Annotated in this window: 53 protein-coding genes and 2 tRNA genes (1 of these 55 running past the window's edge); 40 read left to right on the plus strand and 15 right to left on the minus strand. The window is 68.8% G+C overall.

Annotated elements, in window-relative coordinates; all coding sequences use genetic code 11:
- The 17 genes from rpsM to SNE35_RS11905 form a co-directional block, all read left to right on the plus strand.
- Positions 1-109: the 3' end of a 30S ribosomal protein S13 gene (gene rpsM, locus SNE35_RS11825; RefSeq protein WP_320423090.1), read on the plus strand. The gene continues 257 nt to the left of window position 1, outside the view; the window shows 109 of its 366 coding nt (coding positions 258-366); its start codon lies beyond the left edge, outside the window; it ends in the stop codon at positions 107-109.
- 26 nt (positions 110-135) lie between these two features.
- Positions 136-540: a 30S ribosomal protein S11 gene (rpsK, locus tag SNE35_RS11830; RefSeq protein ID WP_056194196.1), complete on the plus strand. Its 405-nt coding sequence runs from the start codon at positions 136-138 to the stop codon at positions 538-540.
- A 201-nt stretch (positions 541-741) separates the two neighbouring features.
- A complete protein-coding gene (rpsD, locus tag SNE35_RS11835; RefSeq protein ID WP_320423091.1) occupies positions 742-1,365 on the plus strand; it encodes a 30S ribosomal protein S4 in 624 nt (207 codons plus the stop codon).
- 136 nt (positions 1,366-1,501) lie between these two features.
- Positions 1,502-2,491, plus strand: coding sequence for a DNA-directed RNA polymerase subunit alpha (locus SNE35_RS11840; protein WP_320423092.1), 990 nt, complete (start codon positions 1,502-1,504; stop codon positions 2,489-2,491).
- Between the two features lie 99 nt (positions 2,492-2,590).
- A complete protein-coding gene (gene rplQ / locus SNE35_RS11845; protein ID WP_320423093.1) occupies positions 2,591-2,983 on the plus strand; it encodes a 50S ribosomal protein L17 in 393 nt (130 codons plus the stop codon).
- A 147-nt stretch (positions 2,984-3,130) separates the two neighbouring features.
- On the plus strand, positions 3,131-4,966 hold the full coding sequence (gene dsbD / locus SNE35_RS11850) for a protein-disulfide reductase DsbD (protein ID WP_320423094.1): 1,836 nt from the start codon (positions 3,131-3,133) through the stop codon (positions 4,964-4,966).
- Between the two features lie 38 nt (positions 4,967-5,004).
- Positions 5,005-5,081 (plus strand) — tRNA-Met (locus SNE35_RS11855).
- A gap of 50 nt (positions 5,082-5,131) precedes the next feature.
- Positions 5,132-5,208 (plus strand) — tRNA-Met (locus SNE35_RS11860).
- Positions 5,209-5,318: 110 nt separating this feature from the next.
- On the plus strand, positions 5,319-6,203 hold the full coding sequence (locus tag SNE35_RS11865) for a metallophosphoesterase family protein (RefSeq protein WP_320423095.1): 885 nt from the start codon (positions 5,319-5,321) through the stop codon (positions 6,201-6,203).
- On the plus strand, positions 6,200-6,562 hold the full coding sequence (locus SNE35_RS11870) for a cupredoxin domain-containing protein (RefSeq protein ID WP_320423096.1): 363 nt from the start codon (positions 6,200-6,202) through the stop codon (positions 6,560-6,562). Before SNE35_RS11865 ends, SNE35_RS11870 begins: the two co-directional genes overlap by 4 nt.
- A gap of 17 nt (positions 6,563-6,579) precedes the next feature.
- Positions 6,580-7,092, plus strand: coding sequence for a sigma-70 family RNA polymerase sigma factor (locus SNE35_RS11875; protein ID WP_320423097.1), 513 nt, complete (start codon positions 6,580-6,582; stop codon positions 7,090-7,092).
- A 19-nt stretch (positions 7,093-7,111) separates the two neighbouring features.
- A complete protein-coding gene (locus SNE35_RS11880) occupies positions 7,112-7,756 on the plus strand; it encodes an anti-sigma factor family protein (protein WP_320423098.1) in 645 nt (214 codons plus the stop codon).
- Positions 7,757-7,794: 38 nt separating this feature from the next.
- Positions 7,795-8,625 carry a CHAD domain-containing protein gene (locus tag SNE35_RS11885; protein ID WP_320423099.1) on the plus strand — a complete coding sequence of 277 codons (831 nt, stop codon included), beginning with the start codon at positions 7,795-7,797 and terminating at the stop codon, positions 8,623-8,625.
- Positions 8,626-8,697: 72 nt separating this feature from the next.
- Positions 8,698-9,624, plus strand: coding sequence for an AraC family transcriptional regulator (locus tag SNE35_RS11890; RefSeq protein ID WP_320423100.1), 927 nt, complete (start codon positions 8,698-8,700; stop codon positions 9,622-9,624).
- 93 nt (positions 9,625-9,717) lie between these two features.
- A complete protein-coding gene (locus SNE35_RS11895; protein ID WP_320423101.1) occupies positions 9,718-10,998 on the plus strand; it encodes an aspartate aminotransferase family protein in 1,281 nt (426 codons plus the stop codon).
- Complete coding sequence (locus SNE35_RS11900) at positions 10,995-11,963, plus strand: phosphotransferase enzyme family protein (RefSeq protein WP_320423102.1); 969 nt, start codon at positions 10,995-10,997, stop codon at positions 11,961-11,963. Before SNE35_RS11895 ends, SNE35_RS11900 begins: the two co-directional genes overlap by 4 nt.
- Positions 11,960-13,255, plus strand: coding sequence for an APC family permease (locus SNE35_RS11905; protein WP_320423103.1), 1,296 nt, complete (start codon positions 11,960-11,962; stop codon positions 13,253-13,255). The genes SNE35_RS11900 and SNE35_RS11905 overlap by 4 nt, the downstream gene beginning before the upstream one ends.
- On the opposite strand, the gene SNE35_RS11910 is transcribed toward SNE35_RS11905, so the two are convergent.
- The 8 genes from SNE35_RS11910 to SNE35_RS11945 all read right to left on the minus strand — a co-directional run bounded on the left by SNE35_RS11910 (position 13,228) and on the right by SNE35_RS11945 (position 19,553).
- Positions 13,228-14,223 carry a helix-turn-helix domain-containing protein gene (locus tag SNE35_RS11910; RefSeq protein WP_320423104.1) on the minus strand — a complete coding sequence of 332 codons (996 nt, stop codon included), beginning with the start codon at positions 14,221-14,223 and terminating at the stop codon, positions 13,228-13,230. The two genes, SNE35_RS11905 and SNE35_RS11910, sit on opposite strands and share 28 nt — an antisense overlap.
- A gap of 126 nt (positions 14,224-14,349) precedes the next feature.
- On the minus strand, positions 14,350-15,786 hold the full coding sequence (locus SNE35_RS11915) for an aldehyde dehydrogenase family protein (RefSeq protein WP_320423105.1): 1,437 nt from the start codon (positions 15,784-15,786) through the stop codon (positions 14,350-14,352).
- On the minus strand, positions 15,783-16,211 hold the full coding sequence (locus SNE35_RS11920) for a c-type cytochrome (protein ID WP_320423106.1): 429 nt from the start codon (positions 16,209-16,211) through the stop codon (positions 15,783-15,785). The genes SNE35_RS11915 and SNE35_RS11920 overlap by 4 nt, the downstream gene beginning before the upstream one ends.
- Positions 16,208-16,654 carry a c-type cytochrome gene (locus tag SNE35_RS11925; RefSeq protein WP_320423107.1) on the minus strand — a complete coding sequence of 149 codons (447 nt, stop codon included), beginning with the start codon at positions 16,652-16,654 and terminating at the stop codon, positions 16,208-16,210. The genes SNE35_RS11920 and SNE35_RS11925 overlap by 4 nt, the downstream gene beginning before the upstream one ends.
- Positions 16,654-17,199: a methylamine dehydrogenase light chain gene (locus SNE35_RS11930; protein ID WP_320423108.1), complete on the minus strand. Its 546-nt coding sequence runs from the start codon at positions 17,197-17,199 to the stop codon at positions 16,654-16,656. Before SNE35_RS11930 ends, SNE35_RS11925 begins: the two co-directional genes overlap by 1 nt.
- A gap of 1 nt (position 17,200) precedes the next feature.
- The gene (gene mauD / locus SNE35_RS11935) at positions 17,201-17,815 is read right to left on the minus strand and encodes a methylamine dehydrogenase accessory protein MauD (protein ID WP_320423109.1); all 615 of its coding nucleotides are present in this window, start codon (positions 17,813-17,815) and stop codon (positions 17,201-17,203) included.
- A gap of 5 nt (positions 17,816-17,820) precedes the next feature.
- Entirely contained in the window at positions 17,821-18,354 is a 534-nt protein-coding gene (locus SNE35_RS11940; RefSeq protein WP_320423110.1) for a MauE/DoxX family redox-associated membrane protein, read from the minus strand.
- Between the two features lie 11 nt (positions 18,355-18,365).
- Complete coding sequence (locus tag SNE35_RS11945) at positions 18,366-19,553, minus strand: amine dehydrogenase large subunit (RefSeq protein ID WP_320423111.1); 1,188 nt, start codon at positions 19,551-19,553, stop codon at positions 18,366-18,368.
- Positions 19,554-19,747: 194 nt separating this feature from the next.
- Between SNE35_RS11945 and SNE35_RS11950 the strand changes: the two genes are divergently transcribed.
- The 5 genes from SNE35_RS11950 (at position 19,748) to SNE35_RS11970 (ending at position 27,496) form a co-directional block, all read left to right on the plus strand.
- Positions 19,748-21,133: a DUF1329 domain-containing protein gene (locus SNE35_RS11950; protein ID WP_431312735.1), complete on the plus strand. Its 1,386-nt coding sequence runs from the start codon at positions 19,748-19,750 to the stop codon at positions 21,131-21,133.
- 18 nt (positions 21,134-21,151) lie between these two features.
- Entirely contained in the window at positions 21,152-22,792 is a 1,641-nt protein-coding gene (locus SNE35_RS11955) for a DUF1302 domain-containing protein (RefSeq protein WP_320423112.1), read from the plus strand.
- 289 nt (positions 22,793-23,081) lie between these two features.
- Positions 23,082-25,463, plus strand: coding sequence for an efflux RND transporter permease subunit (locus SNE35_RS11960; protein WP_320423113.1), 2,382 nt, complete (start codon positions 23,082-23,084; stop codon positions 25,461-25,463).
- 22 nt (positions 25,464-25,485) lie between these two features.
- Positions 25,486-26,445, plus strand: a complete 960-nt coding sequence (locus SNE35_RS11965) for a WD40/YVTN/BNR-like repeat-containing protein (RefSeq protein ID WP_320423114.1) — start codon at positions 25,486-25,488, stop codon at positions 26,443-26,445.
- Positions 26,446-26,449: 4 nt separating this feature from the next.
- Positions 26,450-27,496: a class II histone deacetylase gene (locus tag SNE35_RS11970; protein ID WP_320423115.1), complete on the plus strand. Its 1,047-nt coding sequence runs from the start codon at positions 26,450-26,452 to the stop codon at positions 27,494-27,496.
- A 15-nt stretch (positions 27,497-27,511) separates the two neighbouring features.
- On the opposite strand, the gene SNE35_RS11975 is transcribed toward SNE35_RS11970, so the two are convergent.
- The 4 genes from SNE35_RS11975 to SNE35_RS11990 all read right to left on the minus strand — a co-directional run bounded on the left by SNE35_RS11975 (position 27,512) and on the right by SNE35_RS11990 (position 30,367).
- Positions 27,512-28,648 (minus strand): NAD(P)/FAD-dependent oxidoreductase, encoded by a 1,137-nt coding sequence (locus SNE35_RS11975; RefSeq protein WP_320423116.1) that lies wholly within the window; start codon positions 28,646-28,648, stop codon positions 27,512-27,514.
- A gap of 6 nt (positions 28,649-28,654) precedes the next feature.
- Entirely contained in the window at positions 28,655-29,311 is a 657-nt protein-coding gene (locus SNE35_RS11980) for a peroxiredoxin (protein WP_320423117.1), read from the minus strand.
- 94 nt (positions 29,312-29,405) lie between these two features.
- The gene (locus SNE35_RS11985) at positions 29,406-30,071 is read right to left on the minus strand and encodes a Crp/Fnr family transcriptional regulator (RefSeq protein WP_320423118.1); all 666 of its coding nucleotides are present in this window, start codon (positions 30,069-30,071) and stop codon (positions 29,406-29,408) included.
- Positions 30,068-30,367 carry a hypothetical protein gene (locus SNE35_RS11990; RefSeq protein WP_320423119.1) on the minus strand — a complete coding sequence of 100 codons (300 nt, stop codon included), beginning with the start codon at positions 30,365-30,367 and terminating at the stop codon, positions 30,068-30,070. Before SNE35_RS11990 ends, SNE35_RS11985 begins: the two co-directional genes overlap by 4 nt.
- 189 nt (positions 30,368-30,556) lie before the next feature.
- Here SNE35_RS11990 and SNE35_RS11995 point away from each other — a divergent pair, with 189 nt between their 5' ends.
- The 3 genes from SNE35_RS11995 (at position 30,557) to SNE35_RS12005 (ending at position 35,148) form a co-directional block, all read left to right on the plus strand.
- Positions 30,557-31,147, plus strand: coding sequence for a hypothetical protein (locus SNE35_RS11995; protein ID WP_320423120.1), 591 nt, complete (start codon positions 30,557-30,559; stop codon positions 31,145-31,147).
- Between the two features lie 14 nt (positions 31,148-31,161).
- A complete protein-coding gene (locus SNE35_RS12000) occupies positions 31,162-33,813 on the plus strand; it encodes a hypothetical protein (protein ID WP_320423121.1) in 2,652 nt (883 codons plus the stop codon).
- A 255-nt stretch (positions 33,814-34,068) separates the two neighbouring features.
- Positions 34,069-35,148, plus strand: coding sequence for a porin (locus SNE35_RS12005; protein ID WP_320423122.1), 1,080 nt, complete (start codon positions 34,069-34,071; stop codon positions 35,146-35,148).
- A 78-nt stretch (positions 35,149-35,226) separates the two neighbouring features.
- Here the strand turns inward: SNE35_RS12005 and SNE35_RS12010 are convergent, their stop codons facing one another.
- Both SNE35_RS12010 and SNE35_RS12015 read right to left on the minus strand, forming a co-directional pair.
- Positions 35,227-36,084, minus strand: coding sequence for a helix-turn-helix transcriptional regulator (locus tag SNE35_RS12010; RefSeq protein WP_320423123.1), 858 nt, complete (start codon positions 36,082-36,084; stop codon positions 35,227-35,229).
- A 1-nt stretch (position 36,085) separates the two neighbouring features.
- Complete coding sequence (locus SNE35_RS12015; protein WP_320423124.1) at positions 36,086-36,556, minus strand: MarR family winged helix-turn-helix transcriptional regulator; 471 nt, start codon at positions 36,554-36,556, stop codon at positions 36,086-36,088.
- 329 nt (positions 36,557-36,885) lie between these two features.
- Here SNE35_RS12015 and SNE35_RS12020 point away from each other — a divergent pair, with 329 nt between their 5' ends.
- The 9 genes from SNE35_RS12020 to SNE35_RS12060 are packed head-to-tail and all read left to right on the plus strand — an operon-like array spanning position 36,886 to position 43,972.
- Positions 36,886-37,947: an amidase gene (locus SNE35_RS12020; RefSeq protein WP_320423163.1), complete on the plus strand. Its 1,062-nt coding sequence runs from the start codon at positions 36,886-36,888 to the stop codon at positions 37,945-37,947.
- Positions 37,947-39,074, plus strand: a complete 1,128-nt coding sequence (locus SNE35_RS12025) for an acyl-CoA dehydrogenase family protein (RefSeq protein ID WP_320423125.1) — start codon at positions 37,947-37,949, stop codon at positions 39,072-39,074. The genes SNE35_RS12020 and SNE35_RS12025 overlap by 1 nt, the downstream gene beginning before the upstream one ends.
- 23 nt (positions 39,075-39,097) lie before the next feature.
- Positions 39,098-39,463 (plus strand): IacB protein, encoded by a 366-nt coding sequence (locus tag SNE35_RS12030; RefSeq protein WP_320423126.1) that lies wholly within the window; start codon positions 39,098-39,100, stop codon positions 39,461-39,463.
- Entirely contained in the window at positions 39,453-40,001 is a 549-nt protein-coding gene (locus SNE35_RS12035) for a nuclear transport factor 2 family protein (RefSeq protein ID WP_320423127.1), read from the plus strand. The genes SNE35_RS12030 and SNE35_RS12035 overlap by 11 nt, the downstream gene beginning before the upstream one ends.
- Entirely contained in the window at positions 39,998-41,278 is a 1,281-nt protein-coding gene (locus tag SNE35_RS12040; protein ID WP_320423128.1) for an aromatic ring-hydroxylating oxygenase subunit alpha, read from the plus strand. The genes SNE35_RS12035 and SNE35_RS12040 overlap by 4 nt, the downstream gene beginning before the upstream one ends.
- A gap of 5 nt (positions 41,279-41,283) precedes the next feature.
- Positions 41,284-41,763, plus strand: a complete 480-nt coding sequence (locus SNE35_RS12045; protein ID WP_320423129.1) for an aromatic-ring-hydroxylating dioxygenase subunit beta — start codon at positions 41,284-41,286, stop codon at positions 41,761-41,763.
- Positions 41,764-41,768: 5 nt separating this feature from the next.
- Positions 41,769-42,506 (plus strand): SDR family NAD(P)-dependent oxidoreductase, encoded by a 738-nt coding sequence (locus SNE35_RS12050; protein ID WP_320423130.1) that lies wholly within the window; start codon positions 41,769-41,771, stop codon positions 42,504-42,506.
- 14 nt (positions 42,507-42,520) lie between these two features.
- Positions 42,521-43,468, plus strand: coding sequence for a PDR/VanB family oxidoreductase (locus tag SNE35_RS12055; RefSeq protein WP_320423131.1), 948 nt, complete (start codon positions 42,521-42,523; stop codon positions 43,466-43,468).
- A gap of 12 nt (positions 43,469-43,480) precedes the next feature.
- On the plus strand, positions 43,481-43,972 hold the full coding sequence (locus tag SNE35_RS12060) for a flavin reductase (protein WP_320423132.1): 492 nt from the start codon (positions 43,481-43,483) through the stop codon (positions 43,970-43,972).
- Positions 43,973-43,979: 7 nt separating this feature from the next.
- On the opposite strand, the gene cynR is transcribed toward SNE35_RS12060, so the two are convergent.
- Entirely contained in the window at positions 43,980-44,864 is an 885-nt protein-coding gene (gene cynR, locus SNE35_RS12065; protein ID WP_320423133.1) for a transcriptional regulator CynR, read from the minus strand.
- Positions 44,865-44,939: 75 nt separating this feature from the next.
- On the opposite strand from cynR, the gene SNE35_RS12070 reads away from it, so the two are divergent.
- The 6 genes from SNE35_RS12070 to SNE35_RS12095 all read left to right on the plus strand — a co-directional run bounded on the left by SNE35_RS12070 (position 44,940) and on the right by SNE35_RS12095 (position 50,424).
- Positions 44,940-46,139 (plus strand): muconate/chloromuconate family cycloisomerase, encoded by a 1,200-nt coding sequence (locus SNE35_RS12070; RefSeq protein ID WP_320423134.1) that lies wholly within the window; start codon positions 44,940-44,942, stop codon positions 46,137-46,139.
- Positions 46,140-46,143: 4 nt separating this feature from the next.
- A complete protein-coding gene (catC, locus tag SNE35_RS12075) occupies positions 46,144-46,440 on the plus strand; it encodes a muconolactone Delta-isomerase (protein WP_320423135.1) in 297 nt (98 codons plus the stop codon).
- A gap of 39 nt (positions 46,441-46,479) precedes the next feature.
- Entirely contained in the window at positions 46,480-47,394 is a 915-nt protein-coding gene (locus SNE35_RS12080) for a dioxygenase family protein (RefSeq protein ID WP_320423136.1), read from the plus strand.
- Between the two features lie 37 nt (positions 47,395-47,431).
- Positions 47,432-48,445, plus strand: a complete 1,014-nt coding sequence (locus tag SNE35_RS12085; protein ID WP_320423137.1) for a S1/P1 nuclease — start codon at positions 47,432-47,434, stop codon at positions 48,443-48,445.
- Positions 48,446-48,673: 228 nt separating this feature from the next.
- Complete coding sequence (locus tag SNE35_RS12090; protein WP_320423138.1) at positions 48,674-49,867, plus strand: alpha/beta hydrolase family protein; 1,194 nt, start codon at positions 48,674-48,676, stop codon at positions 49,865-49,867.
- Positions 49,864-50,424 carry a hypothetical protein gene (locus tag SNE35_RS12095; RefSeq protein WP_320423139.1) on the plus strand — a complete coding sequence of 187 codons (561 nt, stop codon included), beginning with the start codon at positions 49,864-49,866 and terminating at the stop codon, positions 50,422-50,424. Before SNE35_RS12090 ends, SNE35_RS12095 begins: the two co-directional genes overlap by 4 nt.
- Positions 50,425-50,689: the final 265 nt, after the last annotated feature.

Below are 50,689 nucleotides of genomic sequence, written 5' to 3' on the forward strand. Positions count from 1 at the left end.
CCGCGGCTTCCGTCATCGCCGTGGCCTGCCGATGCGCGGCCAGCGCACCCGCACGAACGCCCGTACCCGCAAGGGTCCGCGTAAGTCGGCTGCGACCGGCAAGAAGTGATCTGCGGCAAGCACTGAAAGACAAACATGGCAAAAGCACCTAACAACTCTGCTGCCCAGCGCGTCCGCAAGAAGGTTCGCAAGAACGTCGCCGACGGTATCGCTCACGTGCACGCATCGTTCAACAACACGATCATCACGATCACTGACCGTCAAGGCGGCGCCCTCTCCTGGGCTTCGTCGGGCGGCCAGGGCTTCAAGGGCTCGCGCAAGTCCACGCCTTTCGCTGCACAGGTTGCCGCTGAAGTCGCCGGTCGCGCCGCTCAAGAGCAGGGCATCAAGAACCTGGACGTCAAGATCAAGGGCCCGGGCCCGGGTCGCGAGTCTTCGGTCCGTGCACTGGCTGCCCTGGGCATCCGGATCAACTCGATCTCCGACGTGACGCCGGTGCCGCACAACGGCTGCCGCCCGCAAAAGCGTCGCCGCATCTAAATTTCGATTTAGTGCAATAATCGCGGATTCAATTTCCGTAAGCCGGCTGGCGCGCAAGTGCCAGCCGGCCGTTTTGCTGAACCGATGCAAGTAGTTGCCCGGTTTCAATAAGCCCACCGTCTGAGCCCCGATAACAACATCGGCCAGACTCGCGCGGGATCCTCCCTGGGACCTGCGTCAGATTGATGAAGGACACGCAAAGTGGCACGTTACCTCGGCCCGAAGGCCAAACTTTCCCGCCGTGAAGGCACCGACCTGTTCCTGAAGAGCGCCCGCCGTTCGATCAGCGACAAAGCCAAGTTCGACTCCAAGCCTGGCCAGCACGGCCGCACCTCCGGCCAGCGCACGTCCGACTTCGGTCTGCAGCTGCGCGAGAAGCAGAAGGTCAAGCGCATGTACGGCGTGCTGGAGCGTCAGTTCCGCCGCTACTTCGCCGAAGCCGAGCGCCGCAAGGGCTCGACCGGCGCCAACCTGCTGACCCTGCTGGAAAGCCGCCTGGACAACGTCGTCTACCGCATGGGCTTCGGTTCGACCCGTGCCGAAGCGCGCCAGCTGGTCTCGCACAAGGGCATCACGGTCAACGGCGAAGTCGTGAACATCGCCTCGTACCTGGTCAAGGCCGGTGACACCGTCGCCGTGCGCGAAAAGGCCAAGAAGCAGCTGCGCATCATCGACGCGTTCAAGCTGGCCGAGTCCATTGGCCTGCCGGGCTGGGTGCAGGTCGACGGCACGAAGCTGGAAGGTGTCTTCAAGAAGGCCCCGGACCGCGATGAGTTCGGCGCCGAGATCAACGAATCGCTGATCGTCGAGTTGTACTCGCGTTAATCGTTTCGCTGCTGCCGGCGGTGCCCTTGCGGGCTTCGTCGGCTTTCCCTCGTCTGGGCTGCGCCAGTACGGCCGGTCCGGACTGGTCCTCAGCCTTATCGGTGTAACGAACCGAGGGTATTGAAAGAAAGACCTCATGCAAACAAACCTGCTCAAACCCAAATCCATCAATGTGGAGCCTCTGGGCGGTCATCGCGCCAAGGTGACGCTGGAGCCGTTCGAACGCGGTTATGGCCACACGCTGGGCAATGCCCTGCGCCGTGTGCTGCTGAGCTCGATGGTGGGTTATGCGCCGACCGAAGTGACGATTGCCGGCGTGCTGCACGAGTACTCCGCCATCGACGGCGTGCAGGAAGACGTGGTTCACATCATGCTGAACCTCAAGGGCGTGGTTTTCCGCCTGCACAACCGCGATGAAGTGACCCTGGTCCTGCGCAAGGAAGGCGAAGGCCCCGTCACCGCCGCCGACATCCAGACCCCGCACGACGTCGAGATCATCAACCCGGATCACGTCATCGCCCACCTGTCGCAAGGCGGCAAGCTGGACATGCAGATCAAGGTCGAGAAGGGCCGCGGCTACGTCCCCGGCACGATGCGCCGCTTCGGCGACGAGCCGACGAAGTCCATCGGCCGCATCGTCCTCGATGCCTCGTTCTCCCCGGTCAAGCGCGTCAGCTACGCCGTCGAGAACGCCCGCGTCGAGCAGCGTACCGATCTGGACAAGCTGGTGATGGAGATCGAGACCAACGGCGCCATCTCGCCCGAGGAAGCGATCCGCGCTTCGGCCAAGATCCTGGTCGAGCAACTCGCCGTCTTCGCACAGCTGCAGGGCACCGACCTGGTCGACGCCTTCGACCAGCCGGCCCAGCGTTCCAGCAGCTTCGATCCGATCCTGCTGCGTCCGGTCGACGAGCTCGAGCTGACCGTGCGTTCGGCCAACTGCCTGAAGGCCGAAAACATCTACTACATCGGCGACCTGATCCAGCGTACCGAGACCGAGCTGCTGAAGACCCCGAACCTGGGTCGCAAGTCGCTCAACGAGATCAAGGAAGTCCTCGCTTCGCGTGGCCTGACCCTGGGTGCTCGTCTCGAGAACTGGCCGCCCCAAGGTCTCGACAAGCGTTAATCGATTTTTGAAAGTGGGTGAGCCTCTCCGAGGCCACCCGGTGCACCCGGGCAGTACCTGATACGGCTGCTGGGATTAATCTGGAAAGGAACAAGCACCATGCGTCACCGTAACGGCCTCCGTAAGCTGAACCGTACTTCTGAACACCGCAAGGCGATGCTGCGCAATATGTGCAACTCGCTGCTGCAGCACGAAGCCATCAAGACCACCCTGCCCAAGGCCAAGGAACTGCGCCGCGTCGTCGAGCCGCTGATCACCCTGGCCAAGGAGCCGACCGTCGCCAACCGTCGCCTGGCTTTCGACCGCCTGCGTGACCGCGACATGGTCGTCAAGCTGTTCGACGTGCTGGGCCCGCGCTTCAAGGCGCGCCCGGGCGGCTACACCCGCATCCTGAAGATGGGCTTCCGTGTTGGCGACAACGCGCCGATGGCCTATGTCGAGCTGGTCGAGCGCACCGAAGCCGACGCCTCGGCTGAAGCCGCCGCCGAATAAGCGCATCTCGCTTCCGCGACCCGAAAGGCCAGCCTCCGTGCTGGCCTTTTTCATGCCCGTGCGCCTGGCAAAACCTTGGCAATACGGCGCGGCGCGAATCGGCATAAGCTGCCGGCCTCCCCGCAGACATTCCTCTTCCTGCAGACCATGTCCCGACTTCTGATGCGTGCCCTTGCGGGCCTCGTGTTCCTCGCCCTGGCGCTGGGCCTGTCGCCCGCCCGGGCCGACGACTTTCTCGACCCCGAGCAGGCCTTCGCGCTGCAGGTTCATACGCTCGACGACAAGACCGTCGAAGCCGCGTGGGCCATCGCGCCCGGCTACTACATGTACCGCGAGCAGTTCAAGGCGGCCATCGAGGGCGCCACGCTCGGCGAGCCGGTCCTGCCCGCCGGTGACCGGAAGTTCGACGAGACCTTCCAGAAGGAGGTCGAGATCTATCACGATCGGCTGGCGGTCCGCCTGCCGGTCTCGGCCGCTAACGGCCCATTCAAGCTGACCGTGACCGGCCAGGGCTGTGCGGTGAAGGGCCTGTGCTATCCGCCGATGACGACGGTGTGGCAGGTCGACCTTGCCAAGGGCACGGCCACCAAGCTCGACACGCCCGATCCGCTGGCGGCAGGTGCAGCGGCCGAACCAGCCGCGCAGCAGCCCGCCGCCGTTCCTGCTCCAGCATCGGCATCCGCTGGCGATCGCATTGCTTCCACGCTCGCTGCCGGCCACTTCTGGCCGATCGTCGGCCTGTTCCTGCTGCTGGGCCTGGGCCTGTCGCTGACGCCCTGCGTGCTGCCGATGCTGCCCATCCTGTCCAGCATCATCGTCGGCTCCGGCGCGCCGTCGCGTGCGCGCGGCCTGCTGCTGGCTGTCGGCTATTCGCTGGGCATGGCCGTCGTCTACACGCTGCTGGGCGTGGCGGCGGCGCTGGCCGGCGAAGGCCTCGCCGGTGCCCTGCAGAAGCCTTGGGTGCTGAGTCTGTTCGCGCTCGCGCTGGTGGCCTTCTCGCTATCGATGTTCGGCGCCTACGAGCTGCAGTTGCCCTCGGGCCTCAGCGGCGGGCTGACGCAGTTCTCGCAGCGCCTGCCGGGCGGCCAGGTGGGTGGCGTGTTCCTGATGGGCGGCGTCTCGGCGCTGATCGTCAGCCCCTGCGTCACCGGCCCCCTGGCCGGCACCTTGGTCTACATCAGCCAGACGCGCGACGTCGTGCTGGGCGGCAGCGCGCTGTTCGCGCTCGCGATGGGCATGAGCGTGCCGCTGCTGCTGCTGGGCGCTTCCGCCGGCACCCTGCTGCCGCGCGCCGGCGCCTGGATGGACGGTGTCAAGCACTTCTTCGGCATGCTGCTGCTCGCCGTGGCCATCTACATGGTCCAGCCGGTGCTGCCGGTCGCGGCAGCGCAATTGCTGTGGGGCGGCCTGCTGGTCGCGGCCGCAGCGATGTTCGGCCTGTTCGAAGCCACGCCCGCGGCGCGTCCGCTGGCCTGGCTGCGCAAGTCGGTGGCGGTGATAGCGCTGGTCTGGGGTGGCGCGCAGCTGATTGGTGCAGCGCAAGGCGGCACCGATCCGCTGAAACCGCTCGGCTCGCTGGCACTGGGCAGTCCGGCCACGGCGACGACCGCGAAGGCCGGCGCGGCCGCCGAGGTTCAGTTCCAGACGGTTCGCAGCATCGCCGAGCTCGATGCCGCCATCGCCGCCGCCGGCAAGCCCGTGATGCTGGACTTCTATGCCGACTGGTGCGTCTCCTGCAAGGAGATGGACCGCGACACCTTCACCGATACGGCCGTGCGCGAGCGCCTCTCGCATGCGCTGCTGCTGCGTGCCGACGTCACCGCCAACAGCCCGGACGATCGTGCGCTGCTGAAGCGTTTCAAGCTGTTCGGCCCGCCCGGCACGATCTTTTTCGACGCCAAAGGCCAGGAGCTGCCCGATCGCGTGATCGGCTTCCAGAACGTCGAGCAGTTCGGCTCGTCGCTCAAGAGTGTCGGTCTTTGACCAGTCATACAAAAACGGTATATACTTGCAGGCTCAGTCGCGGGGTGGAGCAGTTCGGTAGCTCGTTGGGCTCATAACCCAAAGGTCGTCGGTTCAAATCCGGCCCCCGCAACCAAAATTCCGATCTTGCATCGTTCATCGATTCGCAAGACTTACCCAGTCAGTCGCGGGGTGGAGCAGTTCGGTAGCTCGTTGGGCTCATAACCCAAAGGTCGTCGGTTCAAATCCGGCCCCCGCAACCAGGAAATACAAAGCCCGCCACGTGCGGGCTTTGTCGTTTTTGTCGCGCCCGGGAATAAGCCCGCCACCGCGGCGGTATTGCATGGCAAGTGATCCCAACAGGAGCCTTGCCATGAAGCTTCAACGACGCGACTTCCTCCAGCTCGCCGCCCTCGGCGGCGGCGCCATCTCGGTGGCCGGCCTGGCCGGTTGTGCCAGCCGCCCGTCGCCGGCGGACGAGTTTTACTTCGTCCAACTGTCCGACATCCATTGGGGCTTCAACGGCCCGCCCAATCCGGATGCGCGCGGCACGCTGCCGAAGGCCGTCGCCGCGGTCAATGCGCTGCCGACGCCACCGGACTTCATCGTCTTCACCGGCGACCTCACTCACACCACCGACGATCCCATCGAACGCCGCCGCCGCATGGCCGAGTTCAAGACGATGATCGAGCCGCTGAAGGTGAAGACGATCCGCTTCCTGCCCGGCGAGCACGACGCCTCGCTGGATCGCGGCGCTGCCTTCCGCGAGAACTTCGGCGACACCTACTACCGCTTCGAGCACAAGGGCGTCCACTTCATCGCGCTGGACAACGTCTCGGACAAGGGCACGACGCTCGGCGCCGAGCAGCTCGCCTGGCTGAAGGCCGAACTCGCCACGCTCGATCCGAAGGCGCCGCTCGTCATCCTCGCGCACCGGCCGCTGTTCCCGCTGGTGCCCAAGTGGGACTGGCATACACGCGACGGCGCCCAGGCGCTGGAACTGCTGATGCCGCACGAGCACGTCACCGTGTTCTACGGCCACATCCACCAGGAGCACCATTTTCAGACGGGCCACATCGCCCACCACTCGGCCCGTTCGCTGATGTTCCCACTGCCGGCCCCCGGCACGGCCGAGAAGCCCACGCCGTTGCCCTGGGATGCCGCGGCGCCGTACCGCGGCCTCGGCTGGCGCGGCATCGAGATCGAGCATGACGACAAGGCCTCGCTGACCGAGTACCCCGTCGGAGCCCAGGCATGACGATGATGATGAAGCGCCGTACCGTCCTGCCGCTCGTTGCCGGCCTGCTCGCCGCCGGCCTCACCCGCGCCCAGCCCGCGCCGCGCGTGATCGAGATCACCGCCCAGCGCTTCCGCTTCACGCCGCGCGTGATCCCGCTGAAGGCCGGCGAGCACGTGCTGCTGAAGATCACCGCGCTGGACTTCCCGCACGGCTTCTTCGTGCCAGATTTCGACAAGCGCGTGGACCTGGTCCCCGGCCGCGCGGTGGAGTTCGCGCTCACCGCACCCGGCCCTGGCAAACTGCATTTCCTCTGCGACAACTTCTGCGGCGAAGGGCACGAAGGCATGGACGGGTACTTCGAAGTCGCCAAGGCCTGAGAGAGAAGGCGGCTGCGATGACAGAAAACCAGCGCTTCGAGACCGTCGTGTTGCCGCACCTCGACGCGGCGCACAACCTCGCGCGCTGGCTGCTGCGCGACACCGCCGCCGCCGAGGATGCGACGCAGGAGGCCGCGCTGCGCGCCTTCCGCTACTTTGGCGGCCTGCGCAGCGGAGAGGACCCCAAGCCCTGGTTCCTCGCCATCGTGCGCAACTGCTGCTTCACCGCGCTCGCGCGCCGCCGGCCCGAGCTGCGCGGCCTCGACGAGGAGGACTGGGACGATCCGCCCGACACCGCGCCGCAGCCGCCCCAGGCCCTGTCGGCCCAGCGCGAGCGCGATGCGGTCGATGCCGCGCTGCGCTCGCTCTCGCCGGCGCTGCGCGAGGTGATCGTGCTGCGCGAACTGGAGGACCTGGACTACCGCGCGATCGCCCAGATCGCCGGCGTGCCGATCGGTACCGTGATGTCGCGCCTGTCGCGGGCGCGCGCACGGATGAAGCAACTCCTCTCTCTGGCGGGTCTGCCTTGAGCAGGCACCGAACAAAGCCATGAACGACGACGAGCTTTCCCACTTCCTGCGCACGCATGCCACCCGCCATCCGGCCAGTGAGCGTCTGCACGCCGCCGTGCGCACGCAGACCGCGCTGCAGAGCGCCGCAAAACCCACCCCCGCGCCGCGCCGCTGGCACTGGAGCGCGCTGTTCGGCACCGGCGGCCTGGTGCTCGGCGCCTGCCTCGGCGTCGTGCTGACCCTGGCCGTGCAGACCTGGCGCGCGAGCCCGCAGGGCCTGGCCGATGAACTCGTGGCCGGCCACGTCCGCGCGCTGCAGGTCGGCCCGCTGTTCGAAGTCGCCTCCAGCGACCGCCACACGGTAAAGCCCTGGTTCCAGGGCCGGCTCGACTACGCCCCGCCGGTGCTGGGCGACCTGCCCGGCGGCTTCACCCTGCTCGGTGGCCGGGTGCAGGCCATGCAGGGCCGGCCGACGGCCGTGCTGGCCTACCAAGTCCGCCTGCACAAGATTGACCTGTTCGTGTGGCCCGCCGATCGAGGCGCCGCACCTGAGCGGCTGCAGCGTCGTGGCTTCAACGTCGTGCACTGGAGCGATGGCGCGATGCAGTTCTGGGCCGTGTCCGACGTCGATGGAGCGGAGCTGGAACGCTTCGGCAGCGCCTGGCGGGCGGCGACGCCCTGATCGACGCCCTGACCGCGTCATGGGGCTAGCATCGCCCCATGGCAATCGAGCTGAAGTCCCGGCCCGCGCTGGACGGTCTGTCGCCGCCGGCCGCGTTGCGCCGCATCGTCGACCACAGCGTGCAGCAGATCCTCGCCAACGCGGCGGGCATCGCCGGCGGGTCCGATGAGCCCGAGTTGATCCACGAGATGCGCGTCGGCATCCGTCGGCTGCGTAGCGCGCTGAAGCTGTTCAGTCGCTGGGACGACGAGGCCGCCTCCGCAGCGTCCACCTGGGACGAATGCCTCGCCGGCTACGCCGCGGCGCTGGGCGAGATCCGCGATCGCCGCATCGTCGATACCGAACTGTTCCCGCGCCTGGCGCAGCTCGGCGCGCCGGTGCCTGCAATGCCACCGGGTCCATCGCAGCAGGCGTTGGCGGCACGCCTGCGCGGGCGCGACTTCACGCTGCTGATGCTGGACCTGCAGGCCTTCGCTCACGGACCTGTACCGCAGGACGCGCCGCCGCTGCGCCCGCGCGCCGTGCGGCGCCGCCTTGCCCGCTTCGAAGCCAGGCTGCGCGCCGAAGCCGCGGACTTCCCCGCAGCCGACGACAGCGAACGCCACCGGCTGCGCAAGCGCTTCAAGCGCCTGCGCTACGGGATCGAGCTGGCGGGCAGCCTGCTGCCGCGCAAGAAGACCCGACAGCGGCTCGCACGGCTCAAGCGCGTGCAGGACGCGCTCGGCCGCCTCAACGACATGGCCCAGGCGCAGCGGATGTTCGACGGCCTTGGCGCCGCCTTCGCCGCGGGCTGGGCTGCAGGACAGAAGGAAGCGCTCGCGGCAGCGGCAGAGCGAGCCGTGCGCCGCTGGCTTGCGGACGACGATTGACGCGCTGATGCGGGAAAACCTCCACGGCAGCGCTGCCCATATGCGTGAATGTGGAAGTAATATTCCAAGCACATGTTGCCCCTCGCCATTCCCGCTCCTGTCGACGCTGCGGCCTGGGGCCGCCGCATCCGCGAGAGCTTCTTCCCGCTGGAACTGGAGCCCGCGTCCGCTGCTGGTTTCGCGGCCGAGGCGCGGCTCAGCGTCATGCCGCGCTGCCGCATCGCGCGGGTGCGGGCCAGCGCCCATCGCGTCACGATGCGGCCGCAGAGCTGCCGCCCGCTCCAGCGCCGCCAGCTGAAGATCCTCTGGCTGCTGGCCGGCAGCGCGCGCCTGCGGCAGAACGGAGTGGCCCTCGACGTACCGGCCGGGCACTGGACCGTCTACGAAGCCACGCAGCCCTATGAGCTGAGCATGAGCGAAGGCGCCGAGTGCGTGGCCGCGCTCTGCGAGATGGACGATGGCGGGGCCTTCGACGAGTTGCACGCCGGGCTCGCTGGCCAAGTCCTGCCGACCGAAGGCGGCGCGGCCGTAGTGCTGGCGGCGGTGGACGCGGTCAACGCGGCGGGCGAGCGCTTCAGCCCCGCCAGCAAGGCCGGCACGGCCGACTTCATCTCCTCGCTGCTGCTGCAAGACCTGCAGTTCCGCCAGCGCTGCGCTACTGCGACGCGCCGCCGCACACCCGAGGCGCTGCTGGCCGAGGCGCGACGCTTCGTGCTGTTGAACCTCGAATCGCCCGAGCTCTCGCCGGACCAGATCGCCGCCGCGCTGAACGTCTGCCGACGAAGCCTCTACCTCGCCTTCGAGCCGACCGGCGAGACACCGCAGGCCCTGGTGCAGCGCCTGCGCCTGGAACGCTGCCGCGACCTGCTGGGCCGCGCGCCGGCATCCAGCATCACCGAGATCGCGCTGGACCACGGCTTCTCCGACCCGGCCTACTTCGCGCGACTGTTCCGCCGGCGCTTCGGCATCACGCCGTCGCAGTGCCGCGCTGGTCGGTAGTGCACGGCCGTCCACCCGCCCGTGCACCGCAGTGCAAGCGACGCGAGGGTCGTCGGCCTAAGGTGGCGCATCTCCCGATCCACACCCGACGACATGAGCACAGCCCACCTTCTCGAACGCCGCCAGGCCATCCTCGGCCGCAATGCACCGCTCTTCTACGAACAGCCGCTGCACGTCGTGCGCGGCGAGGGCGTCTGGCTGTACGGCGCCGACGGCCGCCGCTACCTCGATGCCTACAACAACGTCGCCCATGTCGGCCACTCGCACCCGCGAGTCGTCGAGGCGATCGCGGCACAGGCGCGCACGCTGAACACCAGCACACGCTACCTGCACGAGACCATCGTCGACTACGCCGAGCGCCTGGCCGCCACCTTCGGCCCAGGCAGCGACATGATGGTGATGTTCTGTTGCAGCGGCAGCGAGGCCAACGAGCTGGCGCTGCGCATCGTGCGCGAATGCAGCGGTCGCCGCGGCGTGATCTCCACCGCGCATTCGTACCACGGCAACACGGCCGCCGTGTCCCAGGTCAGCAGCATCCTGAGCCGCACGCATGGCCCGGAGGTGCGCCGCATTCCGGTGATCGATCCCTACCGAGACGGCTCCGGCCCAGTCTCATTGTTGGACCGCTACTGCACCGACATGGCCGCGACCATCGACGGCTTTGCGCAGGACGGCCAGGGCCTCGCCGGCCTGCTGCTGTGCACCGGCCTGTCGTCCGAAGGCCTGCCCGAGCAACCAGCCGGTTACATGAAACGCGCCGCCGAGATGGTGCGCGCCGCCGGCGGCTACTTCATCGCCGACGAAGTGCAGGGCGGCTTCGGCCGCTTCGGCAGTCACTTCTGGGGGCACCAGGTGCAGGGCGCGCAGCCGGACATCGTCACGCTCGGCAAGCCGATGGGCAACGGCCACCCGCTCGCCGCCGTGATCGCGCGGCGCGAGCTGGTGGAGCGCTTCACCGAGCTGAACCCGATGTACTTCAACACCTTCGCCGGCAACCCGGTGTCCTGCGCGGCGGGCATGGCGGTGCTCGACGTGATCGAGGACGAGGGCCTGGTCGCGCACGCGCAGGCCACCGGCGAGCTGATCCTGGCCGGCCTGCGCGATCTCGCCTCGCGCCACACGCTGATCGGCGACGTTCGCGGCCAAGGCATGTTCTTCGCCGTCGAGCTGGTGGAAGACCGCGAGACCAAGGCGCCGGCCGGCGCGGCGGCCAAGGCCGTGATCAACCGCATGGCCGAGGCCGGCGTGCTGATCAGCCGCATCGGCCCCTTCGACAACGTGCTGAAGATCCGCCCGCCGCTGCCCTTCGACCGCACGCATGCGGCGCAGCTGCTCGAGACGCTGGACCAAGTGCTGGCCACCGTCGCGGCATGAGCCGGGACCTCGCACAACTGGCGCTGGCGCTGTGGGACCTCGACGTTAGCGGCCTCCACCTGATCAAGCAGCGCGAGAACGCGGTCTTCCGCGTCGAACTCGCCGGCGGCGGGCGCAAGGCGCTGCGAGTGCACCGGGCTGGTTACCACTCGGACGCCGCACTGCGCTCCGAGGCGCAGTGGCTGGGCGCCCTGGCCGAGGCGGGCCTGCGCGTGCCGCGGCTCGTGCCCTCGCGCCGCGGCCACAGCTTCGAGCGCGTCGAAGGGCGCCAGGTCGACGTGCTGGACTGGGTCGACGGCGTGCAGCTCGGCTCGGTGGAGGCCGGCATCGGCGACGATCTGGCCGGCATCGCGCGGCAGTACGAACTTGTCGGCGCGACGATGGCGCGCATGCACGAGCAGGCGGCCGGCTGGCGGCACGGCGCGGGCTTCGAGCGCCACAGCTGGTGCGCGGACGGCCTGGCCGGCGAGCAGCCGCTGTGGGGCCGCTTCTGGGAGCTGGCTGCACTTGAGCCGGCACAACGCACGCTGATGCTGCGCCTGCGCGACGCGCTGCGCGAAGACCTCGCCCGGCTGCCGCGCGACGAGGGCTGCTTCGGCCTGATCCACGCCGATCTCGTGCCCGAGAACCTGCTGGTCCACCAGGGCGAGGTCCATGTGATCGACTTCGACGACGCGGGCCATGGCTGGCATCTGTTCGACCTCGCCACCTCGCTGTACTTCCTGCAGGGCCGGCCCGGCTACGGCACGGCGCGGCAAGCGCTGGTTGCCGGCTACCGGCGTCACCGCGCGCTGCCCGACGACTCGCTGCAGGCGCTGCTGCCGATGTTCCTCGCCGCGCGCGGCAGCACCTACCTCGGCTGGGTCCACGAGCGCCACCACACCGAGACCGCGCGGCAACTGACGCCCCAGCTGATCGAGCTGGCCTGCGCGGCGGCCGGCGACTACCTGCGAGAGAGGCCATGACGACGATGAACGACGGCGAACTGCGACGCGTGCTGCGCTTCTCCGACCTGCTGATCTACGGCATGACCTATATGGTGCCGGTGGCGCCCTGGGTGATCTTCGGCTTCCTGCGCGAGCTGTCGCACGGCCGGCCGGCGCTGGCCTACGGCCTGGCCATGGCCTGCATGGCCTTCACCGCCGCCGGCTACGCCCTGATGGCGCAGCGCGTGCCGCGCGCCGGTTCGGTCTACGCCTATGCGCGCGAAAGCCTGGGCGCCTTCGCCGGCTTCCTGGCCGGCTGGCTGATGCTGCTCGACTACATCCTGTTCCCCGCGCTCACCTGCGTGTTCGCGGCGATCGGCCTGCACAGCCAGATCCCGCAGCTGCCGCGCGAAGTCTGGGTGATCCTGCTGGTGGCGCTGACCCTGGCCATCAACTGGTTCGGCATCGACGTCAGCGCACGCATCAGCGCCGGCTTCTTCTGGCTCTCGATCGCCGCGGTCCTCGTGTTCGTCGTTGCTGCGCTGCGGGTGCTCGGTGATGCGCAACCACCAACGCCGACGGCACCGATCGACTGGGCCGCAATGCTGCCCGCCACCGCCTTCGGCGTGATGTCCTTCCTCGGTTTCGACGGCATCTCCACCTTGGCCGAGGAGGTGCGTCCCGAGCATCGCCGGCTGATCGGCCGCGCGATCCTCGCGAGCCTTGCGCTGACCGGCCTGCTGTTCGTCGTGCAGGCGGCGCTGCTGGACCGGTTGTCGGATGGCGTGCGCCCGGGCGACCTGGCCTCGCTGGCCTACGAGGTCGCCAACGCGCGGCTCGGCCCCTGGCTCGGCGGGCTGATGACCTGGACCGTCGTGCTGGCCGCGATCGTCGCGATGGTGCCGATCGGCGCCGGCGTCGCGCGGCTGCTGTTCGCGATGGGCCGCGACCGGCAACTGCCCGCCGTGCTGGGCCGCATCCATCCGCGCCACGGCACGCCCTTCGTCGCGATGCTGCTCACCTCCGCGGTGGCGCTGGTCGTCGCGCTGGTCGGCGTCAACCATGCGGATGAGCTGTCCTCGATGATCAACTTCGGCGCACTGGGCGGCTTCTGCCTGCTGCACCTGTCGGTGCTGCGCTACTTCCGCGGCGCCGGGCATCGGGCGCTGGCTTCGATCGGCTTGCTGATCTCGCTGGCGCTGCTCAGCGGGCTGAGCGCGATGGCGCTCGCCATCGGGCTCATCTGGCTGGCGCTGGGCCTCGTATGGTGGTTCGTGGCACTGCGCGGGCGTGCGCTGCTCGATCAGCCGCGCGAACCTTTCAGCGTCTGAGAGGGCAGTTCGGCGAACTGGCGCTTGTAGTCGGCCGAGAAGTGGCCGAAGTGCCAGAAGCCCCAGCGCGCGGCCACGTCGTAGACGCTGGTGTCGGTGCCGGCGGCCTGGCGCAGTTCGCGGCGCACGGCGTTGAGCCGGATGATCTTGATGTAGCGCGCGGGGCTGATGCCCAGCACGTCCTGGAAGCAGTAGCCCAGCTTGCGCGGGCTGGTGGCGAGCTGGCCGCAGACCTCCAGCAGTGTCGGCGGGTTGTCCTGCGCGTCGAGCATGAAGGCGCAGGCGCGGTCGACGACGGCCTTGCGTGTGTCGGCGCGCGCCACGCGGTCGGAGACCTGCGCGCCGGCCAGCGCGTCAAGCGCCATCAGCAGCAGGTCGTCGCGGATGCGGCGTTGCGTCGCGTCGTCCTGCAGCGCTTCGGGTTGCTGCAGCGCCGTCTCGGCGATCGACAGCAGCATGCGGCGCAGTGGCGCCAGCGCCGTCTCCGGTGTGTTGGCCACGACGGTCACCGCCCCGCGCAGCGTCTTCGCCAGCTCGGGAACGCAGTCCAGCAGGTCCGGCGCGGCCGTGCTGTCGAGCACGAAGCCGGCCAGGGTGCAGTTGGCCGGCGAACAGAAATCCAGCTCGGTCGAATGGACGGCCATCAGCGAGCCGAGGCCGCTGCGCTTGCCGTTGGCGAGCAGCTCGCCGTCGCCGCTGCAGAGCATGCCCAGGCCGAAGGAGTCGGGGGGCAGCGCGCCGCGCTGGCGCAGCCGCCGTGTCGTCGTCTCGACGAAGAGCTGCATGCCGGGCCAGCGGATGTCGGTGAACTCGCCGCGGAAGGCGCCGCAATCGAGCTGGTCGTAGCGCAGGTCCCAATCGGCCAGATGCTCGGTGTGCTCGTCGATCTCGCGGGCCGCCATCCGCCGCGCCGCCATCGGGGCATCGGGGACGAGGGCAGGGAGAGCAGCGGCGGCGGCAGCGGACATGACGGCTTTCTCGATCAGAACCAGCGTTCGAGAGTTTCATCATTCCGCCGCAGCGCCGCCATCGCGCCGTTGCGCTAAGCAGTTTCCCTGGTCAGTTTCCCGTCAGCACGGGCCTGACCATGGACCTCACTTCTTCATGCTGATCACGCGGGGGTGCGTGACGGCCTTCAGGCCTTCGATGCCGAATTCGACGCCCCAGCCCGAGCGCTTGCTGCCGCCGAAGGGCACCATCGGATGGACCATGCCGTGCTGGTTGATCCAGACGGTGCCGGCCTGCAGGCGTTCGGCCACGGCGCGGGCCTTGGCTGGGTCCGGCGACCAGACGGAGGCGCCCAGGCCCACGTCCAGGCGGTTGGCGTTGGCGATCGCGTCTTCCAGGTCGCGGTAGCGGATGACGGGCAGCACCGGGCCGAACTGCTCCTCGTCGACGAGGCTGGCGCCGTCGGCGATGTCGGTCACCAGGGTCAGCGGGTAGAAGTAGCCGGGGCCGCCTTGCGGCTTGCCGCCGCACACGATCGTCGCGCCGCCGGCGCGCGCCTCGTCCACCAGGCGCGAGACCTTGTCGAACTGCATGCGGTTCTGGATCGGGCCCATCGCGATGCCCGCGTCCAGGCCGTTGCCCATCGGCATTGCCTCGGCGATGGCCTTCAGCTCGGCCACCAGCGCGTCGTGCAGGCTTTCCGGCACATAGAGGCGCTTCGCGGCGGCGCAGGTCTGGCCCATGTTCAGGAAGGCGCCCCAGAACAGGTCCATCGCGATGGCCTTAGGGTCGGCATCTGGGAGCACGATGGCGGCGTCGTTGCCGCCGAGTTCCATCGTCGTCGGCGTCAGGTTCTTCGCGGCGGCGGCGGTGATGCGCGCGCCGGTCGAGCCGGAGCCGGTGAACATGATCTTGTCGACGCCGGGGTTCTCCACCAGCTGCGAGCCCACCGCGCCGGAGCCGCTGATCGTGTTGATCACGCCGGGCGGCAGCACCTCGGCGATCACCCGCACCAGCTCCAGCGTGCCGATCGAGGTGTACTCGGAAGGCTTGATGACGACGGTGTTGCCGGCGCGGATCGAGGGCATCATCTGCCAGATCGCGATCAGCAGCGGCCAGTTCCACGGCGCGATCGCGCCGATCACGCCATAGGGCTTGCGCTGGATCTCGTCGCGGCGCGTCTCGTCCTCGAAGGCGACCTCGGTCGGCAGGTCCAGCGATGCCGCCACCTGCGTCCAGGCCTGGCAGCCCCACAGTTCGAAGCGCGCGCCGGGCACCTGGCCGGGGCCCACGCCGCCCAGCGGCTTGCCCTGCTCGCGGGTGACCCAGTCGGCCAGGTAGTCGGCATTGGCGGCTATCGCCTCGGCGGCCTTCATCACCAGCGCCTTGCGCTCCGCATCGGGCCGGGCGGCCCACGGGCCTTGCGCGGCGCGCGCGGCGGCGACCGCGGCGGCCACCTGCTCGGGTGTCGACTGCGGCACGAGGCCCAGCGCCTCGCCGGTGGCCGGGTTCATCGATTCGAAGCTGCTCGGCGAAGCGACCGGTTGGCCGTTCACGGTGTTGTGGAAGGTCTTCATCGTCATGGTTGTCGGTCTCCGTGGTGTTGCTTTGTCAGTTGCTCGATCAGGGCCTTGCGCGTGGCCGCCACGTCGAGCGGCCGCGTGCGGCGCAGCGTGGCGATCTCGGCGGCGGTGTAGTCGGGCGCGTCGCGGGCCGGATCCATGCGCGGCACCAGCCAGTTCATCAGCTGGGCCACGTCCTCGTCCTTCAGGCCCGAGTTCATGACGCCGGGCACCTGGACGATGTAGTCGCGCCCGCCGGGCACGTCGAGGAAGCGGCCCAGCACACCGTCGTGCATGGCCGGGATGCCCTTGGCCGGCGAGCCGCTGCCGTCGGCCACGTGGCAGCCGCTGCAGTACTGCGTGTAGTTGCGCTGGGCGCGCTGCGCCTCGGGGCCGGCCTGGGCGGCCAGCGCCGCGAGGGCGAGCAGCGCGGGCAGCAGCTTCATTTGGGCAGCTTCTCGCGCAGTTCGCGCAGGTCCTTGTGCGTCATCTTCTGCGTGCGAGCCTTCGCGAAATCTTCAGGCGCGAACGGCGCCGTGGCCGCGCCGTTGAGGCCCTGCGCCAGGTAGTTGCCCAGCTCGGCCAGGTCGGCATCGGACATCGCCGCCTGGCTGGCCATCGCGCCCATGAAGGTCTGGCCCTGCGAGACGATGCGACCGGACATGCCGTTGATCAGCACCTGCGAGACGTAGAGCTTGCCGTCCGCGCTTTCGATGGACTTGGCGAAGGGCCCGGCCAGCGCCGGCGCGAGGCCGGTCATGCCCTTGCCGCCGACCTGGTGGCAGGCGACGCACTGCTTCTCGAACAGGGCCTGGCCGGCTTCGCCCGCCTGGGCGGACGCGGCGGCCACGGCGAGTGCTAACGCGCAAATCGAGCGGATGGTCTTCATCATCCCTGCTCCGCCACGCCGACGATCACCGACACCGTGCAGTGGTAGACCGAGCTGTCGTTGCTCATGCACCAGTTCACGTCGTTGTGCACGCCCATGCGGTAGCCGGGCCGGTCGCCGTAGTTGGTGTTGCACTGGCAGCGGCCGCAGCTCGTGCGGCCGCAGCAGTCGTTGTAACTGACCAGGTAGTCGCGGCCGTCCATCGGGTTGTGGCAGGTGCCGACCCAGGTGACCTTGGACGGCGAGGTGCCCGGCGGGCAGGTCGTCGTGCTGCCGCCGCAGCAGGAGCACAGGAAGCCGTCGACCGAGCAGTAGCGCCAGTAGTCGCAGTCGGTATCGGTCAGCTCCTTCTTCTTGGCCTTGCCGTTGTTGTCGGCGGCGAAGGCCTGCGAGGTGCGGTCGAAGGGCAGCACCGGCAGCGCGAAGGCGCCGGCGACGACGACCTTGCCCACCTTCACCAGCGCGCCGCGGCGCGAGCTGGTGCTGGCCAGCGCGCGGGAGCGGCGCTCGGTCAAGGTATCGAGGAAATGGAAGAGGCGCTTCATGTCAGGCGTGCTCCGGGTGAGCGTGGGTGTGGCCGTGGTCCAGGTAGTCCTGCACCGAGGCCACGCCGAGGTCGCGGGCGGCGAACAGGCTGTCGAGCTGCTCGCGCGAATTGATCAGGCCCTTGGCGCTGATGCGGCCGGCGCTGTCCAGCAGCACGGCATAGGGCAGCTTGCTGATCTGGTACTTCAGGCCCAGCTCGCTTGACAGCACGTAGGGGAAGTCGGCGAGCCCCGCGCGCTGGCGGAACTCGTCGTGCTCGGGCCGGTCGCCGTCGGAGGCCAGTACGATGTCCAGCGTCTGCGCTTCGGCCTTGCGCACCGACTTCAGGATCGGCAGCAGCTTCTTGCAGACTGGGCAGGTGGGCGAGAGGAAGAACACCAGCGTGCTCTTGGGCTTGGCGCCGCCCAGCGTGACGGTGGAGCCGCCCAGCGTGGCCAGCTCGAAGCGCGGCGCGGCCTCGCCGACCTTGGGCCCGCTGTCCATCATCAGCGCACCCATCGGCGCGATGCGTTCGTAGAGGATGCCGATCTGCCGCGACAGCGCGAGCACGACCAGGAGCAGTGCCAGGACCGCGATCCACAGCACGATGTTGGAGATGATCAGGGCGTCGTTCATGGTGGTCAGGCGTTTTTCCGGAGGTCGTTGAGGCGCGGCTGGTGGCTCAGCAGCGTCGTCGCGACGCTGTAGAGGCCCAGCAGGAAGAGGGTGCTCGCGGCGATGGCGAACAGGTCGAGCCCGTTCGTCGCGCGCAGCGTGGGCGATGCGGCGGCGACGAGCGCAAGGCCCATCAGCACGGCGTTGCGGGCGACGAGGCCCAGGCTCAGCGGCGTGTGGATCTCGCCGCCGCAGCCGCAGTCGATGCGGTCGCGGCCGCGCCGCAGGTTGATGGCCACCGCGCCCGTCACCAGCAGCAGCAGCGCGATGGCGAGGACGGCGCCGAGCACGCGTGTCGACGTGACCAGCAGCAGCCCGCCGGCCGCGGCTTCCACCAGCGGCAGCAGCAGGGCCAGCGGTGCGACGGCCGCCGGCGGCACCAGGCGGTAGGCGTCGATCGCGCCGCGGAAGATCTCCTGCTCGCGCAGCTTGGCCTGCGCGCCGATCAGCAGCACGGCGGCGAGGCTGGCGGCGGCGGAATGCCCGAGAACTGGGTCCATGACCGGGTCCATCAGTGCATCTCCAGGTAGATCGGCGTCTCGCCCATCGGCGCCGAGCGGGCCAGCGGGCGCGTCGGCAGCTTGGTGCCAGACACGTCAAAGGACACCAGCCGGTTCTCCGCCGCGCTGAGCAGGAACAGGCGTGGCTTGTCGCCCTGCGCCAGCGCCATCGACAGCGCCATCTCGCCGGGCAGGCGGCCGATGCGGCGCTGCGTGTTCACGTCGAACACCCAGATTTCCGACGCGGGGTTCTTGTGCGAGCCCTCGCTGGCCTTGTCGTGCATCGCCACGAACAGGCGGCCGCTGCGCGGGTCCAGTGCGAACAGCTCGTAGCCGCCCGGGCGCCAGCCCTTCTTGCGCTCCGCGGCGCTCAGCAGCGGCCAGGGCTTGTGTGGCTCGGGCTTGTCGCCGACCAGGTCCACCTCGTACACCTGCCCGCCGTAGGACACGAAGCTCAGCCGCGTGCCGTTCAGCTGGTAGTGCGTGAACACGGGATCCTGGTCGGGGTCGAAGAAGGGCGCGCTGACGTTCTGCGACTTCAGCGCGCCCTGTTCGTCCAGCTCGAAGGTGGCCAGCGTGCCGTCGCCGCAGACGGTGGACAGGCGTCGCGGCTGGCCAGGCCAGGGGTAGGCGCCGTAGCAGCCGGGCGCGGCGATCTCGCCGGCCACCTTGCGGGCCGGCAGGTCGACGACGGTGATCGAGGTGGCCGGCGTCGCGTTCTGCACGAACAGGAAGCGGCCGTCCTCCGAGGTGCCCAGCAGCGGCTTGGTCGGCAGCGACTGGATGTGCCGGGCCGGCAGCTCGATCTCGTACTGGAAGGCCAGGTCGTCGCTGCCGTAGACCTCCAGCACGTCGGCGCGCGTGCCGCGCTGCAGGCGGCTGTAGTAGGTGGTGGCGACGAAGATCTGCTTGCGGTCGCGCGACAGCGTCGTGCTGCCGGCGAAGCCGGTGCCCAGCATGCCCAGGTAGCGCATCGCGCCGCCGTCGATCACGTGCACGCGGCCGTCCACCAGGTGCGGCATCGTCGGGTCCGACAGGTACAGGCGCAGCCCGTCGGCCGGGGGCAGCTTCTCCATCGTCAGCTGCTCCAGCGGCAGCTCGGGCGGCCGGGTGGCAGGCGCGGTGGGCGCGGCGATCGCTCCAGCGGCCAGCACTAGTGCGAGGCCGGCGGCGGCGTGTCTTCGACGCAGGAACTTCATCGGGCTTCTCTCCACGGTGCGGACCCTCGATCCGCTTCGCAGCGATCGTGGCAGCGGCGCAAAAAAGCCTCTATCCCATTCCGGCAAACTTTCAAATTCACGCGAATTGCCGCTTTCGGATAAGCGGATTCCGGACACGAACCTATCGTTGCCCGCGATCGTTCCATCGCCCAACGAACCGAGGACCACCCATCGTGTCGAACCCGATCCTGTGCCGTACCGCCGTGGCCGCTGCCACGCTGCTAGCCCTTGTCGCCAGCCCGCATGCCCAGACCCGCGACCCCGCGCGGCTCGGCAAGGACCTCACCGGCGTCGGCGCCGATCCCGCCGCCAGCAAGGACGGGGCGATCCCCGCCTTTGCCCCGGCCGATGCGCTGCTGCCCGGTTGGGCACCGGGGAAGAAGCGCGCCGACTTCTTCAAGTACAAGGGCGACAAGCCGCTGTACGTGATCGACGCCAGCAACGTCGACAAGTACGCGGACCGGCTCTCGCCGGGCCAGGTCCAGATGGTCAAGCAGACCAAGGACTACAAGATGGAGGTCTACCCCTCGCGGCGGAGCTGCGGCAACCCGGATTTCGTCGTCGAAAACACGAAGAAGAACGTCGGCACCGCAACGCTCGGCGCCGACGGCTGGAGCCTGAAGGAAGCCACCGTCCCCGGCATCCCGTTCCCGATGCCGGCCAACGGCGCGGAGGCGATGTGGAACTACAAGATGAAGTACGCCGGCATCGGCTTCGAATGGCCGGTGAACTACATCAGCCTGTCGCCGCGCAAGGGCTCCAGCGACTGGATTCAGGCCGGCGCCACGCAGACCTACTATTTCCCCTGGGGCAAGAAGGGCAGCACGCAGCTCTCCAAGCTGCCGCCGGTGGAGTACTACACCTACTTCGCCTACGCCTCGCCGGTGGCGCTGGCCGGGCAGGCGCTGTCCGTCGTCAACTACCTCGACAAGATCAGCGATACCTTCTACTACTTCCCCGGACAGCGCCGCGTGCGGCGCATGCCCACCTACGCCTACGACGCCCCGCAGATCGGCTTCGAAAACCAGTACACGCTGGACGAGCCGCGTATGTTCAACGGCGCGCTGGACCGCTTCGACTGGAAGCTCGTCGGCAAGAAGGAACTGATCGTCGGCTACAACGCCTTCGGCATGTACGACCCGTCGGCCAAGCTCTCCGACGTGCTGAAGAACGACGCGCCTGCTGCTGAGGCTCGCCGTTATGAGACGCACCGCGTCTGGGTCGTCGAGGCCACGGTGAAGCAGGGCGTGCGCCACCTGGCGCCCAAGCGCACCTTCTACCTGGACGAGGACAGCTGGTCCATCGTCGTGGCCGAGGACTACGACGCGCAGGGCAAGCTGTGGAAGCTGCGCGAGAGCTTCGTGATCCCGGTGGCCGAGACCGGCAGCTGCGACAACCCCGCCTTCGTCCAGCACAACCTGATCGACGGCCGCTACGTCTTCGACCAGAGCCCGCTGGGCGCCGGCAAGGACATCCGCTGGGTCGTCGACTCCAAGGAAGCGAAGTTCAACGAGAACTTCTACACCGCCGAAAACCTCCGCTCCATCAGCGAGCGCTGATCAGGCAAAGAGCACACCATGAAGCACAAGAACAAGCTCACGCTGGCCGTGCTGGCCGCACTCGCCGGCTCCGGCGCCCAGGCCTTCACCTTCTCCACCGACAGCATCTCCGGCAGCTTCGACTCCACGCTGTCGCTGGGCATCGCCGTGCGCACGCGCTCGCCGAGCTGCTCGCTGATCACCCAGGGCGCCAGCGGCCCCGACGCGCCGGCCGGCTGCCTCGCGCCCACCTCGGGCCTGGGCGACCAGGGCGACCTGAACTACGGCAAGGGCGATCCGTTCGCGCTGCAGCTCAAGGGCAACCACGAGCTGCTGCTGAAGCTGCCGGAGGACTTCACCTTCCTCGGTCGGGTGAACTGGGTGCGCGATTTTGCCGCCACCAACACGACCGGCGACATCAGCGCCACCACGCCGCCGACCTTGACCGACGGCCTCAGCCCCGAAGCGCGCGACGACCTGCGCTTCAAGGCGCGGCTGCTGGACTTCTGGGTCAGCAAGAAGTTCCAGATCGGCGACCAGACGGCGCGCATCCGCGTCGGCAACCAGGTGGTGAGCTGGGGCGAGAGCCTGTTCCTGCCGGGCGGCATCAACAGCACCAACGCGCTGGACATCATGCGGCTCTCGCAGCCCGGCACGCAGCTCAAGGAGGCGGTGCTGCCCGCCCCGATGATCAGCTTCGCCACGGGCCTGGGACACGGCCTGAACGTCGAGGCCTACCTGCAGACCAACTGGAACCGCGGCTACCTGCCGCCCACCGGCAGCTACTGGTCGCAGGTGAACGGCCTGGGCACCGGCTACGCCAGCTACGGCCTGCAGAGCCGCGATGCGCGCAACGGCGGCCAGTGGGGCGCCTCGCTGCGCTACCAGCCGGACGGCACGCAGCTGAACCTCGGCTTCTACGCGATGAACTATCACGACAAGCTGCCGCAGCTCACGCTGAACTTCGACGGCACCGGCGCGCCGGGCCTTGCCTATCCGGAGGACCGCAAGCTCTACGGTGTCAGTGCGAATTTCCCGTTAGGGGACTGGGCCATCGGCACCGAGTTGTCGTACCGGCCGAAGGACGCCGTGGCGCTGAGCCCGCTGGCCAGCGGCTGCTCCTCGCAGAACGGCAACTGCTGGGTCGACAACAAGCGCCTGCAGTGGCATTTGACCGGCCTTCTGAGCCTGACCCCCGGTGGCACCGGCTCCGGCCTGCTCGGCCTGCTGAAGGCCGACACCGCCACCCTGCTGGCCGAGGCCGTCGTGATCCGCTATCCCGGCATGAAGCAGTGGTACGGCGCCGACCCGATCGCCGCCGGCGGCTGGGGCTGGGGCGCCGAGACCGATCCGACCGCAGCGCCGGTACCGGGCGGCACCAAGACCTCCTCGGGCATCAACTTCGACTTCAGCTGGGTCTACGACGGCTCGCTGATCCCGGGCTGGCAGGTGACCCCGGAGATCTACTACTTCCAGGCGATCTCGGGCCGCACGCCCAACACCTCGGCGCTGTTCATGGAGGGCGCGAAGTCCGCCAACTTCACCGTCACCTTCACGCAGAACCCGGCCCGCTGGACCTTCGCGATGAACTACGCGATCTTCCGCGGGGGCAAGTCGGTGTTTGATCAGCCGTACCGTGATCGCGACTTCGTGGGCGCTGTTTTGTCGCGGAACTTCTAAGGCCTTCGCAAATGCTCGGGCTGATGTGTGACACGCAGGTCGGCGGGGTACCCCAAAGCTCCGTGTCCCCCGCCCGCTGCGCGGGCTCCTCCTTTACCTGCGCTTTGGGGCACCCCACCACCCTGCTTGCCCCGCGAACGACCACGGGTCGTTGGCCTCGGGCTGCGGCTGGGGCCGGCCACGGAAGTAAAGGAGGAGCCCGCGCAGCGGGCGGGGGACATGAAGTGGGCGGCTCCAGCCGCAGCCCGAGGCTCCGCCTGATCGACGCACAGTGCAATCGAGAACTGATATGAGCAGTAACAACATCCTGATGCGCGGCCTCGCCGCGCTCGAAGCCTTCTGCTTCGGCCGGCGCGGTCTCGTGCTCGGCGTGCTGCTGGCGCTGACCGCCGTGATGGGCTGGTTCGCGCTGCAGTTGCGCATGGATGCCGGCTTCGAGAAGCAGATGCCAGTCGGGCACGAGTACGTCCAGACCTTCCAGAAGTACCGTGACGACGTGCTCGGCGCGAACCGGCTGAACATCGTCGTCAAGGCGCGCAAGGCGGGGGCGACGATCTGGACGCCGGCGGGCCTGAAGCGGCTCTACGAGGTGACGCAGGCGGTGACCTACCTGCCCAGCGTCGACCGGCTGGGCGTGCAGTCGCTGTGGACACCCAACAGCTTCGTCAACGAGATCACCGAGGAAGGCTTCCGCGCCGATCCGTTGATCGCCGGTACCGTGATGCCCGAGGCGCTGACGCCGGAGATGATCGCCGGCATCCGCCAGGCGGCCGACCAGGGCGGCTTCGTCGGCACGCTGGTCTCGCGCGACGAGACCAGCGCGATGATCGTTGCCGAACTGGCCGAGACCGATCGCGACGGCAAGAAGCTCGACTACGTGGCCTACAACCACCTGCTCGAAGAGAAGATCCGCGCGAAGTTCGAGGATGCGGACTTCGAGATCCAGATCATCGGCTTCGCCAAGCAGATCGGCGACGTGGCCGATGGCGCCGCCTCGGTGCTGGAGTTCTGCGCGATCGCGATGCTGCTGACGGCGGGCGCCGTCTACTGGTACTGCCGCTCGCTGCGCTTCACCCTGCTGGCGCTGGGTTGCTCGCTGACCTCGCTGGTCTGGCAGTTCGGCACGCTGCGGCTGCTGGGCTTCGGGCTCGACCCGCTGGCGGTGCTGGTGCCCTTCCTGGTGTTCGCGATCGGCGTGTCGCACGGCGTGCAGCAGATCAACTTCATCGTGCGCGAGCTTGCGCATGGCAAGACCACGGTGCAGGCCTGCCGCGCCAGCTTCACGGGCTTGCTGATCCCCGGCATCCTGGCGCTGGTGACGGCCTTCGTCTCCTTCGTCACCTTGCTGCTGATCCCGATCCCGATGGTGCGCGAGCTGGCGATCACGGCCTCGCTGGGCGTGGCCTACAAGATCGTCACCAACCTCGTGATGCTGCCGGTGGCGGCCTCGTACTTCCGCATGAACGAGGGCTTCGCCACCAAGGCGATGGAGATCAACCGGCAGCGCGGCCAGTGGCTGCGGCACGTGGCGCGTGTGGCCGAGCCGCGCAATGCGGCGATCACCCTGGGCGTGGTCGCCGTGGTGTTCGCGGCCGCCGCCTGGCAGAGCCGCGACCGCGTCGTCGGCACCTTGCAGCCGGGCGCGCCGGAGCTGCGGCCCGAGGCCCGCTTCAACCAGGATGCGGTGTCCATCTCCACCAACTACGACACCGGCCTCGACTGGCTGACGGTGGTCTTCGAATCGCCGCCCAACTCCTGCGAGAACGCCGCCATCGGCGCCTGGCAGGACGACTTCGTCTGGAAGCTGCAGGCGGTGGAGGGCGTGCTCTCGGTGTCCTCGTTCGCGACGCAGCTGCGGCTCTTCAACCAGGGCTACAACGAGGGCAATCCGAAGATGGGCGTGGTGCCGATCGACCCGGGCAACTATTCGGGCCTGGCCACCGAGATCGGCCGCATCCGCGGGATGATGCGCAAGGACTGCAGCATGACGGCGGTCCATCTGTTCCTGACCGACCACAAGGCGACGACGATCCATCGCGTGATCGAGGCGGTGAAGGCCTTCCGCGACGAGCAGCCGCTCGCCGGCTCGACGATCCGCCTGGCCAGCGGCAACGCCGGCGTGCTGGCCGCGATCAACGACGAGGTCGAGAAGAGCGAGCTGCCGATGATGCTGTACGTCTACGCGGCCATCGTCGTGCTGGTCTTCGTCGTCTACCGCGACTTCCGCGCGGTGCTGGCCTGCTGCCTGCCGCTGACCGTGGGCACCTTCATCGGCTACTGGTTCATGAAGGAATTGCAGATCGGCCTGACGGTGGCCACCTTGCCGGTGATGGTGCTGGCCGTGGGCATCGGCGTGGACTACGCCTTCTACATCTACAACCGCCTGCAGGGCCACCTGGCGCAGGGGCAGCCGGTGGTGAAGGCGATCGAGCACGCGATCCTGGAAGTGGGCACCGCGACGATCTTCACCGCGCTGACCCTGGCCATCGGCGTGGCCACCTGGTCCTTCTCTGCGCTGAAGTTCCAGGCCGACATGGGCAAGCTCCTGGCCTTCATGTTCATCGTCAACATGGTGATGGCCATGACGGCGCTGCCCGCCTTCGCCGTGTGGCTGGAGCGCCTGTTCCCGCGCAGCAAGCCGGCCTATGCGCCGGGCCTGCTGCAGCACTAGAAGGCGGAGGATCGAAATGACGATGATGATGAAACGACTGATGGCGGCGCTGCTGGCGGCCGTGTGTTCGCTGGCCTCGGCCCAGGCGCCCTCGCAACTCGCGATCAAGCCGGCGCTGAAGGTGGGCTACGCGGCGAGCGCCGCGATCCTCGGCAGCGCGCAGGCCGGCTCGCGGCTGGTGGCGGTGGGCGACCATGGCGTCGTGCTGCTGTCGGACGACCAGGGTGCGCACTGGCGGCAGGCGCAGACGGTGCCGGTGCGCTCGATGCTCACTGCTGTCTCTTTCGCCGATGCGAAGCGCGGCTGGGCGGTGGGCCACTGGGGCGTGGTGCTGGCGACAAGCGATGGCGGCGAGAACTGGGCGCTGCAGCGCTCCGACCTGGAGACCGACCGGCCGCTGTTCTCGGTGCAGGCGCTCGATGCGGAGCATGTGGTGGCCGTGGGCCTGTGGTCGCTGGTGCTGACGAGCAGCGACGCCGGCAAGAACTGGCAGGAGCAGGCGTTGGACGTGCCCGCGGGCGCCAAGCGGGCCGACCTGAATCTGTTCTCGCTGTTCACCGATGCGCAGGGCCGGCTCTTCGCCGCTGCAGAGCGCGGCATGCTGCTGCGTTCGGACGACCGCGGCCAGCACTGGACGTATCTCGCCAGCGGCTACAAGGGCTCGTTCTGGACCGGCGCCTCGCCGGCCCCCGGCGTGCTGATCGCCGCCGGCCTGCGCGGCTCCATCTACCGCAGCGCCGACGATGGCAAGACCTGGCACCGGATCGAAAGCGGCAGCACCGCCTCGATCACTGCGGCGCTGCTGCTGAAGGACGAGGGCGTTGAACTGCTGGGGCTGGATGGACTGCGGCTTCAGAGCCACGACCGCGGCGAGACCTTCACCGCCGCCTCGCGCAAGGACCGCGCGGAACTGACGACCGGCCTCGCGCTGGCGGACGGGCGCGAGCTGCTGTTTTCGCGCAGCGGCGTCGTTCGCGACTGAGCCGATGACGACCCGCCGCGGGACGGCCTTCTTCCACGACGAGCGCAGCCTCCAGGACGGTGACGAAGCCGGCGTGCGGCGCCGGCTGCTGGCGCTGATGGCGCAATCCGGCCTGATGCAGCAGCTCGCCCTGCGCGGCGCCGCACCGGCCAGCGAGGTCGATTTGCGACGCGTGCATGACGGCGACTACCTCGCCAGCTTCAAGGCCCTGTCCGACCACGGCGGCGGCGAGCTGGGCGACTGCGCGCCCTTCGGCCCCGGCGGCTACGAGCTGGCGCGCCTGTCCGCCGGGCTGGCGCTGCAGGCGGTGGACGAGGTGCTGTCCGGCCGCAGCCGCAATGCCTACGCGCTGACACGCCCCGGCCACCACTGCCTGCCCGAGCTGGCGATGGGCGGCTGCCTGCTGGCCAACATTCCCATCGCCATCGAGGCCGTGCTGGCGAAGCACGGCCCCCGGCGCGTGGCGGTGGTCGACTGGGATGCCCATCACGGCAACGGCACGCAGGCGGTGTACTACCGGCGCAGCGACGTGCTGACGATCTCGCTGCACCAGGACCGCGGCTTCCCGGCCGGCTACGGCGGCCTGAGGGACCGCGGCGAAGGGGCGGGGCGCGGCTTCAACCTCAACATCCCCATGCCGCCGGGCAGCGGGCATGAGGCCTACCTGCACGCGATGGAGCGCATCGTCGCGCCGGCAGTGGAGCGCTTCGAGCCAGCGTTGATCGTCGTCGCCGCCGGCTACGGCGCCAACGCCGTCGAGCCGCTGGCGCGCATGCTGCTGCATGCCGACAGCTTCCGCGCGATGACTGCGCGGCTCGTCGCGCTGGCCGAGCGGCATTGCGACGGCGCGCTGGTGATGGTCCACGAGGGCGGCGCCGCCGAGAGCTGCGTGCCGCAGTGCGCGCATGCGGCGATCGAGGCGCTCAGCGGTGCGATGCTGGCGGCTGCGATCGACGACCCGCTGCTGGCGCTGATCGACGCACAGCAGCCGGGCGCGCGGCTGGTGGAGTTTCAGAAGTCGTGCATCGAGGCGATGCGCGAAGAGACCTAGATCGCAAACACGTTCTCATAGCCCGAACCACCTCGCCCGGCGGCTGGCGCCGAAGTGCAGCTTGTCCTGCCGCAGTTCCACGCTGGGCTCGTGGTAGGTCCCGGTCGGCTTCGGGCCCGAAAAGAAGTCCACCTCGACGCGCCCGATGCGCCCCGCGCCGAACTCGATGTAGCAGGTGCCCCGGCCGCCGTACAGCTGCCCTTCGCCCGCGCCGCGGATCTGCGCGATGAGGGCGCTGGCCACCGCGCCCGCTGCGCCTTCGGCGAACACGCCGGCCTTGGGCGTGCCGGTGTTGGCGATGTCGCCGATGGCGTAGACGCCGGGGAAGCGGGTCTGCAGCGTGCGCGGGTCCACCGTCACCCAGCCGTTCTCCGTCAGCCCGGCGGCCTCCACGACGGCCGGCGCACGGTGCCGGGGCACGCCCAGGAAGAGGTCGTAGGCGATCTCGCTGCCGTCGTCCAGCGTTGCCACGCGGCGGGCCGCGTCTACGCGGGCGATGCGGCAGTTGGGTCGGAAGCGGATGCCGCGCTCCTCGAACGCCGCCAGCAGCGCGCGCGAGGTCTCGGGGGAGGGCGGCACCGGGCTGGACAGCGGCAGCACCAGGCTGATCTCGCAGTCGTCGCGCACGCCGGCGCGGCTCAGGTAGTCGTGCAGCATCAGCGCGCATTCGCTGGGCGCGGGCGGGCACTTGTAGGGCGCGCCGCAGACGCCCACCAGTGCATGGCCGCGCCTGAACGTGGACAGCACCTCGCGCAGGCGGGCGGCGCCGGGCACGGAGTAGAACTCGTGCTCGTCCGCCAGGCCCGGCGTGGCGGCGATGTCGTAGTCGGCGCCCATCGCGACGACGAGAAAATCGGCCTCATGCACGCCGGCATCGGTCGTCACGCGGCGCGTCACCGGGTCGATGGCGGTGACGGTCTCGCGCAGCAGGCGCACGCCGGGCTTGGCGAAGTGGGCGTAGGGCAGGCGCACGGCGGGCAGCTCGGCGTGGCCGAACATCAGGTCCAGCTTGGAGAAGCCGAAGATGAAGGCGTCGGCCTTGTCGATGAGCGTCACCTGCACGGCGTCGCCCAGGGCCTCCGAGAGTTGCGTGCTCAGTTCCAGGCCGGCAAAGCCGGCGCCCAGGATGGTGATGCGGGTGGTGGCGCTCATCGCGGTTCAGCCCGGTTGCTGGGTGGTGCGCAGATAGGGCTTGATGGTCTTGAAGTCGGGGAACTTCTCGGCGGCTTCCTCGTTGCTGACGGCGGGCGTGATGATCACGTCGTCGCCCGGCTTCCAGTTCACCGGCGTGGCGACCTTGTGCTTGGCGGTGAGCTGCATGCTGTCCAGCACGCGCAGGATCTCGTCGAAGTTGCGGCCCGTCGTCATCGGGTAGGTCAGCATCAGCTTGATCTTCTTGTCGGGCCCGATGATGAAGACCGAGCGCACCGTGGCATTGGTGGCAGCCGTGCGGCCCTCGGAGCTGCCGGCCTCGTCGGCGGGCAGCATGTTGTAGAGCTTGGCGACGGCCAGCTCGGTGTCTCCGATCATCGGGTACTTGACCAGCGCGCCCTGCGTCTCCTCGATGTCGGCCACCCAGCGGCCGTGGGCGTCGACCGGGTCCACCGACAGGCCGATCAGCTTGGCATTGCGCTTCGTGAACTCGGGCTCGATGCGGGCCATGTAGCCCAGCTCGGTCGTGCAGACGGGCGTGAAGTCCTTCGGGTGCGAGAACAGGATGGCCCAGCTGTCGCCGATCCAGGTATGGAAGTCGATGACGCCTTGCGTCGTCAGGGCCGTGAAGTTCGGGGCGGTGTCGTTGATGCGCAGGGACATGGTGCAGGCTCCAGGGGTTGTTGATGGCCCCAGTGTCTGCAGCGCCCTGCGCGCGGTCTGTGATGAAGGTTACCGAGGCTCCTCGGTGCAAACCCTAGACTGCAGAAAGCTTCATCAGCGCCGGCGCATCCAGCACCTCGATCTGCTCGCGGCCCAGGGCCACCCAACCCTGGTCGGCGAAGTTCTTCAGCACGCGGCTGACGATCTCGCGCAGGCTGCCGAGGTCGTCGGCCAGGGCCTGGTGCGTCACGCGCACGGGGCTCTCGCGCTGCACCAGCCAGTGGGCCATGCGCTGGTCCAGCTTCTGGAAGGCGACGGCGGAGACGAGCTGCAGCAGGTCGGAGATGCGCTCGGAGTAGCGGCTGAACACATGCTCGCGGAAAGACTCGCTGGCCGTGAACAGCAGCCGGAAGCTGGCCGGCGGCAGCACCACCAGCTCGGCCGGCGTCAGCACCGTGCATCGTGCCTGGTAGGTGGACTTGCCCAGCAGGCAGCTGCTGGTGAGGATGCAGGCCTCGCCCGGCGTCACGTCGTACAGGTGCAGCTCGCGGCCGTTGGGCGCGGCCTTCACCACACGCGCCGTGCCCGACAGCAACAGAGCGAATCCCATGCAGGGCTGGTCCTCGTCGAACATCATCGCGCCGGCCGGCACCTGCATGTAGGTGGCGCTGGCCATCAGCACGTCCAGCGTGTCGCGCGGCGGATCGGCCAGCACGGGGTACTGGCGCAGCAGGCGGGTCTGGGTATCGGCGTCGATCATGGCTCGCTCTCTCCGAAGATGGGCAGGAAGGCGTCGACGAATTCCGGCGAAGCGCTCAGGGTCAGTGTCGCCGTGATCCACCCGCCCGCCTCGTGCTGGACAAGCAATTCATGGTCCCAGGCGCAGCCATCCTCCACCGGCCCCTCCCGCCCGCCGAACCCCGCCCGCGCCCAGGCCAGCACCTGCTCCACCTCGCCCATCACCGCCGCATGCTCGGCTTCGCGCGTCGAGGCCATGGCTTCCAGCGTGAGGATGCCGTCGGAGCTGTCGGTGAGGTCGAAGGTGAGGTAGCGCATGGGCAATGGTGTTGTAGGTGAGCAGTATCCGGGCTGCTTGGCAACCTGTGTTGGCCGGATCGCCTGGCTCGAATGATCTTGATGCGTTGAGCGGGTGCCGTGTCCGTTCTGGCCCCGTGAACTCGTTCACTGGTTCAGGAGCGCCGCGCATCCCTCGCATGGCGCCGATCCTCGAACCGGAGCCTCTCCATGTCTCTTCTACGTTCCTCGGTGGCCGCCTGCCTGGCGGGCCTGGCCATGCTCGCCGTGCCCGCCCACGCGCAGACGGCGGGTGACCTGCGCATTGCCCTGGGCGGCGGTGCGAGCCGCGGCAAGACCGATTGCGTCGCCGCGTTCGCTTGCGACCACAGCGACACCTACCTCAAGGGCACGCTTGCTTGGCGCGCAGGGGAGGTGCTGGACCTGCAACTCACCGGCTTCAACGGCGCCACCTTCAAGGGTGGCGACACCACCGACCGCGGCACCGACTTCGGCGGTGATTTCAAGGTCAGCGGCGTCGGCCTGCTGGCCGCCTGGCGCTGGGCGCTGGCGCCGCAATGGTCGCTGGAGGGGCGGGCAGGTATGGCTCGCGTGCGCACGAAGTTCTCCTATGCCGCGCCGTTCGACGTGAATGGCAGCCGCAGCAAGAGCGCCACGCAGCCGATGGCGGGCCTGAGCCTGGGCTATACCTTCGACCCCGCTTGGCGCGTGTCGCTCGACCTCGACGCTACGCGCTTCGAGGCCTACCGCTCGCACGGCAGCCTGCGCCTGTTCGGTGCGGCCATGGAATTCACCTTCTGATGGAGTGCCGACTGATGACCACCGCTTCCTCTGCCATCGCTCCTCGCTCCCACCCGTGGCTGTGCGCCATCCAGTGGGTGCTCATGTCCACCCTGGCTTTCGTGCTGATTGCCTGTGGAGGCGGCGCCGACGCCCCGCCGCCTCCGGAAAGCGCGCCGCCGACACCCGTGGCACCCACCATCACCCAGCAGCCCGCCAGCCTCACCGTGGCGGCCGGCCAGCCTGCCACCTTCACCGTGGCGGCAACCGGCACCGAGCCGCTGAGCTACCAGTGGCGCCTCAACGGCGCGGCCATCGCCGGCGCCACCAACGCCAGCTACCAGGTAGCTGCGGCGGCCAACACCGATGACGGCGCCGTGTTCAGCGTCGTCGTCGGCAATATGGTGGGCAGCGTCACCAGCGTCGACGCCAGGCTGACCGTGACGTCCAGTGCGCCGGCACCGGTGCTGACGATCACGCAGCAGCCGGCCAACCTCACCGTGCCCGCTGGCAGCGCTGCCAGCTTCACCGTGGCCGGCAACTGTTCGGCCGGCACATTGAACATCCAGTGGCAACGCAACACGGGCGCGAACGGTGCCTTTGAGAACGTCGCCAACGCGACCACCGGCACGCTGACCATCGGTTCTGCCGCCACGTCCGACAGCGGCGCGCAGTTCCGGGCGGCGCTGGATTGCAGCGGCCAGTCCGCCGCCACAAGCCAGCCGGCCACACTGACGGTGACCGCTCCGGCAGCGGCGTCGCTGGCCGCGCTGCCCATCGCAGACCGGCGCGTCCAGGCTCACATCGTCGGCGCGGCCATCGATCAGCTGCCGGACGGCAGCTGGGCCATGACCACCGACCGCTGGGTCAAGCGCCTGGCCGCCGACCAGTCGTCGATCACGGTGATCGCCGGCTCCGGCCAGAGCGGCTCCGCTGATGGCCCCGCCACCACGGCCAGCTTCAACGGCCTCAAGGGCGTGACCCACGATGCAAGCGGCAATCTCTACGTCACCGATGGCTCCAACGGCACCATCCGCCGCATCGCGGCCGACGGCACGGTAACCACCATCGCCGGCCTCGCGGGCACCTCGGGCCATGTGGATGGCACCGGCAGTGCAGCCCGCTTCAACAGCCCCAGCGGCATCGTGCTGGGCCCTGACGGCGACCTGTACGTGACCGAGGACGGCGGCTCGATGATCCGCCGCGTCACCATGGCCGGTGTGGTCACCACCTATGCCGGCGGTGCCAACAATGCCATCGGTCTTCAGGACGGGCCAGCCGCCACGGCGCTGTTCAATGCGCCGCAGGGCATCGTGGCGGCGCCCAACGGCGACCTTTACGTGGCCGACCGCAGTAACAACGTCATTCGCCGCATCCTGCGCAGTGGCAACGGCGCCGGCAATGTGGAGACGCTGGCGGGTAACGGTGCCAACAACGAGCCGGGCGCGGATGCCACCGGCACGGCGGCCGGCATCAGCGGCCCCTACGCCCTTGCGCTGTCCGGCAATGTGCTGGCGGTGCGTGACGGTGCCGGTCTGGTGCGCCACATCGACATCACCACGAAGGCCGTCACCACCTTCACAGGCTCGCGCACGCTCGGCCGCGGCTACGCGGACGGGGCACCTGGCGTGGCGCAGCTGCGCGGTCCGTCCGCAGGCGGCATCTCGGTGGCGCCCAACAACGGCTACCTGACGCTGGACTCGGAATTGCGCACCATCGACGCCGCTGGCAATGTGCGCACCATCGCCGTCGAGATAGCCACTTCGGACAACACCGGCACGGGCCTGCTGGCGCAGATGCCGTTCATCATCGCGTCCAACGAACGCTCCGGCCTCGCCGTGGACGGCGCCGGCAACGTCGTGGTCGCTGTCGCCGGTGACCTGACGGTGCGCCGCATCGCGCCTTCCGGCGCGGTCTCGCTGGTGGCTGGCCTGGTGAACAGCTACGCCGGCATGATCGACGGCGTCGGCAGCATCGGGCAGTTCTCCAGTCCCGGTGGCCAGATCGCCCGTGATGCCGCAGGCAACCTGTACGTGATCGACGGCAACGCGATCCGCCGAATCGACACCAGCAACAAGGTGACGATGCTGGCTGGCTACCGGGTGAGCTTCCCCGAGTACGGCACCATCTTTGGCTACGCTGACGCGCAGGGCACCGCCGCGCTGTTCAACTCGCCGACCGGGCTTGTCATTGGCCGCGACGGTGCCCTTTATGTGAGCGACTTCGGCAACTGTGTCATCCGCCGCGTGGACATGCAGGGCAACACCACCACCTACGCCGGCGCGGCGGGCCAATGCAGCATCAGCGACGGCACGCTCACCGGCGCGCGCTTCCGCCAACCTGGCCAAATGGCCGTATCGGCTGACGGCACGCTGTGGGTCGCCGACCGCGGCGCGCTGCGCCGCATCGGCACCGACGGCATGGTGACCAGCGTGAGCAGCGTGGGCCCCGTCGGCGCGCTCGCCTTCGACTCGCAGGGCAACATGATCTACACCTCGGACACCGGGCTCTACAAGCTGCCTTCCGGCACGAACACCCCGATCCAGCTGATCCCGGGCGCGGTGAACGGCGCGGTCGTGCTGGGCAACAACCCGCAGCTCGGCTCGACCCAAGGTATGGCGTTGCGCGACGACCATAGCGTCATCCTCATCAGCGGCGGCCAACTGCTGGTGGCGACGTTGCCCTGAGGACGGGGGCGCGGTGCAGGAGGCGCCCCCAACTCATGCGAAAAGCACACGCGGCGCGCGTGTTGACCGACTGGCTCCAGGCGCGCTGCCGAGACGAACGACCTCATCGCTCATACCACCACCCACTCCCGCCATTGATATCGAATCCGGAACAGTCCGTTCCCAAAACCACGTCTTTTGAATTCAGGGTTGTCCCCTATCTCTTGATCCGTGTGGGCGCACATAGCCGACCACAGGACCTAGAAGGAAAAGACCTTGAAGTACAAAAACTTTGCTTTTACTGCGCTTGCTCTGGCGGCCAGTTCAGTCGCGTTCGCTCAATCGTCGGACACGCAAGTCACGCTGTACGGCACCCTCGATGCCAACGTTCAGGTGCTCGATGGCGCCCGCACCTTGTCGCGTACCCAGTCGGGTGGTCTGCAGGAATCGCGCATCGGTGTGCGCGGCAGCGAAGACCTGGGTGGCGGCCTGAAGGCTTTCTTTACCTTGGAGTCCGGCATCAATCTGGACGACGGCAGCAACGGCCAGGGCTCGTTCTGGGGCCGTCAGGCCTTCGTCGGCCTGGCCACGCCGTACGGCAAGGTTTCGCTGGGCCGCCAGTACAGCAGCATCTATGACCTGACCAGCGAGTTCAGCCAGTTCTCCAACGTCGCTTCGGGCGCCAGCACGGCGGTCATCGGCGGTTTCGGTGGCTATGAGCCGGTTCGCGGCAGCAACAACTCTGCTACCGGCAACGGCGGCCCGACGCGCGTCAACAACTCGATCAAGCTGGAGTCCGCCAACTACAGCGGCTTCTCGGCCGGCGCGCTGTGGGGCGCGGGCGAAGTGGCGGGCGACACCTTCGGCAACCGCATCTCCGACATCCACGGCCGCTACACGGGCTATGGCTTCGACGCGATGGTCTCGGTGGTGAACGACAAGTCGGACGTGCTGGGCCAGAACGTGCGCACCGTGTCGGCCGCCGCGGCCTATGACTGGGGCAACTACCGCTTCAATGGCGGCGTGATCCAGGTCGACGACCGCAGCGCCGCGGACCTGGACGGCAAGGGCTACTGGCTGGGTGCCAGCTACCGCATGGGCCAGCACGTGTTCAAGGGCCAGTACGTCGAGAGCAAGAATGCCGGCGCCTTGGCCGACGGCAAGACCCAGGCCTTCGGCGTGGGCTACGAGTACGACCTGTCCAAGCGCACGGCGCTCTACAGCTCGCTGACGCGCTTCAAGAACGACGGCACGGGCTATGTGGACCGCGCGGCGGGCGCCATTCCGGTGGGCCTGACCGATGCGGACCATCGCAACCTGACGGAATTCGTCGCCGGCATCCGCCACAGCTTCTGATCGATACCCAGTCCCTCTAGGCGCGCGGGCAGATCGCCGCGCACCTTTGGCCCACCCCACCCGGGTGGGCCTTTTTCGTTATGGCGTCGCTGATGAAGCGGCGCCGGTTCCTTCGGGCATCCGCCGCGCCAGCTCCCTCACCAGCATCGGCATCGAATGCACGCCGATCTTGGCGCGCATGCTGCGCAGCTGGTGGTCGACGGTGGAGCGGGACTTGTCGAGCTGGCGGGCGATCTCCTTGTACGAGAGACCGGCGACGACGAGCTGCGCCACGCGCAGTTCGGCCGGCGTCAGCGCGGCATCGGCCAAGAGGGCCGCGGGCGGCAGGGCCTGCGGCGCCGGCGCGGCGCTCTGCAGTTGCCAGGCGGCATGCAGGATCGGCGCGATGACGGTCTTGGCCAGGCGGTCCAGCCGGTGGCATTCCTCGGCGCTCCAGGCATGGGCCTGCTGGCTGTCGGCGCAGAGCAGGCCCACGTCGGCCTGGCGGCTGCGCAGCGCGACGGCCAGCTTGCTGCGCGTGCCGGCGCCGCTGAGCATCGTGCGCATGCGCGGGCCGATGCGGGCGTCGGATGCGGCGTCGGCGAACAGCACGGCCTCGCGGGCTTCCCAGACGGTGCGGATGCTCGCGTCGCTGCAGTCGAAGCTGGCGCCGACGACGCTGGGCAGCCGCATGCCGCTGCGCTGGCTCTCGGCCATCGGCGAGTAGAGCCGATCGCCCTGGCGGCCGAAGCCGCCGTCCACGCGGTCGGCGCGGGTGTGCCGCACCAGCCAGGCGGTGCAGACCTGCCAGCAGCGCCGCGGATCGTCGAGGTACAGCAGCATCTCGGCGGCCAGCTGCCGCTCGGTGGACTCCAGCACGCGGTCTTCCAGCAGGCGTTCGCGCAGTTCGCGCTGCAGGCCTACGAATTCAATGGCGGCGGCGTGGGAGGCGTCCATATCAGGTCGATAGGTTCGAGAACAGGATCTGCAGCAGTTCGTTGAGCTTGGCGATCTTGGCCGGCGTGAGTCCGGCGAAGCTGCGCTCGAAGATGCCGTTGGTGGCGTCCTTGACGCGCTGCATTGCGCGTTCGCCGGCTTGTGTCAGCGTCACCTCGGTCACGCGGCCATCATGCGCCGCGGTGGCGGTGGTGACCAGGCCCTCGTCCTTCATGCGGTAGACGATGCGAGTCACCGTCGACAGCTTGGCCACCGCGTGCGTGGCGATGTCCGACACGCTGCTGGTGCCTTGCTGGTGAAGGATCGCCAGCACGCGCCAAGTGGGGATGTCGCAGTCCACCGACTTCAGCGCGCGCTCCATCTCCACGCCGTACAGCGCGTGCACCTGGGCCACCCAGTAGAACGGGAAATCCTCGCGGTGGAAATCCGGGCTGGAGGGCTTGTGAGGGGCGGACGGCTTCTTGGTGGGCATCGGGTATCGGTTGCTGCGATCGGCGTCTGAATTGGTGCGTAACGCAAGTAAATAACGCGGTAGATGGACGCATGCTATCGCGCGAGCAATGCCCCTGTGAATCGGGCAAACACCCAGATGGCAACGGGCATCTTGGCCGTTTCCTGGTGTTCAAAAAACTTGCAAAGTCACGTATTTACCCTAGTATTCGATGCCTTGTGATTGCGTGAATGATCACGTAAAGTGAATTGCAATCAACGCTTCTTCAGGACATCGCCGTGAGCCTTGCGAGCCCCGTAGTGCAGTACCTCGACGCCCCCGACGGCTCTCCCAATGAGGGACCGGCGGCGATGGTCAAGGACACGATCGACGTGCAGGGCTGGCCCACCCGCTGCGGCAGCCGCGCGCTGGCCGATGCCGCGCCGGCCGCGCGTGATGCCGACGTCGTCGCCGCGCTGCGCACCGCCGGCTGGCGCATCACCGGCAAGACCAAGCTGCACGAGCTGGCCTTCGGCACCACCGGGCTCAATGCGCACGACGGCACGCCGCTGAACCCGCGCTGGCCGGCACTGGTGCCGGGCGGTTCGTCCAGCGGTTCGGCGGCGGCGGTGGCGGCGGGCTTGGTGCCGATGGCACTCGGCACCGACACCGGCGGCTCGGTGCGCGTGCCTGCGGCCTGCTGCGGCGTGCTGGGCCTGAAGCCGAGCTTCGGCCTCGTCAGCCGCCGCGGCGTGGCGCCGGCGGCGAGCAGCCTCGACTGCGTCGGGCCGATCGCCGCGGACATGCCGACGCTGATCGCAGCGATGCGCGCCATCGCGCCGGGCTTCGAACTGCCCGCGCTGCCCGCGACGATCCGCGTCGGCGTGCTGAAGGTCGATGCTGCCGCGGAGATCGTGCAGGCGGTTCACGGCGCGCTCGATGCCTGGCCCGGCGTGCAGCTGCAGGCGGTCGAGAGCCCGCTGTTCGGCGCCGCCTACGACGCCGGTCTCGCGATCATCAACCGCGAGACCTGGGCGGCCTGCGCTGCGCTGGTCGAAACCGGCCGCGTCGGCGCCGACGTCGAAGCACGGCTGTGCAAGGCCGCATTGACGACGCCCGATCAGGTGGCCGCGGCCGAGCAGGTCCGCAGCGCTTTCAGCGCTCAGATCGACGCGCTGCTCGAACGCTGCGACGTGCTGGCGCTGCCCACCTTGGCCGAGTTCCCGCCGCGGCTCGAAGACGCGGCCGACACCGCTGCCGCCGTCGCGATGACGCGGCTGGTGCGGCCGTTCAACCTGTCCGGCCATCCCGCGATCAGCCTGCCGCTTCCCGCTGCCGCGCGCGGCCCGATCGCGCTGCAGCTCGTCGCCGCCAGGGGCGCCGACGGCCTGCTCTGCGCGATCGCCCAAGCATTCTCAGAAGGAGACCATTGATGACGAGCACTTTCGACGCGCTGCTCCAGGACCTGCGCGCCCGCCGCCGCGAGTTCGCGCGGGCGCAGCAACTCCCGGACGACATCGTCGCCGCCTTCAAGCGCGAGGGCGTGTACCGCGCGCTGGTGCCCAGGAGCCTCGGCGGCGACGAGCGTTCGCCGCGCGAGTTCTGCGAACTGGTCGAGCGCATCGCGCAGGCCGACGGCTCGGCCGGCTGGGTCGCCAGCTTCGGCATGGGCGTCACCTACCTGGCCTCGCTGCCGCCGGCGACCCTGCGCCTGATCTATTCCGACACGCCGGACATCGTCTTCGCCGGCGGCATCTTCCCGCCGCAGCCGGCGCCGGTGGTGGCAGGCGGCTACGAGGTGAGCGGGCGCTGGAGCTTTTCCAGCGGCTGCACCGGCGCGGCCGTGATCGGCGTGGGCATCGTGCCCGGCGGCGCGCCCGATGCGCAGCAGCCGCTGCCGCGCATGGCCGTGCTGCCCGCCGATCAGGTGCGCGTCGAGCGCAACTGGGACGTGATCGGCCTGGCCGGCACCGGCAGCCACGACATCGTCGTCGACAAGGTGCGCGTGCCGGAGGATTGGACCTTCGTGCGCGGCAGCCGCTCGCAGCTCGACGCGCCGGTGTTCCGCTACCCGGGCCTCTCGCTGGCCACGCAGGTGCTCAGCGTCGTTGCGCTGGGCATCGCCCGCGCCGCGGTCGAGGAACTGAAGGGCATGGCCACCGGCCGCATCTCGGTCACCGGCGCGCCGCGCACGGCCGACCGACCGCAGGTGCAGATGGAGATCGCCCGCTGCGAGGCGCAGCTGCGCTCGGCCCGCGCCTTCTTCTACGAGGCGATGGACGAGGCCTGGGCCGCACTGCTGAAGGGTGATGAATCGGTGGCGCCCGAGCAGACGAACCTGCTGCGCCTCTCGTCCACCCACGCCACCCGCACGGCCGCCGAGGCCACGCGCAGCGTGCAGATGCTGGCCGGCATGACCGGCATCTACGAAAGCTGCCCGCTCTCCACCCAGGTGCGCGACAGCCTGGTCATCACCCAGCACGCCTTCATGGGCGACATCACCTACCAGAACGCCGGGGCCATGCTGTTCGGTCTCAAGCCACTGCCCGGTTACTTGTAAATCGAACGACAAAGGAAACCACCATGACGACGACTCCCCTCCGCACGCTGTTCTGCATCGGCATCAACCAGAACTTCTTCGACGCCGTGGCCGAGGAGCAGAAGGCCGTGTGGGGCGCCTTCGTGCAGATGATGCAGGGCATCGCCGCGCTGCCCGGCGTCACCGTGCTGGGCAATATGGACGACGACCGCGCGATGGTCGGCCCCTCGGACTCCTGGCCCTGGACGACCTACCTGCTGGCCGATCTGCCGGACCTCGCCACCGTCCACGCCGCCTGCAACCTGTTCCGCACAACGCCGGTGGGCGACGGCACGTACAAGCTGTGGAAGTACGCCAAGGTCGAAGCCCGTGTCGGCCGCGAACTGTCGATCCCGGCGTATGCGGCCTGATCACCTCGCCGCGCTGGAGCAGGAGCTGCGCCGCCTGCAGGCGCAGCCGCTGATCCGCGCCTGCGTGACCCGCTACATGGAACTGTGCGACGCGCTGGCGCCCGCCACGCCGCTGGACGAGCTGGCCGCGCTGTTCACGGCCGATGCGGTGTGGGAGGGCAAGGGCGCGCGCTACGCCGGCAGCTTCGGCGGCTACCGCGGGCGCGAGGCGATCGCGGCGATGTTCCGCGGCTACATGACTGAGCCGCCGCACTTCGCGATGAACGCGCACTTCCTCTGCTCGGAGGCCATCGCCGTCGACGAGGACGCGCAGGGCGCCGACGCGCGCTGGCTGATGCTGCAGACGTCCACCTTCGCCAGCGGCGCCTCGCACCTGAACGCCGCACGGCTGAGCTTGCGCATGGCCGTCGAGGACGGCGCCTGGCGCATCGCCCACTTCCAGACCGAGAACGTCTTCAGCCGTCCGGTTGATCGCTGGAACGACGAGGCCGCCGCGCTGCCGGTGCCTGCAACTTCGAAGGACAACAAGCAACCATGAACGCTCCCGCCCAAGCCATTCATTTCAAGCGCCGCAACATCGGCGAGCTGGTGCAGCCCGATCGCGTGCACACCTCGCTCTACACCGATCCCGCGATCTACGACGAGGAGATGGAGCGCATCTTCCGCAACAGCTGGGTGTGGGTGGCGCATGCCAGCGAGATCCCCGAGGCCGGCAGCTTCAAGACGCACTGGGTCGGCAAGGAGCCGGTGATCGTCGTGCGCGACCGCAAGAAGCAGGTCCACGTGCTGCTGAACCGCTGCCGCCACCGCGCCGCCACCGTCTGCGAGCACAAGAAGGGCAAGGCCAACAGCTTCGTCTGCCCGTACCACGGCTGGAGCTACGCGCTGGATGGCTCGCTGCGCGGCGTGCCGCACCCCGAGAGCTATGCCGACATGCTGGACAAGGGCGAGCACCCGCTGGTGAGCCTGCGCGTGGAGGAGTACGCCGGCATGCTGTTCGCCACCTTCAAGGACGACATCGAGCCGCTGACCGAGTGGCTGGGCCCGGCCCGCAAATGGATGGACCTGTTCATGAAGCAGGGCGGCGGCTATCCGGTCAAGGTGGCCGGCGAGCACCGCTTCCGTTTTCCTGGCAATTGGAAGATCCAGCTGGAGAACACGACCGACGCGTACCACTTCCCGCTGGTGCACCGCTCTTTCCTGCACTCGGTGGACAAGCAGACCGAGGAGATGCTGGACTTCGTCGGCGGCAAGGGCTACGTGGAAGACCTCGGCAACGGCCACAGCGTGATGGTGATGATCCCCGAGCTGATCGACCTGGAGGCCGACCTCGACAAGCCCGTGCCGGACCGCTACCAGGCGCTTGCGCAGGCGCTGCGCGACGAGGGGCACGATGAGCAGAAGGTGCGCCGCATCGTGCGCGCCGTCGGCGGCTCGGGCTTCAACCTGAACCTGTTCCCGAACATCGCCTGCTCGATGGCCTTCTTCCGCGTGCTGCAGCCGATCGCCGTGGACGAGACGGAGATCCACCACGCCGTCATCACGATGGACGGCGGACCGGCCGAGGCCAACCGCGCGCGGCTGCGCATGCACGAGCACTTCCAGGGCCCGATGGGCTTCGGCACGCCGGACGACTCCGAGGCCTGGGAGCGAGTGCAGGCCGGCTCGCAAGCGGGCCGCGATCTGTGGATCCTGCTGAACCGCGGCCTGCCCGGCGAGAAGCCGACCGAGGACGGCGTGGCCGGCGACGTCAGCGCCGAGACCGGCATGCGCGCCGCCTACCGCCAGTGGCTGAAGCTGATGACGAAGGACTGATGACGATGAACACCGAACTGCTCCAACAAGCCAGCGCCTTCATCTGGATGGAAGGCGACATGCTGGACCATGCCGAATACGACGGCTGGCTGAACCTCTGGACCGCGGACGGCGAGTACGTGATCCCCATCGACCCGAAGGAGACCGACTTCGCCAACACGCTGAACTACGCCTACGACGACGCCGCGATGCGCGCCAAGCGCGTGCAGCGGCTGATCAGCGGCGAGTCCATCTCGACGACGCCGACGGCGCGCACCGTGCGCAGCATCTCGCGGCTGCGCGTGCTGCAAGAAGGCGGCGACGCGATCACCGTCCGCTGCGCGCAGGACCTGCGCGAGTTCCGCAAGGACAAGCTGCGCCAGCACACGGCCGACATCACCTACACCCTGCAGCGCGGCGGCGACCACGGCTTCAAGATCCGCAGCAAGATCGTGCGGCTGATCAACTCGACCGACACGCTGACCAGCGTCGGCTACATCCTGTGAGCAGCATGCAGACGGCACTCGTCACCGGCGCGGCCAACGGCCTGGGCCTGTACATCGCCCGTGCGCTGCACGGCGGCGGCTATCGCGTGGCGCTGACCGACCGCGACGCGGCCGCCGCAGCCCAAGCGGCCGCCACCTTGGATGCCAGCGGCGACACGGCCTTCGGCCTGAAGCTCGACGTCGTCCACAAGAGCGACTTCGAGGCGGCGCTGGCGGCTGTCACCGAGCGCTGGGGCCCGCTGCACGTGGCGGTGAACAACGCCGCGATCACCTTGACCACGCCGGTGATGCAGATCACGCCCGAGGAGTTCGAGGAGGTGCTGCGCATCAATCTGCGCGGCACCTTCCTCGGCTGCCAGGTCTTCGGCGCGGCGATGCGGCAATCGAGTTACGGACGGCTCGTCAACGTCGCTTCGCTGGCCGGGCAGAACGGCGGCACGGCCTCGGGCGCGCACTACGCCTCGTCCAAGGCCGGCATCCTGACCCTGACCAAGATCTTCGCCCGCGAGTTGGCGGCGGACGGCGTCACCGTCAACGCAATCGCCCCGGGGCCGATGGAGCTGCCCTCGGTGCGCGCCGCGGTGCCGGCGGAGAAGCTGGAGAAGCTGATCGAGATGATCCCGGTCAAGCGCCTGGGCGATCCGGACTTCGTCGCATCGCTGGTCGTGCAGCTGGCGTCCCCGCAGGCCGGCTTCGCCACCGGCGCGGCCTGGGACGTCAACGGCGGCATCTTCATGCGCTGATGAGGTAAGTCGTTATGCAAGCTGACACCCTTCAGGTCGTTGTCCGCCGCCGCCGGCAGCAGGGCGAGAACGTCGTCGTGCTGGACCTGGCCGGCGTGGACGATGCCGCGCTGCCGCCCTTCGAGGCCGGCGCCCATGTGGACGTGCACCTGCCCTCGGGCCTGGTGCGCCAGTATTCGCTGTGCGGCGATCCGGCCGACCGCCGGGCCTACCGGCTGGGCGTGCTGCGCGATGCGGCCTCGCGCGGCGGCTCGCAGGCAGTGCACGAGGTGCTGGGCGAGGGCGTCCAGCTCGCGATCAGCCGGCCGCGCAACCATTTCCCGCTGGTGGCCGGCGCGCGGCATTCGGTGCTGGTCGGCGGCGGCATCGGCATCACGCCGATGATCGCGATGGCCCATGCGCTGGCGGCGGCCGGCGCCTCCTTCGAGCTGCACTACTGCTTGCGCTCGCCCTCGTCGGGCGGCTTCGTCGACGAGTTGAAGGCCGCACCCTTCGCCGATCGCGTCAGCTTCCACTTCAGCGTGGGCGGCGGCCGCATCGACCCGGCGGCGGTGCTGGACCGCTGCGGGCGCGAGGGCACGCAGCTCTACGTCTGCGGCCCGGCCGGCTTCATGGACGCGGTGATGGAGGCCGCCGCGCTGCCGAAGGCACAGATGCACCGCGAGCTGTTCGGCGCGGAGGTGGACACCAGTGGCGGCGGCTTCGAGGTCGTGGCCCAGGCCAGCGGCAAGACGGTCAGCGTCGCGCCGGGGCAGACGATCGTGGCGGCGCTGGCGGGCATCGGCATCCGCATCGAGGTGTCCTGCCAGGAGGGCGTCTGCGGCACCTGCGTCTGCACGGTGCTGGAAGGCGAGTGCGATCACCGCGACGTCTACCTGACCGAGGACGAGCGCGAGGCCCACGACCAGATCATGGCCTGCTGCTCGCGCGCACGCTCGAGCCGCCTGGTGCTGGATGTCTGAGGAGCGAAACCGATGATTGCCACGACCGACTTCCGCAATGGCATGGCCCTGCTGGCCGGCGCCGTCAACGTGATCACGACCGACGGCCCGGCCGGACCCGCGGGCTTCACCGCCTCGGCCGTCTGCAGCGTGACGGACCAGCCGCCGACCTTGCTGGTCTGCATGAACCGCTCGTCCTTCGCGCACCGCTTCTTCGTCGAGAACCGCGTGCTGTGTGTCAACGTACTGGCGTCGACGCAGGAGGCGCTGTCGGGGCTGTTCGCCAACCGCGAGGTGACGATGGCCGAGCGCTTCGCCCGCGCGCCGTGGACGGCACTGCACACGGGTGCGCCGGCGTTGGACGGCGTGCTGGTGAACTTCGACGCCGAGATCGTGCAGGTGCACGAGGTGGGCACGCACAGCATCTTCTACGCGGAGCTGCGCGCGCTGCGCCTGGGCGAGCAGGGCGGGGCGGGGCTGGCCTACTTCAACCGCGGCTACCACCACCTGGGCGCGGCGGCCTGACGCGCGCTCAGGCGGCAGCGATGGCCGGATGCAGCCGCGCCACGAACTCCCGCGCCGCCGCGCTGCGCGAGCCGCCGCGGCGCCACAGCACGGCGGCGCGGCGCACCGTCTGCGGCTGCGTCAGCTCCAGCGCGCGCATGCCGGCACCGGCCTGCGAGGCGGCGTGATCGGCGGCGATCGTCGCCAGCGCGCCGCGCCGGCAGCACCGCAGCAGCGCCTCCACCGATTCCATCTCCACCCGCACGTCGGGCACCAGCTTGGCCTCGGCGAAGGCCGCGTCGATCATCCGCCGCGTGGCGAAGCTGCGCGGCAGCAGGGCCAGCGGCTGGTCCTTCAGGTCCTTGAGCCGCAGGCTGCTTTGCTTGGCCAGCGGATGCCGCGAGTGGACGACCAGCTGCAGCCGCTCCTCGAACAGGGTCTCCGCCTCGATCTCGTCGACCGCGCCGGGGTGGAAGGAGATGCCCAGGTCCAGCCGCCCGGCGACCAGCAGCTCCTCGATCGGCCCGGCGCGCAGGTCGCGCACCATCACGCGCACACCGGGATAGGCGGCGCTGAAGGCGGCCACCGCGTCCGGCACGAAGTGGGTCAGGAAGGTGGGGATCACGCCGATCGTCAGCTCGCCCGACTGCAGGCCGGCCAGGTCCGACAGCGCCATGCGCCCGGCCTCCACCTCTTGCAAAGTGCGCGCGGCGTGGTCGCGGAAGACCGCGCCCGCCTGCGAGAGCTTGAGCCCGCGGCCCAGCCGGTCGAACAGCGGCATTCCCAGCTCGTCCTCCAGCTGGCGCAGCCCGTGCGACAAGGTGGACTGCGAGACGAACAGCGCCTCGGCCGAGCGGGTCAGGTGCTCGGTCTCGGCGAGGCTCAGGAAGTAGCGGAGTTGGCGCAGTTCCATCGTTCGATATGGTCGATTGAATCGTGCGAAATATATCAATTGTCCGGACGAACGATCGCGGCCAAAGTGCAGCGCATGAGCAGCATGATGAAGATCGAACGCATCCAGGCACGGATCCTCGACATCCCGACGATCCGCCCGCACAAGTTCTCGTTCGGCGCGATCAGCCGGCAGAGCCCGGTGATCGTGCAGCTGTGGCTGCGCAACGGTGCTACGGGCTTCGGCGAGGCGGCGACGATCGGCGGCCCGTCCTGGAACGAGGAATCACCGGAATCGATCCTGCATGCGATCGAGAGCTACCTGGGGCCGGCGCTGGCCGGCCAGGACGCATCGCGCTTCGAGGCGCTGCTGCAGCGGATGGATGCGGTCTGCAAGGGCAACCACTTTGCCAAGGGCGCCGTGGAGATGGCGGCGGTGGATGCGGTCTCGCGCACGCTGGGCGTGCCGGCCTGGAGCCTGCTCGGCGGCAAGGTGCGCGAGAGCATGCCGCTGGCCTGGACGCTGGCGAGCGGCGATTCCGCCAAGGACATCGAGGAGGCCGAGGCGATGCTCGCCGCGCGGCGGCACCGCGTCTTCAAGCTGAAGATCGGCGCCCGCGCTGCCGCCGACGACATTGCCCACGTGGGCCGCATCGCCCGCGCGCTGGCCGGCCGCGCGAGCCTGACCGTGGACATCAACCAGGCCTGGGATGGCAACACCGCGCGCCGTCATCTGCCGGCGCTGGTCGCCAGCGGCGTCACGCTGATCGAGCAGCCGGTAGCGCGGTGGAACGTGGAGGCGCTGCGCGCATTGACGGCCGCGTTGCCGACCGATGCGCTGCTGATGGCGGACGAGACGGTCTGCTCACCGCAGGACGCGCTGCAGCTGGCGCAGCAACGCGCCTGCCATGTCTTCTCGCTGAAGGTGGCCAAGCACGGCGGCCTCGTGCGCACCCGCGCGGTGGCGGCGATCGCCGAGGCGGCCGACATCGGTTGGTACGGCGGCACGATGCTGGAGACCTCGCTGGGCAGCGCCGCGTCGGCGCATGTGTTCGCCACGCTGGCAGGCCGCGACCACGGCTGCGAGCTGTTCGGCCCGCAACTGCTGGTGGACGACATCGTCAGCACGCCGATGACGCTGCGCGACTTCGAGCTGCATTTCCCGGACGGCCCGGGCTTCGGCGTGGACGTGGTGCCCGAGCGGCTCGACCGCTTCGACCGCGCGCGCCAGGGCCTGCAGGCCGTCCACGTCGATCTCGGCCGCAACAGCAAGGCCGCCACCGCAGTGAAGGATTGAAACGATGCTCTACCTCGTCCGCATGGATGTGAAGCTGCCGGCCACGCTGGCGCCCGCCGAGGCCGATGCGATCAAGGCCCGCGAGAAGGCCTATTCGCAGGGGCTGCAGCGCGAGGGGCGCTGGCGGCACCTGTGGCGCGTGGTCGGCGAGTACGCGAACTACAGCGTGTTCGACGTCGAATCGAACGACGAACTGCACACGCTGCTGTCGCAGCTGCCGCTGTTCCCCTACATGCAGATCCAGGTGACGCCGCTGGCGCAGCACCCGTCGGCGATTGCGTCGGCAATCACCGCGAACTGAATTCCTGTTCACTCACCCACCCACACCGGAGACAAAACGATGGCCGAATTCACCCAAGAGCAACTGCTCGAACTGGTCAACACCTCGCAGGTCGCGGCAGGCAATCCGCGCGTGCGCCAGGTCGCGCAGCGCGTCGTCAGCGACCTGTTCCGCGCGATCGATGATCTGGACGTCAGCCCCGACGAGTTCTGGGCCGGCGTCAACTGGCTGGCCCGCCTGGGCGCCTCGGGCCAGATGGGCCTGATCACCGCGGGCCTGGGCTTCGACCGCCTGCTGGACATCCGCGAGGACGAGGCCGATGCCAAGGCCGGCCGCGCTGCCGGCACGCCGCGCGCGATCGAGGGCCCGCTGTACATCGCCGGCGCGCCGCTGAGCGAGCGCGAAGTGCGCGTGGACGAGGCGCCGCAGCGCGGCGAGGTGCTGGTGATGGAAGGCCGCGTGCTCGACACGGACGGCCGCCCGGTGGCCGGCGCGCTGGTGGACGTGTGGCATGCCAACGAGAAGGGCCGCTACTCGCACTTCGACCCGGACCAGAAGGACTTCGCGCTGCGCCGCAAGATCCGCACCGGTGCCGACGGCAGCTACCGCTTCCGCAGCTTCGTGCCGCCGGGCTATGCGATCCCGCCGAACAGCCCGACCTCGGAGCTGTTCAGCGCACTGGGCCGCCATGGCAATCGCCCGGCGCACATCCATTTCCTGGTTGCAGCCGAGGGCCAGCGCACGCTGACGACGCAGGTCAACATCCCGGGCGACACCTTCCTCGACGACGACTTCGCCTTCGCCACGCGTGACGGCCTGGTCGTCACGCTGGAGCCGAACACCGCCCCGGCCGGCTACGAGTCGCTGGACGTGCGCGAGCCCTTCACGCGCGTGCGTTTCGACTTCGTGATGCAGAAGGCTTCCTCGGACGACGAAGCGCGGCCGGCGGCGCGGATGGAGCGCGTCGCGGCCTGACGAAGCGCTCGGGGCGCGGCAGGCGCAGAATCGGCGCATGCGTCGATTCTGCGCGTTATGGCTGTTTTGGCTGGCGTCCTGTCTGAGTGCCTCGGCCTGGGGCTGGGGCTCGGAAGGCCATCGCGACGTCGGCGCGGTGGCCGATGCGCTTTTGAAGGGCACGCCGGCCGCGGCCCAGGTGCGGCGCATCCTTGGCAGCGGCGGCACCCTGCAGACGGCCGCGATCTGGGCCGACTGCGCGAAGTCCATCCACCCGGAGCAGGACTTCGAGTACGTCAAGGACATGTACTACGACAGCCACTGCGCGGCCTTCGATGCCACGCCGGCCGGCGTCGCCGAGATGGCCGACTACGTGCGCCGCAACAACGACAACTGCGTCTACGCCGGTGGCCGGCGCAACTGCCACAAGGCTTTCCACTTCGCCGACATCCCGATCCAGGAGAACCGCTACGACGCGGGCTTCGTCGGCGCGGAGCCCTACGACGTCGTCCACGCTATCGCCGCCGCGGTGGCCCGGCTGCAGCACAAGCCGGTGCCGGCGCCCTTCCGTTTTGCGGACGGTATGCAGGGCGAGCGGGAGGCGCTGCGCCTGATCGCGCATTTCGTCGGTGACCTGCATCAGCCCTTGCACGTCGGCTCGGTCTATCTGTCGCCCGGCGGGCTCGCCTTGAATCCGGACCAGACCGGCCACGATCCGGACACCGACACCGTCGGCGGCAATGTGCTGAGCGTCGGCCACAGCCAGCTGCACGCCGAGTGGGACGACGCCCCGACCCTGACGCCGGCGGCCTTGCTGGCTGCTGCACGAGCCGTGCCGGCGAGTCGGGGCGCGATGGGCACCTGGCCGGCCGCGTGGGCCGGCGAGGCGATCGTGCAGGCTCGCTCAGCCTTCGCGCCGATCCGCTTCGGCGCAAAGTCCGGCAGGAACTGGCCGGCCACCTTCAGCGACCGCGCGGCGTACATCAAGCTGCGCGATCAGATCCAAGCGAAGCAGCTGGCCCGTGCGGGAAAGCGCCTGGCGGAGCTGCTGAAGGCTGTTTGGCCGCGCTGAATCAGCTTGCTGTCGGCGGCTTCAACATGAGCCCTGGTTTGATCGGGACGAGTTTCTGGCGCGGGGAGCGACGGGCAAGTCGCTGATCTTCAAGGGGTTTTCTGCGCCTCGCGAGTGTCTGGAAACGCGAGTTTCAAAACATGAGTGCCGCTCATATTATTTCGGCATGGCGCGGCGATCGGATGAATTGATGAGCGGCGCCAGCGATCAATCACTGGAGCCCTCGACATGAATCACGACACCACCCCCGACGCACACCCGAACCAGCGCCTCGCCCGCAAGTACCGCTTCGACGATCCCGATATGGATCTGTTCTTCATGGCCGCGCTCGGCTGGGGACCGGCCGGCGGACTGGACATCGGCCAGGCCTTCCACATCGCCTCGCAGATCACCGATGGTGACGGCGACAGCTGGGTGCGCGCCTTCAACGACTACGCCGAGCTGCTCGACGCCCAGGCCGACGAGTGGAAGCGCCGTGGCTGGATCCGCGCCGCCGGCGAAGCGCGGCTGAAGGCCTTCGCGGCCTGGCGTTCGTCCTGGCAGTTCGCCGCGCCCGGCAAGGTCTTCGCCGAGCAGTGCGCCAAACACCAGCGCGCGTTCGCCGCGGCGATGGACGAACTGCGCCTGCCGGCGACGTCTTTCAAGGTGCCCTATGCCGGCAAGCAGCTGCCCGGCGTCTTCTTCCAACATGCCGATGCGAACGCACCGATCGTATTGATCATCGGCGGCGCGGATACCTGCCACGAAGACCTGTTCCTGACGATGGGCCGCAATGTGCTGGACCGCGGCTACTCGGTCGTCCTGGTCGACTTGCCGGGGCAGGGCGTCACGATGGCGGATGGCTTGCACTGGGAAGCCACGGCCGAGAAACCGATCGCGGCCGTCGTTGATCTGCTGATCGAGCGCTTCGCCGCCAAGCCGGGCCGCATCGCGCTGGTGGGCCTGAGCCTCGGCGGCTACTTCGTCGCCCGCGCTGCTGGCTACGACGATCGCTTCGCGACCGTGATTGCCAGCACGCCGTTCCCGAGCCCGGCGCAGTTGTTCGCACTGTCGGCTCAGGCGGCGATGCGGCCGGGCGCACCGGAAGCCAGCGCCGCCGCCAAGCGCAGCCGTCAGGTGACGATGTGGAAGGTGGGCGTGACGGAACCGCAGGACTTCATCCCGAAGACGGCGGCGATGGTGGCCGACCCGAGCCGGGTCACCGTGCCCTTCCTGTCGCTGCTCGGCAGTGGCGATTCGCAGGTGTTCGCGGCGCAGGCGCATGCCTGGCATCGCGACATCCGCTCCGAGCGCAAGTCCTTCGTGCTGCTGGATGCGGCCTCCGGCGCCGATGGTCATGTGCAGGTGGCGAACCGGCTGCGCCTGGCGCAGGAAGCGGTGGGCTGGATGGATGAGATCTTCGGCCGGGGTGCCCAGGCATGAAAAGTCTGCTCCTTGCTTTCGCGCCGTTCATCGCCTTCGCCGGCCTCGAGCGCATCGCCGGCATCGTGCCGGGACTGCTGGCTGCCGCCGCCTTGTCGTTGGCTCTCGTCGTCCGCGATGCATTGACGGCAGGCCGGCATGCGAAGTTGCTGGAGCTGGGCAGCGCCGCGCTGTTCGGTGGGTTGGCCGTTTGTGCGCTGGGTACGGACGCGGGTGGATGGTCGGTGCTGGGTGTGCGGCTCGCTGTAGATATTATTGGTCTGTGCGCGATCGTTGCGATGTCGCTGCTGTTGAATCGACCCTTCACGCTGCCCTATGCGAGGGAGCGCGTGCCCGAGGCGGTCTGGGCGACTCCGCGCTTCCTGCGCGCTAACCGCGTGCTCAGTGCGGTATGGCTCGCAGCCTTCGCCGTGCTGGTGGCGGCCGACGCGCTGATGCTCTATGTGCCGGCGCTGCCGTTGGCTGTCGGTGTGGCGCTGTCGATCGCGGCCCTGGTCGGGGCGTTCAAGTTCAGCCGCTGGTATCCGAAGCATCTTTCTTCGCGAGAACTTGTCTGACCCGAATTTCCTGTGCTACAGTAGAGGGCTTCGCTACACACAAACCGCCTCGGCGGGTGCGGCGAAGGAGGTAGGGATTTGGTTGGCAGTGGTATGGCTAACCGGCGTTTCTAGTTTGATCGAACGGGCTTGTTGAGATGTTCGAAAGAATTTTGAAGAAATGCTTGACGGTGTTTTAAAAAACAGGTCATAATCTCGCTTCTGTGCTGATCACTGATCGGCGCGACAAGAAAGAGTTTAGATCCTTGATTGTTGTTAAGGGTTT

Origin of the sequence: Roseateles agri, from assembly GCF_034043675.1 — a bacterium.
Classification (GTDB): Bacteria; Pseudomonadota; Gammaproteobacteria; order Burkholderiales; family Burkholderiaceae_C; genus KK5.

Excerpts from the sequence above, each read along its gene's own strand:
- rpsK (WP_056194196.1), top strand. The coding sequence starts at position 136 with ATGGCAAAAGCACCTAACAACTCTGCTGCCCAGCGCGTCCGCAAGAAG.
- SNE35_RS11840 (WP_320423092.1), top strand. The coding sequence starts at position 1,502 with ATGCAAACAAACCTGCTCAAACCCAAATCCATCAATGTGGAGCCTCTG.
- rplQ (WP_320423093.1), top strand. The coding sequence starts at position 2,591 with ATGCGTCACCGTAACGGCCTCCGTAAGCTGAACCGTACTTCTGAACAC.
- dsbD (WP_320423094.1), top strand. The coding sequence starts at position 3,131 with ATGTCCCGACTTCTGATGCGTGCCCTTGCGGGCCTCGTGTTCCTCGCC.
- SNE35_RS11865 (WP_320423095.1), top strand. The coding sequence starts at position 5,319 with ATGAAGCTTCAACGACGCGACTTCCTCCAGCTCGCCGCCCTCGGCGGC.
- SNE35_RS11870 (WP_320423096.1), top strand. The coding sequence starts at position 6,200 with ATGACGATGATGATGAAGCGCCGTACCGTCCTGCCGCTCGTTGCCGGC.
- SNE35_RS11875 (WP_320423097.1), top strand. The coding sequence starts at position 6,580 with ATGACAGAAAACCAGCGCTTCGAGACCGTCGTGTTGCCGCACCTCGAC.
- SNE35_RS11880 (WP_320423098.1), top strand. The coding sequence starts at position 7,112 with ATGAACGACGACGAGCTTTCCCACTTCCTGCGCACGCATGCCACCCGC.
- SNE35_RS11885 (WP_320423099.1), top strand. The coding sequence starts at position 7,795 with ATGGCAATCGAGCTGAAGTCCCGGCCCGCGCTGGACGGTCTGTCGCCG.
- SNE35_RS11890 (WP_320423100.1), top strand. The coding sequence starts at position 8,698 with ATGTTGCCCCTCGCCATTCCCGCTCCTGTCGACGCTGCGGCCTGGGGC.
- SNE35_RS11895 (WP_320423101.1), top strand. The coding sequence starts at position 9,718 with ATGAGCACAGCCCACCTTCTCGAACGCCGCCAGGCCATCCTCGGCCGC.
- SNE35_RS11900 (WP_320423102.1), top strand. The coding sequence starts at position 10,995 with ATGAGCCGGGACCTCGCACAACTGGCGCTGGCGCTGTGGGACCTCGAC.
- SNE35_RS11905 (WP_320423103.1), top strand. The coding sequence starts at position 11,960 with ATGACGACGATGAACGACGGCGAACTGCGACGCGTGCTGCGCTTCTCC.
- SNE35_RS11910 (WP_320423104.1), bottom strand. The coding sequence starts at position 14,223 with ATGTCCGCTGCCGCCGCCGCTGCTCTCCCTGCCCTCGTCCCCGATGCC.
- SNE35_RS11915 (WP_320423105.1), bottom strand. The coding sequence starts at position 15,786 with ATGACGATGAAGACCTTCCACAACACCGTGAACGGCCAACCGGTCGCT.
- SNE35_RS11920 (WP_320423106.1), bottom strand. The coding sequence starts at position 16,211 with ATGAAGCTGCTGCCCGCGCTGCTCGCCCTCGCGGCGCTGGCCGCCCAG.
- SNE35_RS11925 (WP_320423107.1), bottom strand. The coding sequence starts at position 16,654 with ATGAAGACCATCCGCTCGATTTGCGCGTTAGCACTCGCCGTGGCCGCC.
- SNE35_RS11930 (WP_320423108.1), bottom strand. The coding sequence starts at position 17,199 with ATGAAGCGCCTCTTCCATTTCCTCGATACCTTGACCGAGCGCCGCTCC.
- mauD (WP_320423109.1), bottom strand. The coding sequence starts at position 17,815 with ATGAACGACGCCCTGATCATCTCCAACATCGTGCTGTGGATCGCGGTC.
- SNE35_RS11940 (WP_320423110.1), bottom strand. The coding sequence starts at position 18,354 with ATGGACCCAGTTCTCGGGCATTCCGCCGCCGCCAGCCTCGCCGCCGTG.
- SNE35_RS11945 (WP_320423111.1), bottom strand. The coding sequence starts at position 19,553 with ATGAAGTTCCTGCGTCGAAGACACGCCGCCGCCGGCCTCGCACTAGTG.
- SNE35_RS11955 (WP_320423112.1), top strand. The coding sequence starts at position 21,152 with ATGAAGCACAAGAACAAGCTCACGCTGGCCGTGCTGGCCGCACTCGCC.
- SNE35_RS11960 (WP_320423113.1), top strand. The coding sequence starts at position 23,082 with ATGAGCAGTAACAACATCCTGATGCGCGGCCTCGCCGCGCTCGAAGCC.
- SNE35_RS11965 (WP_320423114.1), top strand. The coding sequence starts at position 25,486 with ATGATGATGAAACGACTGATGGCGGCGCTGCTGGCGGCCGTGTGTTCG.
- SNE35_RS11970 (WP_320423115.1), top strand. The coding sequence starts at position 26,450 with ATGACGACCCGCCGCGGGACGGCCTTCTTCCACGACGAGCGCAGCCTC.
- SNE35_RS11975 (WP_320423116.1), bottom strand. The coding sequence starts at position 28,648 with ATGAGCGCCACCACCCGCATCACCATCCTGGGCGCCGGCTTTGCCGGC.
- SNE35_RS11980 (WP_320423117.1), bottom strand. The coding sequence starts at position 29,311 with ATGTCCCTGCGCATCAACGACACCGCCCCGAACTTCACGGCCCTGACG.
- SNE35_RS11985 (WP_320423118.1), bottom strand. The coding sequence starts at position 30,071 with ATGATCGACGCCGATACCCAGACCCGCCTGCTGCGCCAGTACCCCGTG.
- SNE35_RS11990 (WP_320423119.1), bottom strand. The coding sequence starts at position 30,367 with ATGCGCTACCTCACCTTCGACCTCACCGACAGCTCCGACGGCATCCTC.
- SNE35_RS11995 (WP_320423120.1), top strand. The coding sequence starts at position 30,557 with ATGTCTCTTCTACGTTCCTCGGTGGCCGCCTGCCTGGCGGGCCTGGCC.
- SNE35_RS12000 (WP_320423121.1), top strand. The coding sequence starts at position 31,162 with ATGACCACCGCTTCCTCTGCCATCGCTCCTCGCTCCCACCCGTGGCTG.
- SNE35_RS12010 (WP_320423123.1), bottom strand. The coding sequence starts at position 36,084 with ATGGACGCCTCCCACGCCGCCGCCATTGAATTCGTAGGCCTGCAGCGC.
- SNE35_RS12015 (WP_320423124.1), bottom strand. The coding sequence starts at position 36,556 with ATGCCCACCAAGAAGCCGTCCGCCCCTCACAAGCCCTCCAGCCCGGAT.
- SNE35_RS12020 (WP_320423163.1), top strand. The coding sequence starts at position 36,886 with ATGGTCAAGGACACGATCGACGTGCAGGGCTGGCCCACCCGCTGCGGC.
- SNE35_RS12025 (WP_320423125.1), top strand. The coding sequence starts at position 37,947 with ATGACGAGCACTTTCGACGCGCTGCTCCAGGACCTGCGCGCCCGCCGC.
- SNE35_RS12030 (WP_320423126.1), top strand. The coding sequence starts at position 39,098 with ATGACGACGACTCCCCTCCGCACGCTGTTCTGCATCGGCATCAACCAG.
- SNE35_RS12035 (WP_320423127.1), top strand. The coding sequence starts at position 39,453 with ATGCGGCCTGATCACCTCGCCGCGCTGGAGCAGGAGCTGCGCCGCCTG.
- SNE35_RS12040 (WP_320423128.1), top strand. The coding sequence starts at position 39,998 with ATGAACGCTCCCGCCCAAGCCATTCATTTCAAGCGCCGCAACATCGGC.
- SNE35_RS12045 (WP_320423129.1), top strand. The coding sequence starts at position 41,284 with ATGAACACCGAACTGCTCCAACAAGCCAGCGCCTTCATCTGGATGGAA.
- SNE35_RS12050 (WP_320423130.1), top strand. The coding sequence starts at position 41,769 with ATGCAGACGGCACTCGTCACCGGCGCGGCCAACGGCCTGGGCCTGTAC.
- SNE35_RS12055 (WP_320423131.1), top strand. The coding sequence starts at position 42,521 with ATGCAAGCTGACACCCTTCAGGTCGTTGTCCGCCGCCGCCGGCAGCAG.
- SNE35_RS12060 (WP_320423132.1), top strand. The coding sequence starts at position 43,481 with ATGATTGCCACGACCGACTTCCGCAATGGCATGGCCCTGCTGGCCGGC.
- cynR (WP_320423133.1), bottom strand. The coding sequence starts at position 44,864 with ATGGAACTGCGCCAACTCCGCTACTTCCTGAGCCTCGCCGAGACCGAG.
- SNE35_RS12070 (WP_320423134.1), top strand. The coding sequence starts at position 44,940 with ATGAGCAGCATGATGAAGATCGAACGCATCCAGGCACGGATCCTCGAC.
- catC (WP_320423135.1), top strand. The coding sequence starts at position 46,144 with ATGCTCTACCTCGTCCGCATGGATGTGAAGCTGCCGGCCACGCTGGCG.
- SNE35_RS12080 (WP_320423136.1), top strand. The coding sequence starts at position 46,480 with ATGGCCGAATTCACCCAAGAGCAACTGCTCGAACTGGTCAACACCTCG.
- SNE35_RS12085 (WP_320423137.1), top strand. The coding sequence starts at position 47,432 with ATGCGTCGATTCTGCGCGTTATGGCTGTTTTGGCTGGCGTCCTGTCTG.
- SNE35_RS12090 (WP_320423138.1), top strand. The coding sequence starts at position 48,674 with ATGAATCACGACACCACCCCCGACGCACACCCGAACCAGCGCCTCGCC.
- SNE35_RS12095 (WP_320423139.1), top strand. The coding sequence starts at position 49,864 with ATGAAAAGTCTGCTCCTTGCTTTCGCGCCGTTCATCGCCTTCGCCGGC.